Annotated in this window: 39 protein-coding genes; 24 read left to right on the top strand and 15 right to left on the bottom strand. The window is 69.3% G+C overall.

What is annotated here, in order from left to right; genetic code table 11:
- Nucleotides 1-113: 113 nt before the first annotated feature.
- The 10 genes from IEY70_RS16970 to IEY70_RS17015 all read left to right on the top strand — a co-directional run bounded on the left by IEY70_RS16970 (nucleotide 114) and on the right by IEY70_RS17015 (nucleotide 8,900).
- On the top strand, nucleotides 114-1,583 hold the full coding sequence (locus IEY70_RS16970) for a hypothetical protein (protein ID WP_189066222.1): 1,470 nt from the start codon (nucleotides 114-116) through the stop codon (nucleotides 1,581-1,583).
- A gap of 8 nt (nucleotides 1,584-1,591) precedes the next feature.
- Nucleotides 1,592-2,260 carry a hypothetical protein gene (locus IEY70_RS16975; RefSeq protein ID WP_189066223.1) on the top strand — a complete coding sequence of 223 codons (669 nt, stop codon included), beginning with the start codon at nucleotides 1,592-1,594 and terminating at the stop codon, nucleotides 2,258-2,260.
- The gene (locus IEY70_RS16980) at nucleotides 2,241-4,937 is read left to right on the top strand and encodes a GDSL-type esterase/lipase family protein (protein WP_189066224.1); all 2,697 of its coding nucleotides are present in this window, start codon (nucleotides 2,241-2,243) and stop codon (nucleotides 4,935-4,937) included. The genes IEY70_RS16975 and IEY70_RS16980 overlap by 20 nt, the downstream gene beginning before the upstream one ends.
- A 29-nt stretch (nucleotides 4,938-4,966) precedes the next feature.
- On the top strand, nucleotides 4,967-5,950 hold the full coding sequence (locus IEY70_RS16985) for a M48 family metalloprotease (protein WP_189066225.1): 984 nt from the start codon (nucleotides 4,967-4,969) through the stop codon (nucleotides 5,948-5,950).
- 505 nt (nucleotides 5,951-6,455) lie between these two features.
- Nucleotides 6,456-6,647: a hypothetical protein gene (locus IEY70_RS16990; protein ID WP_189066226.1), complete on the top strand. Its 192-nt coding sequence runs from the start codon at nucleotides 6,456-6,458 to the stop codon at nucleotides 6,645-6,647.
- A complete protein-coding gene (locus IEY70_RS16995; RefSeq protein ID WP_189066227.1) occupies nucleotides 6,628-6,984 on the top strand; it encodes a hypothetical protein in 357 nt (118 codons plus the stop codon). The genes IEY70_RS16990 and IEY70_RS16995 overlap by 20 nt, the downstream gene beginning before the upstream one ends.
- On the top strand, nucleotides 6,981-7,325 hold the full coding sequence (locus IEY70_RS17000) for a hypothetical protein (protein WP_189066228.1): 345 nt from the start codon (nucleotides 6,981-6,983) through the stop codon (nucleotides 7,323-7,325). Before IEY70_RS16995 ends, IEY70_RS17000 begins: the two co-directional genes overlap by 4 nt.
- Entirely contained in the window at nucleotides 7,315-7,932 is a 618-nt protein-coding gene (locus tag IEY70_RS17005; protein WP_189066229.1) for an N-acetylmuramoyl-L-alanine amidase, read from the top strand. Before IEY70_RS17000 ends, IEY70_RS17005 begins: the two co-directional genes overlap by 11 nt.
- Before the next feature lie 88 nt (nucleotides 7,933-8,020).
- Nucleotides 8,021-8,401, top strand: coding sequence for a hypothetical protein (locus IEY70_RS17010; protein ID WP_189066230.1), 381 nt, complete (start codon nucleotides 8,021-8,023; stop codon nucleotides 8,399-8,401).
- Nucleotides 8,402-8,561: 160 nt separating this feature from the next.
- Complete coding sequence (locus IEY70_RS17015; protein WP_189066231.1) at nucleotides 8,562-8,900, top strand: hypothetical protein; 339 nt, start codon at nucleotides 8,562-8,564, stop codon at nucleotides 8,898-8,900.
- A 91-nt stretch (nucleotides 8,901-8,991) separates the two neighbouring features.
- Here IEY70_RS17015 and leuS read toward each other — a convergent pair whose 3' ends face one another.
- The 6 genes from leuS to IEY70_RS17045 form a co-directional block, all read right to left on the bottom strand.
- On the bottom strand, nucleotides 8,992-11,460 hold the full coding sequence (leuS, locus tag IEY70_RS17020; protein ID WP_189066232.1) for a leucine--tRNA ligase: 2,469 nt from the start codon (nucleotides 11,458-11,460) through the stop codon (nucleotides 8,992-8,994).
- 238 nt (nucleotides 11,461-11,698) lie between these two features.
- Complete coding sequence (locus tag IEY70_RS17025) at nucleotides 11,699-12,115, bottom strand: hypothetical protein (protein WP_189066233.1); 417 nt, start codon at nucleotides 12,113-12,115, stop codon at nucleotides 11,699-11,701.
- Nucleotides 12,116-12,195: 80 nt separating this feature from the next.
- Nucleotides 12,196-13,482: a hypothetical protein gene (locus IEY70_RS17030; RefSeq protein WP_189066234.1), complete on the bottom strand. Its 1,287-nt coding sequence runs from the start codon at nucleotides 13,480-13,482 to the stop codon at nucleotides 12,196-12,198.
- Nucleotides 13,479-14,144, bottom strand: a complete 666-nt coding sequence (locus IEY70_RS17035) for an ABC transporter ATP-binding protein (protein ID WP_189066235.1) — start codon at nucleotides 14,142-14,144, stop codon at nucleotides 13,479-13,481. The genes IEY70_RS17030 and IEY70_RS17035 overlap by 4 nt, the downstream gene beginning before the upstream one ends.
- A 252-nt stretch (nucleotides 14,145-14,396) precedes the next feature.
- A complete protein-coding gene (gene hpt / locus IEY70_RS17040; protein ID WP_189066236.1) occupies nucleotides 14,397-14,924 on the bottom strand; it encodes a hypoxanthine phosphoribosyltransferase in 528 nt (175 codons plus the stop codon).
- Nucleotides 14,925-14,935: 11 nt separating this feature from the next.
- Complete coding sequence (locus IEY70_RS17045; RefSeq protein ID WP_189066237.1) at nucleotides 14,936-15,100, bottom strand: hypothetical protein; 165 nt, start codon at nucleotides 15,098-15,100, stop codon at nucleotides 14,936-14,938.
- Between IEY70_RS17045 and trpC the strand changes: the two genes are divergently transcribed.
- From trpC to IEY70_RS17085, 8 genes are all read left to right on the top strand, one after another.
- Nucleotides 15,099-15,887: an indole-3-glycerol phosphate synthase TrpC gene (trpC, locus tag IEY70_RS17050; RefSeq protein ID WP_189066238.1), complete on the top strand. Its 789-nt coding sequence runs from the start codon at nucleotides 15,099-15,101 to the stop codon at nucleotides 15,885-15,887. The two genes, IEY70_RS17045 and trpC, sit on opposite strands and share 2 nt — an antisense overlap.
- Nucleotides 15,884-16,810 (top strand): MBL fold metallo-hydrolase, encoded by a 927-nt coding sequence (locus IEY70_RS17055; RefSeq protein ID WP_229778015.1) that lies wholly within the window; start codon nucleotides 15,884-15,886, stop codon nucleotides 16,808-16,810. Before trpC ends, IEY70_RS17055 begins: the two co-directional genes overlap by 4 nt.
- A gap of 46 nt (nucleotides 16,811-16,856) precedes the next feature.
- Nucleotides 16,857-17,720, top strand: a complete 864-nt coding sequence (locus IEY70_RS17060; protein ID WP_189066239.1) for a TVP38/TMEM64 family protein — start codon at nucleotides 16,857-16,859, stop codon at nucleotides 17,718-17,720.
- A gap of 170 nt (nucleotides 17,721-17,890) precedes the next feature.
- Entirely contained in the window at nucleotides 17,891-18,946 is a 1,056-nt protein-coding gene (gene purM, locus IEY70_RS17065) for a phosphoribosylformylglycinamidine cyclo-ligase (RefSeq protein WP_189066240.1), read from the top strand.
- Complete coding sequence (locus IEY70_RS17070) at nucleotides 18,943-19,656, top strand: histidine phosphatase family protein (RefSeq protein ID WP_189066241.1); 714 nt, start codon at nucleotides 18,943-18,945, stop codon at nucleotides 19,654-19,656. The genes purM and IEY70_RS17070 overlap by 4 nt, the downstream gene beginning before the upstream one ends.
- A 232-nt stretch (nucleotides 19,657-19,888) precedes the next feature.
- Nucleotides 19,889-21,340 (top strand): beta/alpha barrel domain-containing protein, encoded by a 1,452-nt coding sequence (locus IEY70_RS17075; protein ID WP_229778016.1) that lies wholly within the window; start codon nucleotides 19,889-19,891, stop codon nucleotides 21,338-21,340.
- Between the two features lie 78 nt (nucleotides 21,341-21,418).
- Nucleotides 21,419-22,396, top strand: coding sequence for a methylmalonyl Co-A mutase-associated GTPase MeaB (gene meaB, locus IEY70_RS17080; RefSeq protein WP_229778018.1), 978 nt, complete (start codon nucleotides 21,419-21,421; stop codon nucleotides 22,394-22,396).
- On the top strand, nucleotides 22,393-22,917 hold the full coding sequence (locus tag IEY70_RS17085) for an isoprenylcysteine carboxyl methyltransferase family protein (protein WP_189066242.1): 525 nt from the start codon (nucleotides 22,393-22,395) through the stop codon (nucleotides 22,915-22,917). Before meaB ends, IEY70_RS17085 begins: the two co-directional genes overlap by 4 nt.
- Nucleotides 22,918-23,096: 179 nt before the next feature.
- Here IEY70_RS17085 and IEY70_RS17090 read toward each other — a convergent pair whose 3' ends face one another.
- Entirely contained in the window at nucleotides 23,097-23,633 is a 537-nt protein-coding gene (locus IEY70_RS17090) for a hypothetical protein (RefSeq protein ID WP_189066243.1), read from the bottom strand.
- A 218-nt stretch (nucleotides 23,634-23,851) separates the two neighbouring features.
- On the opposite strand from IEY70_RS17090, the gene IEY70_RS17095 reads away from it, so the two are divergent.
- A complete protein-coding gene (locus IEY70_RS17095; protein ID WP_189066244.1) occupies nucleotides 23,852-25,063 on the top strand; it encodes an MFS transporter in 1,212 nt (403 codons plus the stop codon).
- 91 nt (nucleotides 25,064-25,154) lie between these two features.
- Here the strand turns inward: IEY70_RS17095 and IEY70_RS17100 are convergent, their stop codons facing one another.
- Nucleotides 25,155-26,204: an LLM class flavin-dependent oxidoreductase gene (locus tag IEY70_RS17100; protein ID WP_189066245.1), complete on the bottom strand. Its 1,050-nt coding sequence runs from the start codon at nucleotides 26,202-26,204 to the stop codon at nucleotides 25,155-25,157.
- A 152-nt stretch (nucleotides 26,205-26,356) separates the two neighbouring features.
- Between IEY70_RS17100 and glcF the strand changes: the two genes are divergently transcribed.
- The 4 genes from glcF (at nucleotide 26,357) to cpdB (ending at nucleotide 31,933) form a co-directional block, all read left to right on the top strand.
- Complete coding sequence (glcF, locus tag IEY70_RS17105) at nucleotides 26,357-27,634, top strand: glycolate oxidase subunit GlcF (RefSeq protein WP_189066246.1); 1,278 nt, start codon at nucleotides 26,357-26,359, stop codon at nucleotides 27,632-27,634.
- Between the two features lie 43 nt (nucleotides 27,635-27,677).
- Nucleotides 27,678-29,111: an FAD-binding oxidoreductase gene (locus tag IEY70_RS17110; RefSeq protein WP_189066247.1), complete on the top strand. Its 1,434-nt coding sequence runs from the start codon at nucleotides 27,678-27,680 to the stop codon at nucleotides 29,109-29,111.
- 82 nt (nucleotides 29,112-29,193) lie between these two features.
- The gene (locus tag IEY70_RS17115) at nucleotides 29,194-29,841 is read left to right on the top strand and encodes an FAD-binding oxidoreductase (protein WP_189066248.1); all 648 of its coding nucleotides are present in this window, start codon (nucleotides 29,194-29,196) and stop codon (nucleotides 29,839-29,841) included.
- A 196-nt stretch (nucleotides 29,842-30,037) separates the two neighbouring features.
- Complete coding sequence (gene cpdB / locus IEY70_RS17120; RefSeq protein WP_189066258.1) at nucleotides 30,038-31,933, top strand: 2',3'-cyclic-nucleotide 2'-phosphodiesterase; 1,896 nt, start codon at nucleotides 30,038-30,040, stop codon at nucleotides 31,931-31,933.
- 65 nt (nucleotides 31,934-31,998) lie between these two features.
- Here the strand turns inward: cpdB and IEY70_RS17125 are convergent, their stop codons facing one another.
- From IEY70_RS17125 to lysS, 7 genes are all read right to left on the bottom strand, one after another.
- Nucleotides 31,999-33,894, bottom strand: a complete 1,896-nt coding sequence (locus IEY70_RS17125) for a hypothetical protein (RefSeq protein ID WP_189066249.1) — start codon at nucleotides 33,892-33,894, stop codon at nucleotides 31,999-32,001.
- Nucleotides 33,891-34,589, bottom strand: a complete 699-nt coding sequence (locus tag IEY70_RS17130) for a redox-sensing transcriptional repressor Rex (RefSeq protein WP_189066250.1) — start codon at nucleotides 34,587-34,589, stop codon at nucleotides 33,891-33,893. Before IEY70_RS17130 ends, IEY70_RS17125 begins: the two co-directional genes overlap by 4 nt.
- 1 nt (nucleotide 34,590) lies before the next feature.
- On the bottom strand, nucleotides 34,591-35,634 hold the full coding sequence (locus IEY70_RS17135) for an SPOR domain-containing protein (RefSeq protein ID WP_189066251.1): 1,044 nt from the start codon (nucleotides 35,632-35,634) through the stop codon (nucleotides 34,591-34,593).
- Nucleotides 35,631-37,250 carry a tetratricopeptide repeat protein gene (locus tag IEY70_RS17140; RefSeq protein ID WP_308425532.1) on the bottom strand — a complete coding sequence of 540 codons (1,620 nt, stop codon included), beginning with the start codon at nucleotides 37,248-37,250 and terminating at the stop codon, nucleotides 35,631-35,633. Before IEY70_RS17140 ends, IEY70_RS17135 begins: the two co-directional genes overlap by 4 nt.
- 95 nt (nucleotides 37,251-37,345) lie before the next feature.
- Nucleotides 37,346-38,401 carry a dual-specificity RNA methyltransferase RlmN gene (gene rlmN, locus IEY70_RS17145; protein ID WP_189066252.1) on the bottom strand — a complete coding sequence of 352 codons (1,056 nt, stop codon included), beginning with the start codon at nucleotides 38,399-38,401 and terminating at the stop codon, nucleotides 37,346-37,348.
- Between the two features lie 93 nt (nucleotides 38,402-38,494).
- Nucleotides 38,495-39,343 carry a PhzF family phenazine biosynthesis protein gene (locus IEY70_RS17150; RefSeq protein ID WP_229778019.1) on the bottom strand — a complete coding sequence of 283 codons (849 nt, stop codon included), beginning with the start codon at nucleotides 39,341-39,343 and terminating at the stop codon, nucleotides 38,495-38,497.
- A gap of 71 nt (nucleotides 39,344-39,414) precedes the next feature.
- Nucleotides 39,415-40,602 (bottom strand): homocitrate synthase, encoded by a 1,188-nt coding sequence (lysS, locus tag IEY70_RS17155; RefSeq protein WP_189066253.1) that lies wholly within the window; start codon nucleotides 40,600-40,602, stop codon nucleotides 39,415-39,417.
- Between the two features lie 201 nt (nucleotides 40,603-40,803).
- Between lysS and IEY70_RS17160 the strand changes: the two genes are divergently transcribed.
- Nucleotides 40,804-42,207 (top strand): MATE family efflux transporter, encoded by a 1,404-nt coding sequence (locus IEY70_RS17160; protein ID WP_189066254.1) that lies wholly within the window; start codon nucleotides 40,804-40,806, stop codon nucleotides 42,205-42,207.
- Nucleotides 42,208-42,290 lie beyond the last annotated feature (83 nt).

Here is a 42,290-nt window from a genome sequence, read left to right on the forward strand (position 1 = left end):
CACATCCTCATTCTGAGGTCAGAAGCCGTGCTGGACGTCCTTTTCTAAAACTGAAAGATGTCAGGTACCGCACCGGCGAGGGCTCGTGGCTGAACCGGTACGCGGGCACGGCCGTGATCACGGGCAGCAGCCGCAGCGAGGTGGGCCGCTACAAGCTGCAGGGCCTGCGGTACCGGCGACTGACCGAGGTGGAAGCCCGGACCCTGCTGCCCGAGGCGGACCTGGGGGCGCAGGTCCGGCAGCTGTTCACGGCCCTGATCGCCTCGGGGCAACTGGGGGGCACCCTGCAGGCACCGACGCAGGAGAGCATCCCGGACCTGAACGTCACCAGCGCCGCCATCCACGGGAATTACTGGCCAGTCGCGAAATTGCTTGATGAGCGTCTCAGGGGCCGCAGCCGCCAGACCCGCACGTACCTGAACGCCGACGGCAGCACCCAGAGTCGGGACGTGAACCCCGAGTGGGGCGTGAACGCGGACCTGCGCCCGGTGTTCGGGTACCCGGCCGGCACCCTGGTCATCGATGAGGCCGCGCTTGGTGTGGAGATCGACGGAATGGACACGGACAGCACCACCCTGGTCACGGACGTCCGGGTGATGTTCACGCGCACCATGCCGCCCGGTCAGGTCATCTCACGGACGTTCCAGGATGGCGATGGACGCGACGCCGTGGCGCACCCGGAGGATGTCAGGGCGCCGGTGGCTCTGACCCGGGAGTTCAACGTCGCGCCGCGCACGTTCGGGCAGGCGTGGCGGTCGCTGGCCCTTCCAGTCACCCCGGAGCTGTTCACCGGTCTCCCAGGGAGCACGGTGACGGTGTCAGTCCGGTCGTTCGTGGCGCAGGAGGAGGCCACCATCGGCACGTTGACCGTGACTGGGGATGACGCTGCGCTGTGGGATGGTCAGCCGGGCACGGCGGTCAGCATCACGGCGCCCAGTGGGGTCGTTGCTGTGGAGTACGCGCTGGAGGTGGCGTACCCGGCCGGGATGGCCCTCCCGGATGGCTTCATGGCCCAGATGGAGAACGGAGGGCTGGGCGGCGTGACGCTGGTAGGTCAGAACCTGACGGTGACACCCACGCAGCATGTTTTCGTGGACGTGGCTCCACCACTTACGCCAACCCCGCCCGTCTACCTGCTGCCCGGCGTGACGCGTGACGTGCGCCTGGCGCCCGCCTGGGCGAGTGGGGGGAGGTTGGTGCTGCGCATCAATCACACCGACCTGTCGCAGCCGCTGGTCATCCGATCAGCGTGCCTGATCCGTGCCAGTCCGGAGTTGATGGCCGCCTCGACCACGCCCCTGGCCCGCACGCCCACCCTGAATCCCGTCACGGCTCGCCTGCCCGGCTGGAACCACAGCCCGGCTGCCACCGCGCAGCTGACTCTGCGCGGCCCGCTGGGCGAGGTCGTCGAGACGCGGGAGTTGCCCATCGAGCTGCTCGTGTACGACACCGACGATGACGGGGAACTGTTCACCGAGGTCCGTTGTGGGCAGCGGGATGAAGCCGAGGCACTCAGCTTCACGGCCGTGATCAGCGCCCGCGACCAGAACGCCACGACCGACGCCGTGCAGGCCAGCACATAAGGAGGCCCATGACGATACTCACCGCTCGCCTGCCACCCCTCCTGCCGGACCTGACGCCGCCGGAAGCGCTGCCCCCCTCCCTCGTGGTGGGGGGCGTGATCTACCTGCCCAGCGAGGGACCACACCCGGTCAGCGTGACCCGCGCGGGCCTGGACGTGCCGCTGAACACCACGCCCCGCCAGACGGCACGCGGGCGCACCTGGGCGTCCGGAAGCCGCCGCCCGAAACCCGTGCAACTGGCCCTGACGTTCCGGGTGGAAGGCACGGACGCACGGGACGCGGGCCTGCGCGCCCGCCGCTGGCACGCCCTGGCCCTCGCCGCCACCGAGTACGGCGAGGGGGCCAGCAGCGTCACTCTCCTGGACGTCCTCGACCAGCAGGAACCGTTCGGGGAGGGCAACACCCGCACCTTCCGTGTCACGTACCTGCTGGCTGACCCGCTGTGGCGCCTGGACGACCAGGGCGACCCGTGGCCCACCCCGCTGCCCATCACGGGCGTCCTCGGGAACTACCCGCTGGGCATGCTGCACGCCGTGCAGGAAGGACCGGGTTTCTACGACGTGGAACCGCTGGGCGGCGTGACCGTCACGGACGCCCCGCCGGACGCCTTCGCGCACCCGGACGCCACCTTCACCTACTCACTGATCGAGGTCACTGATGACGAACCCAACCCGTAAACGCGTGGTCACCCTGGACGACCTGAACGTCCTGAACCAGAACGCCGCGTACGCCCGGCAGAAAGGCGAGGAGGCCAGCGTCGCCGCGCACCAGGCGAACACGGCCCGTCAGACCCTCGAACCGCTCGGCGAAGCGACCAGGGCAGCCGGTGAGTACGCCACCCAGGCCGCCCAGGCGGCAACCCTGGCGAAGAACAACGCCACGGCCGCCGCCGTGCAGGCCAGTCAGGCCGCCGGGGAGGCGGTGGTGGCCGCTGAACTGGCCGAAGGAGCTGCTGGTAGCGCGAACCAGGCGGCGGGCGCGGCGACGACCGCCGCGCAACGGGTCACGGACGCCGTGCTGGACCTGACCGATATCAAGGACGATATCGCGCAGCAGACGGCAGATACCCTCGCGCAGTTCGAGGCTCAGGCAACCGCCAAAATTGGCGAGGTGGACGCCGCCATCGCCGCCACGCAGAACGGCGCACGCATCGCCAACGCCGTGGCGACCATCACGCCGACCCTCACCAGCACCAGCACCGGCTCCGAGAGTGCGCTCACCTACTCCACCGGCAGCATCATCACCGCCTGGGGGTTCCCGGTCGGTACGCGCACCAACTTCAACCGCGTGTCGTTCAACATCCAGCCGCACGCCGCGCCGATCACGCGGGTTCGGGTGCGCGTAAAAAATGGCGGGTATGAGGGTACCGTCGTTGCTGACGTGATCCTGAACGTCACCACCACCGTGGGCGTAAAATCCCTCATCACGGCAGAGTTCTCGCTGGTCGCCACTGCGGACTGGGTGGAATGGTTCTGCGACCAGCCGACCGGGTTCTTCAAACTCGTGGACGGCACGCTGCCGGGCAGCCTCCGGTTCGCGAACGGTGGCAGCACCACCGACACCACGCTCGGGCCTGGGCAGGCCAGCATCGGCAGCATCACGTTCACGTTCGCGGACTACTCGGCCAGCACGGTCACGCCCCGCCCCACGTGGACGGACCTGATAAACGCTGAACTGGGGTACGAGCGGGACGCCGTGGCGACCCTCGGGACGGTCGAGGATCAACTCACCACCCTGACCGGGGAGAGCCTCAACAGCACCAAGGCGCTCAATACCCTCGCCACGAGCGGGAGCCAGTTCTACGGGTTCGGATTTCCCGTCGGCGCGAAACAGAATTTCAACTACATCGAGTTCAACGTCCTCCAGGTCTCGGACTCCAAACCCGTCACGCGCCTGCGGGTGCGCCTGCGCCAGACGAACGGCAGCGGCACGATCCTCGCAGAGAAACTGCTGACCGTGCGGGGCGTGACGGGCGCACGCACCCTGGCCCGCTGGAAACTCGGCAGCACCATTGCCAATGCCAGCGCCACCCCGCTGTGGCTGGAGGTATTCGCGGACGGCTGGATCGGGTACGCCGGGGTGTACACCGGCACCGGAACCGCTGAGTATGTGCCCCCCACCTACCCGGCTGCGCGGTTCGTCGCGGGGTCCACGCCCAGCGTTGATGCAGCGCTCGCCGTGGATTTCAGCCCGCCCGGCAACATCTGGGCGCGGTTCGGGCTGAGCAGCACCCGCGCCCTGGCCCTGAACAACAGTTTCGTGCGGGGCATCACGGACACGATCAACCCCGTGCAACCCTGGACGCCCACCAGCATCCTGCCGAGCACCCTCTACGCTGTGGAAGGGCAGGAGTTGAGCGTGTACTGGGACTCCGTACTCAACCTGCCGGGCGAACTCGCGGAGTACGACATCGCGTTCTATACCGGCACCGGGAAGGGCTTGCTGCACAATCGCCGCTGGGCGTGGACGCCGACTGCGGCAGATGCAGGGACCACCGTGGGCGCGACCCTGTTCGTGAAACGCTTCGGCGTGACGGTGCTGGAGGCCGCCACATCCATCCAGGTGACGGGCCTGAGTACCGCTGCCAGCACGCGCAAAACGCTCGTCATCGGGGACAGCATCACCAACCGGGGCGTGTGGATGAGCGAGGTGATCCGCCTGACGCAGCGCGGGACGGACCCGCTGGACCTGACGAGCATCGGCACCCGCGCGGGCACGGAAGTCCCGGTAGGAAACCCTGCCGTGAGCACCGAGGGCTGGGAGGGTAAGACCATCGCGTTCCACTACGCCGACCCGCTCAGCAATTTCACGTTCAACGGCACGGACCCGGCTGGCACAGTGTTTTCGTTCAGCCAGTACCTCACGGCGAACGGGTTCAGCATGAGCGCGGGCGACCTCGTGGCCGTGCACCTCGGCACGAACGACCTGGGGCCAGCGGCGACCGTCGCGGACGCCAACACCAAAATCAGCGAGATGGTCACGCAGGTGGAGGCCATGATCGCCAACATCTGCGCCGCCGTGCCGGGCATCAACGTGGGCGTGATCGTGCCCATCCAGCCGGGCACGCGCCGCCCCAGGACCGCGCTGCACACGTACCAGCGGCTCTGGCAGCAGCGCATCCTGCGAACGTTCGGCGGGCGCACCGCGCAGAACATCTACGTGATCCCAATGGCACACGCACTGGACACGGATTACGGCTACCCCTACGTGATCGAGCCGGTCTCGGCGCGTTCGGCGGCGCTGACCACCCCGATGACGCAGGTGCGCCTGACCGACTGGATTCACCCCAACGTGAGCGGGTATTTCCAGATGGCAGATGCGTTCTATGCGTTTGTCAAATGGCTGTGGCGCTGATCCCACACACAGAGTGGCTAAACTCAGGTATGAATCGTGAAGACCTCAGGGCAAAACTCAGTCTGCACTACGACCTCCTGCCTGATGTTCATGATTCGAATGGGTATGCCGACGCTTTGGCACCCGCGCTTCATCTTTTGCCCAGCTTGCATGACGCATATCAGTTCGAAAGGGAAGTCCATGTTTTCATCTGGAGCCGGGATGTGGTCAATGCGCGGGCTGTTTATGTTGATGGTGCCTATGCTATCTTAATTTGCTCTGGCATGATTGATTTCGCGCGAGGACAGCTAGAGATTTTTTATCCTGAAGGTGAAGAAATTTCTGTTGGGGCATCGCTCCTGAATCGCAGGATGTTGCTGCAAATCTACATAGCGTATGTCTTATTCCATGAATACACCCATGCAGCTCGTGGACATTTAGATTATCAGAAGGCTAATCATCTGAGTCTCGTGGAGGCTGATTTTAAAGCCCTTGAATTTGACGCTGATGCTTTTGCATCAGCAATGACGTATCGACTTGTGCAGCATATTCTCAAAGGCTTTAGTGATGATGTTATAATGTCATTGGTGCTAACTTCTATTTACTGGCCCCTGCGCGTGTTGGCTGGATTGGAAATTAGGGTGTGGCTGTCGTCGACACATCCGAGCCCAGCTGCAAGACTCGGGGTAATTCATGGAAAATTGATCAGCATGGATAATATTGTCCCACCCGGCATTCCAGCTGATCCTGTCCTGACGCGGCAGCGAGTGGAATTGACAGCGACCGTGTTGATGGATTTGGAAGACAGATTTTATCGTAGTCACAATGTGCAGCGGGATTCCTCATTCCTCTATAATCTTTTCGATTCAAAAGGACCCTGGTTAAGTGAGGTTCTTGAGTGCTCAGCACACTGGCCTACGATTGAGCAAAAAGTGCTTGCATGTGAGGTGAATTCAAATGAGCGACAAAGGATGGATTGGCGATTTGAAGATGGGCGATTCTGTGCTGGTTGGTATGGGTCCATGGACGCCTGATCTTTTGTCTGGAACGGTTGTCGAAATTATTCATTCGTCGTTCTTTTACGTGAAAATTCAAGTCGGGAAAGAAGTCCTTTCCTTCGACGCGTTCGGAACTGAAATCAGTCCTTGGCCGGTGATTGACGGTTCGTACCTTGCCCGACCTCAACGCGTCAATTGACCCTGTTCATTTATCCCGCACCACACAGAATCAGGCCCGGTATCAGGCCCTGAACACAGCAGAAAACGCCGCTTCCCTCCCCAGGGTCGCGGCGTTCTGGTTCACGGGTCGAGTTCTCCAACCGGCCCCGTGAAGACAGCGTAGCGCCACACGAACAAGGGCGAGTCATTGACTCGCCCTATCCACTTGGAACACCTATGACCCATCACGCCCGTGACGGCCCCCACAATCCATCCGCCTCCTCCAACCGACCGCCAGTGCTCCGGCCCACTGGCGGTTCTTCATTCCTGGCCGGAACACCGGGAGGCTCATGACCCCACCTGCACCCCCACAAGGATCCCCATGAAAGACCCACTGGTTGTGCTGACCTGGATCGTCGGCGCCATGCTCCTGCTCGTCTTCGGCCGGTACGCCGTGACCGGACAGCTCGACGAGAAAGTCCTCACCGGGATGGGCACCATCCTGGGCGGCCTGATTACCGCGCTGGCCACGCGGAAAAAAGGCGGTGACGATGATGGCAGTCCCAATCCTTGACCTGATGGCCGCCCTGGCCCTGCTGACGTTCGCGGCGGGTGTCGGTGGGGTCACGTACCGCGCCGTGCTGCTCCTGGTGCAACTGGTCCCACCGAAAGCGTGGTGGGTGCACCGTGGCATCCTGCTCGTCATTCTCGCGGCCGGTTACCTCGCGCTGATGCTGCTGGACGTGCCGAGCGTCCTGGCGAACCTGCGCGGCGCAGGAACGGGCGCGACACCACAGAGCGTCGTGCGCACCAGTGTGTTTGCCGGGTGGCTGTGGACGCTGAACACGATTCTGCTCATGCTGGCACGCGGGAAACTGGGTGCGCAGCCGAACATCTGGAGGAAACGGTGAACGGATCACTGATCGGATTGCTGCTGCTCGCCATCTCGCTCGGGGTGGCGAGTGTCACGTGCTGGCGGCACTGCACGACGCCTGCCGGTCGGGTACTGCCGGGCCTGCTGACGCTGGCGTACTACCTGGCGCTGTGGTTCTGGCCACACCCGGCCCTCCGGGCCGCTGAGATCGGCGGGCCGCCCCCGCTCCTGCAGGATCAACTGCGCCTGGTGCTGCTGGGACTGGCCCTGATCGTCACGACCGCGAAGCTCAGCTGGCGGATCACGCAGGGCCGCGAACGGGAACGCGCCCTGGAACGCCGGGTGCGGGAGCTGGAAAGGGGAGAGCATGCAGATTGAACAGCGTCCGGCGCACCCTGGCAACTACACCAGGGGCCGCACCGCGAAGATCGACCGGATCGTGATTCACGTCGCGGACGGCACGTACGGCGGGACGCTCAGCTGGTTCGCGCAGGACGCTGCGCCCGCCAGCGCTCATTACACCGTCGCCACGGACGGCCGCACCGGTCAGAGCATCCAGGAAGGGGACACCGCCTGGCATGCGGGCGACTGGCGCATGAACGCCCGCAGCATCGGCATCGAGCACGAAGGCATGCCCAGCCGGGGACCCTGGACGCCCAGCGCGGCCCAGCTACAGGCCAGCGCCCAGGTGGTGGCGGGCATCTGCCAGCGGCATGGCATCCTCGTAGACCGTGCGCACATCATCGGGCACAGCGATGTGAACCCGGACCGCAAGGCCCGTCAGGGCTGCCCCGGCCCGACCTGGCCGTGGGATGCGTACCTGAACATGATCCGCGAGATCCTCAACCCGGCCCCCCAGCCTGGGCACGTGAAGGACGGCCAGGAGCAACGGCCCGTCCGGCTCTTCGACCCCCGTACGAACCAGCAGGTGGGGGAGGGCACGCTGATCGAGGGGACCGACAAGATCTACCTGAAGGTCAAGTAGGCCCACCGCTGGCCTGCTGCCAGCTCCACAATTCACCCTCTCACTGGCCCCCGCCTCCGCGCGGGGGCCGCGCCTTTGGAGGCACCCCATGAACACTGCAATCCTGACCACCCTGCTGTCCCTGAACGCCGCTGCCCGTGCTGGCGGCACCGTCACTGCCGACCAGCTCACCCCCTGGCTGAACACGCACCTGCCCAGCCTCCGCTCCCGCATCGAGGCGCTGCGCGACGGCGCCACCTGGCAGGAAGTCGGCGCCCTACTGGAAGCCGCCGTGCAGGCCGGTCAGGCCCTGAAGCTGGTGGTGCTCGGCACGGCACGCGGCCTGCTCGTGGCGCACCTCATCGGGTACCTGATCCGCGAACTGGTGCCGGTCACCCCCGCCACCGCGTGGCTGCACGCCCTCGCGCAGAGCGGCGTCCTGTCCGGGCTGATCGAAGCCGCGTACCGCCGCATCTTCCCCGGCGGCTGACAGGCACGAATAACTTGAGCCGACAACGCCCCCACCCTGGCCTGCGCTGGGGTGGGGGCGATGCTGTGTGGTCTGTGTGATGCCAGATCGAACACGTGGCGTCACACCCCAACACGCACGTGAGGCACCCCGAACGGCGATCACTCTCTACACTGCCAGGGTGGAACTGTGGATGTCGCTCACCCTGCTGGGCATCGGCCTGCTTGCCCTGTGGCTGTACATGCTCTCGGGGTCCAAACCCAGCCGTCCCACCCGACCGCGCCCGGCTCAGCCACGCTCTGCGCAGCCGCGCCCAGCGCAGGCACGCCCAGCGCAGGCACGCCCCGGCCCGGCGCGCCTCCAGGCAAGTCAATGGGAACGCAAAGTGCTGACGCAGATGCGCGGAGACCAGGCGCGGTTCGAGCGGACCCTGGCCGCCAAGCGCAACAAACACCCTCGCGCCTCACGTGAGGAACTGCTGGAAATCATCTACGAGGAGTACATCCGCGACAACCGCTGAGCTGGGACACGGAAGGCCCGGTGAACCCCTCCCAACCCAAGAGAACAGCCCCACTCCCGAGCCTGGGAGTGGGGCTGATTTCTACCTACAACTAGCGCACGACGATGTTGATGATGCGGCCGGGCACGTAGATCTCCTTGACGATCTGCTTGCCTTCGATGAAGCGGGCCACGTCGGCGTTGTCCTTCGCGGCGGCCATCGCTTCGTCCTGCGTGGCGCTCTTGCTGATCGTGACCTGCCCGCGCACCTTCCCGCTGACCTGGACGCCCATGGTGACGGTGTCGCGGGTCGCGGCGGCCTCGTCCACGGCGGGCCACGCGGCGGTGTGCACGCTGCCGTCCTGGCCGCGCGCGGCCCAGATCTCCTCGGCGATGTGCGGCACCACCGGGGCCAGCATGCGGCCAAAGATGTCCAGCGCCTCGTCCCAGGCGGGCGTGCCGAACACGGGGGCGCGCTTGGCCTTGACCAGGGTGTTCGTCAGCTCCATCAGGGACGCGACGATGGTGTTGAAGCTCAGGCGCTCGAAGTCCCCGGTGACCTTCTTCAGGGTGCTGTGCACCGCGAAGCGCAGGTCCGCTTCACTGACGGTCTCGGCGGGGCCGGTGACCTTGTCGTCGGTGAACAGCGTCCAGACGCGGCTCAGCCACTTCGCGGGGCCGTTGATGCCCTGCGGGTCCCAGGGGCCGCCCAGTTCCCACGGCGCGATGAACATCAGGTACGTGCGCACGGTGTCCGCGCCGTACTCGCGCACCAGGTCGTCCGGGTCGACGACGTTGCCGCGGGACTTGCTCATCTTCTCGCCGTCCTCGCCCAGGATCATGCCCTGGTTGCGCAGGTGCGCGAAGGGTTCGCTGTGCTTCGTCAGGCCCATGTCGCGCATGACCTTCACCCAGAAGCGCGAGTACAGCAGGTGCAGGATCGCGTGCTCGATCCCGCCGGTGTACAGGTCCACGGGCATCATGGGGTCCTTGGCGGGGTCGAAGGGGCCCTCGTGGTAGTCGGGGCTCAGGTAGCGGTACATGTACCAGCTGGAGTCCACGAAGGTGTCCATGGTGTCCGTGTCACGCTCGGCGGGGCCGCCGCAGACGGGGCAGGTGGTCTTCAGCCACTCGGTGTCCAGTTTCAGCGGGCTCTGGCCGGTCGGGGTGAACTCCACGTTCTCCGGCAGACGCACCGGCAGCTGGTCCTCGGGGACGGGCTGCGCGCCGTGCTCGGGGCAGTGCACGAACGGGATCGGGGTGCCCCAGTAGCGCTGACGGGCAAACAGCCAGTCGCGCAGGCGGTACGTGGTCTTCGCCTTCGCGATGCCGCGCGCCTCCAGCTGCTCGACGATTCCGGCGATGCTGGCCTTCCCGCCGCTCAATCCGTCGAACTCGCCGCTGTTCACGATGACGCCCTCACCGGTGTAGGGTTCCGCCGCGTCCTCGGCCATCGGCTCGGCGCCCTCGGCCCGGATGACCTCCACGACGTCCAGGCCGAACTTGCGCGCGAACGCGAAGTCACGGTCGTCGTGCGCGGGCACCGCCATGATCGAGCCGGTGCCGTACGTGACCAGCACGTAATCCGCCACCCAGATCGGCAGCTGATGCCCGGTGATGGGGTGCGTGGCGAAGCTGCCGGTGAACACGCCGGTCTTCTCACCCTCCTGCTGGCGTTCCACGTCCGTCTTGCGGCCCGCTGCCGCCACGTACGCCTCGACCTCCGCGCGCTGCTCGTCGGTGGTCAGGTCCGCCACCTTGGCGTGCTCGGGGGCCAGCACCATGAACGTCGCGCCCATCAGGGTGTCCGGACGGGTCGTGAACACCGTCTCCGGCCCGGCCGGCGTGTCGAAGGTCACCTCGGCCCCCACCGACTTGCCGATCCAGTTCGTCTGCATCAGGCGGACCTTCTCGGGCATGTCCGTGTCACTGAAGTCCAGCAGTTCGTCGGCGTAGTCCGTGATCTTCATGTACCACTGGCTCAGGTTGCGTTTCTCGACGGCGGTGCCGCAGCGTTCACAGTGGCCGTTCACGACCTGCTCGTTCGCCAGCACCGTCTGGTCCTTCGGGCACCAGTTCACCAGCCCGCCCTTCTTGTACGCCAGGCCGCGCTTGTAGAACTCGATGAAGAACCACTGGTTCCAGCGGTAGTACTCCGGGTCGCACGTGGCGAACTGGCGGCTCCAGTCGATCATGGTGCCCATCGCCTGGAACTGCCCGGTCATCCGCTCGATGTTCGCGTACGTCCACGTCGCCGGATTCGTTTTGTTCTTGATGGCGGCGTTCTCGGCGGGCAGGCCGAACGCGTCGAAGCCCATCGGGAACAGCACGTTGTACCCGCGCATCCGCAGCCAGCGCGCCCGCGCGTCCGGCGCGACGTTCGCGTACCAGTGCCCGATGTGCAGGTTGCCCGAGGGGTACGGGAACATCGTCAGGGCGTAGAACTTCTCGCCCGGCGCGTCCTCGTTGAACTTGTACAGGCCGCTTCTCTCCCAGGCGGTCTGCCATTTCTTCTCGATGGCGTGCGGGTTGTACCGCTCCATGCGCGGCTCGGGAATGTTGATGGGGTGCTCGTCGTTCATCTGGACTCCTTCGGAAGGGTGATGGGTGAAAGTTGATGGTTGACGGAAGCCGTTGCGTCTGCCAGTGCTGCGGCTGGTCTATCAACCACCGACCATCCACCATCACCAAAAAAAACGCCCCGGCAGCTAGCCGGGGACGCTCGAACGGACCGTAAGTCAGTCGAGGCGTCCCCGGGTGGTAAGCGCAGAGCGGATCATGCCCGGAAGTGTAGCGCAAACCGCCGCGCCCGTCAGCCGGTCAGCGGGTCGGCACGCCGCTCAGGTGAACGAACATCCCCTCGCCCCGGTGCTCCGCGATGAACGTCAGGCGCTCCTGGCCGCGCAGCAGCACCAGCTCACGCTGAATCCCGTCGTCCGGGCGTTCCGTGAAGACCGCGAACCCCCCGGCACGCAGGACGTCCAGCACCGCGTCCGGCTGCCACTGCGGAAACGCGAACTGCTCCAGGCGGGTATTTCCGCTGCGAATCTCGGCCCGCACCGTCCGCGACTCCGGGCAGGTCGGCGTGCCGCCCGCCGGAACGGCCGCCAGCCCCCACACCCGCCCCGGCTGCTCGAAACAGTACAGGTCGCCCCGCCAGCGCGCCCCGGACTGCCACCACACCCCCGCACCCACCAGCAACGCCAGCGCCGCGACCACCCACACCACTCCCCTCAAGCCGCTCCTGTCATGCGCGCAGGCTACCCCGCCCGGCCCGGAAGCGCCCAGGGGCGCGTGACCCCGCGCACGGAGTCGGGTCAGGCGAGCGGCGTAGCGAGCGTAGCCAGCAGACCCAGGATCAGCACGGCGGCCGGGGCCGCAGCGCCCACCCCGAACCCGCCGCACAGCGCCGTGAGCAGGCCGGGCGCCAGGGCCGCACCGAACGACACCTGCCCCGCTGCGTCTGTTCCGGGCAGCGTGTCACCCAGCCACGCGTGAACGGCGTGCGCGGCCCACGGGCTCAGCAGCGCCGTCAGGGCCGCAGCGGGCGCCGCCCCGGCCAGCAGCGCGCCCAGCAGACTCAGTGCGCCCAGGCTCAGGCCAGCGGGCAGGAACGTGAGGAGCCGCGCCCGCCGGGCACTGACCGGCCCGCCCACGGGCAGGGCAGGTGGGCGCAGGGTCAACGTGACAGCCAGGGGCAGCGCCGCCAGGGTTGGCAGTCCGGAGGCCAGGGCCGCGCCGCCCAGCACGGCTGGCAGCAGCCGATGCGGCCGGTCCAGCAGAGTCAGGGAAGAGCGCCACAGCAGCGCGCGTGCAGGCGTGGCCCGCCGCAGCGGGGGAGACCACGTGCGGGGCGCGCGCCGCCCGTCGGCCGTCATGACCGGCGCGGGCAGCCCCAGTCGCCGTGCACCCGTCCGGAGGGCCTGCAGGTCCAGTTGCCTCAGCAGGCGCGGCGGCAGGTCGGCGGCCAGGGCACGCCGCCACGTCCACCCGGCGAGCGCCCCGGTCAGGGCCACTCCGACCGGGAACAGGGCCGGGTGCAGCAGGCCCAGCAGGGGAAGCAGCGTTCCGGCCAGGAGCGCCGACGCAGGTTGGCCCGCGTGGGCGGCCGCGTGCGCCGCTGCCCGCACGACCGGCACGCTCCCCCCCAGCAGCGGCAGGGATAGCGCGACCGCCCATCCGGCCGGATTCCACGCCAGCAGGGCCGCGCCCAGCAGCACGCCCCCCACTGTCCACGGCGCGGTCGTCCTCAGCAGCGGCCAGAGCAGCGTCGCCCACGGCGCGGCGGGTGAGCGCAGCCAGATCAGGTCCGCGCCGCGCAGGTTCAGGGGTGGTCGGCCCCGCCGGGCACCCAGGGTCGCCAGCAGCAGGGTCACGACGAGCAGCGGTACCAGCAGCGGTAGCGGCAGGTCGAACGGTGCGGGCCGGTACGACTGCCACACGCTTAGCAGGGCAATCAGACCCGCGCCGCCCAGGTAGGCAACGATCAGCGGAAGCCCGGCGGCCCGCCACGCCCGCCAGTCGTGACCCCGGCGTCGGCAGGCACTCAGGCGCTGCGCGGCCCACACGGCCCGTTCAGGACCGCTGTTCACACGGGTGTTCACGCGGGGGCCAGGGTCAGGGTGCGGGGGTGCAGGGGCGCCAGTTCCGCGCCGTGCGTGGTCACGATCAGCGCCCCACCAGCCGCCGCGCGGGCCTGCACGGCCGCCAGCAGCGCGGCGCGCGAGGCGGCGTCCAGCGTCCCGAACGGTTCGTCCAGCAGCGTCAGGGGCAGTTCCAGGCCCAGCGCGGCACTCAGCACGACCTTCTGCCGCGTACCGCGTGACAGTTCCTGCGGCCACGCGTCCAGCCAGCGCTCCAGCCCCAGGGCGCCCGCCAGGGTCAGCAGTGGCGCGACCGGCCGGGACCACAGGGCCGCCGTGAAGTGCAGGAACTCCCCGGCGCTCAGGTCGTCCGGCAGGGGCGCGTCGGTCGGCACCCAGGCCGTCGCGGCGCGTGCAGGCAGACTGCCCGGCGCGCAGGACACGATCCGCGCGGCCTCCGCGCCCGGCTGTTCGCCTGCCAGTGCGCGCAGCAGCGTCGTTTTCCCCGCGCCGTTCGGTCCCTGAAGGTGCAGCACGTCGCCCGGCCGCAGGGTCAGGCCGCGCAACGTGGCCAGCGGCCGCCCCGCCACGCAGAGCGTCAGGTCGGGCAGGGTCAGGGGAGGCCGGGCCGGATCAGCATCTGTCCGGTCGGACCCGGTCGGGGCGGGCGCAGGGAGGGGCATCTGCGGTCCGGTACGCGCCGCCGCCCGGCCCGGTTCCCGGTGGTCCTCATACGGACTCCGATTGAATGGGCTGCAAAGCCCGCTGGGTCCGAGCGAAGCGAGTGGGAGCTTGGCGGGTTCCGGACGTGGAGCCGGCAGGGGCGGTGAAGTTCCGGATTGTTGGCGAAGCAAACGGAATCCATATCAGGCGCACCCATGCAGAGCGGATGGGCAGCGGGGACTCCCCAGGCTGCCCATCCGCTCTGTGTGCCGTTATTCCTGGCTGGTGATGTACGGCAGGTTGCGGTCGAACTGGGCGCGGTCCAGGCCGTAGCCGTACACGAAGGCGTCGGGAATGGTGAAGCCCAGGTACTCGACGGGAATCTCGACCTTGCGGCGGCTGGGTTTGCTGAGCAGCGCGGCGATCTTCAGGGTTTTCGGGCCGCGTCCTTCCAGGTAGTGCAGCAGGTAGTTCATGGTGATGCCGGTGTCCACGATGTCCTCGACCAGGATCACGTGGCGGTCACTGATCGGGAATTGCAGGTCCTTGACGATGCGGACCTCGCCGCTGCTCTGCTTGGCGTTGCCGTACGAGCTGGCCTGCAGGAAGTCGATGGTGCAGGGCATGTCGATGGCGCGCACCAGGTCGGCGTGGAACATGAACGCGCCGTTCAGGACGCAGATCAGGTGGGGTTCCATGCCGTGGTAGTCCTCGCGGATTTTCGCGGCGATTTCGTGAATGCGGGCCTGAAGTTGGTCCTGCGTGATCTGTACGGGGCCGTTGCCTGGGGCGAGACTCATAGGGGATCAGGCTAACACGCCGCGCCGCTGCGCTGACCGGGCGCAGGGCGAGTCGGGGCGGTGTGCCGGGGGCGGCCGGGGGTGGGGGCGCGCGCCGTTTGTGCGTGCTGCGCGCCGTGCAGGTGGTCGTGCAGGCGGGCGGTGGGGGCGGGTGAATGCAGTATGCTTCGGCGCATGTCTGTTCTGAGTGCCCCTGATCTGAAGCGCGTTCCGGGCGTGCTTGGCCGCATCGTGGAACTCCGCGCCGGGGATTACGTGGACGCGGACCCTGCCCTGGGCGAGGCGCGGGCGGGTGAGCGGCGCTTTGAGGCGGCGCTGGCCGCCCCGGAGCTGTCCCTGATCGCCGAGGTGAAACGTGCCAGCCCCAGCGAGGGAGCCATCGCGCCGCTCGATCCGGCCGACGCGGCGCGGGCGTACGCGGCGGGCGGCGCGGCGGCGATCAGTGTCCTGACCGAGCCGCGCTACTTCGACGGGAACCGCGAGGCGCTGCTGGAGGTGGTCGCCGTGACCGACCTTCCGGCGCTGCGCAAGGATTTCGTGGTGCATCCGGCCATGCTGCGCGAGGCGGCCGACTGGGGCGCGTCGGCGGCGCTGCTGATGGTCAGCGTGCTGCACGAACACACGGGCGAGTACCTGGGCGCGGCGCACCACCTGGGCCTGGACGCCCTGGTCGAGGTGCACGACGAACGCGAGCTGGACATCGCCCTGGAGGCCGGGGCGCGGATCATCGGCGTGAACAACCGCGACCTGACCACCCTGAAGATCGACCTGAGCGTCAGCCCGCGCCTGATCCGCCGGGCGCGTGAGGCGGGCTTTACCGGCGTGCTGGTCGCCGAGAGCGGGTACCGCACGCCGCAGGACATCGCGGCCGTGCGTGGACTGGCGGACGCCGTGCTGGTGGGCAGCAGTCTGGCGGGGAGCGGCGACCTGAGCCGCGCCGCGCGTGACCTGATGACCCCGTGACCGATGACTCCCTGACCGGCCCGGCCCAGACCAGCCCGGCCCCGATCAGCCCCGACCACCACGACTCCCTGACGCTGCTCGGCACGGGCGACAGCAAGGGCGTGCCGCGCTTCTGGTGCGCCTGCCCCGTGTGCACCGAGGCGCGCGGCGCGAACGGACAGCCCGGCCTGAACCGCCGCGCCCGCACCGCCACGCTGCTGCGCTCGGGCGGGCAGGCGGCGCTGCTGGACGCCGGGCCGGACACGCACGCCGCCCTGGCCCGCCTGCCGGGGCCACTCGTGCCGGACGCAGTGTTCATCTCGCACGCGCACAACGACCACATGCTGGGCCTGGGCGACCTGCTGGACTACGTGCGGTACGCCGCCGGGCGGCTACGCATCTACGCGCCGCCCGAGGTGATCCCGGCGCTCGCCGCGCGCTTCCCGTACGCCTTCGGGCCGGGCGAGGCGGGGCCGGTGCAGCCCATCCCGCCGCAGGGCATACCGGTCGGCAGGGTGACCGTGCGGGCCTTCCGCGTGCCACACGGCGCGAACGGCCACAGCCACGCCTACCGCCTGGACCGCCCCGCCGGGGCCGGACGGGCAGGCTGGTCGGCGGCGGTCGTCACGGACGCCATCGGCATTCCGCCAGAGCTGGCCCGCGAGTGGCTGACCGCGCCCGGCGGCGCTGGCCTGGACACGCTGGTGCTCGGCACGTCCTTCGAGGACGAGTCCGGTGCGCCCCTGAGCGGCCGCAGCGTGTACGACGTGCGCGAGGCCCTGACCCTCCCCTGGGCGCGGGCCGCGCGGCAGGTGATCCTGACGCACCTGTCGCACGGCGTGGACGTGCGCCGCGCCGCGCACCTCCCGCCCGGCTGGGGGTACGCCCGCGACGACCTGACCATCCCCCTGTCCGGGCACCCCGGCAGCCTGAACGAACCGTAACTTTTGATGGGCGCACCTCACGCGGCGCGACCGTAGACTGACCGCGATGACGGCCGCCTTCCGCCCCCCCCGCTACCTCCGCTGGTTGATTCTGGGCGGGGCCGCGCTCCTCCTGGTCGGCGTGGCCCTGCTGCCGGACGTCCGGGCGTTCCTGCTGGCCGCCTTCGCCGCGCTGACCAGCAAGGACCCGGCCGTCACGCACGCCTTCGTGCAGGGCCTCGGCTGGGCCGGGCCGCTGGCACTGATCGGCGCGTTCATCCTTCAGGCGGTCCTGCCGGTCCTGCCCGCCCTGTTCCTGATTGCCGTGACCGCCCACGCCTACGGCCCCGTGCAGGGGTTCGTGATCGTGTACATCGGCACGCTGCTGGGCGCGGCCGCCGGGTACGGCCTGGGCCGCACGCTGGGCGACACGCTGGTCCGCACGCTGGCTGGTGAACGCGCCCGGCTGGCCGCGCACGAGTTCGCCAACCGTTACGGCGTGCAGGGCGTGCTGATGGTGCGCCTGATGCCGGTCCTGTCCGCCGACGTGATGAACCTCGTGGCGGGCGCGGCCCGCATGGGTTTCCGGCCGTTCATGCTCGCCACCGCTGCCGGGGCCCTGCCGGTCACGGCGCTGGTTGTGTGGCTCAGCGAGAACACCCAGCGGCTGATCTGGGGCATGGGGCTGCTGTCGGCCGCCGTGGGCCTGGTCGTCCTGACCCGCTGGCTGATCGCCCGCCGCGCCGCGATCCGCCGCGCAGGAACGGAACTGGCCGGGACGGAAGCAGCCGGGACGGAGTCGGCGGGAACGGAACCGGCCGCCACGGAACTGGCCCCCGCACCGTCGAGCGTACGGACCGACGCGGGCACACGTCCCAGCGCAGGCGCACGGAACAGCGCAGGCAGCGGCCCCCGGCAACCCGGCACCTGATACGGACTCCGATTGAATGGCTTGTAACGCGGGCCTGCTCCCTGTGGGCCGGGAATCCATGCCGCTCCTTCTGTGCGTGGCACGCACGCCGGTGGTCCCGGCCACCGGGGCTGCACTTTGGGTAAACTGCGCTGGACATCCGCACCGCGGACCGCAGGAGGCAGGAGCACATGACTGAAAGCAAGCAGGGCGCTGCGGCGTCGGCATACGAACGCGCGGGGGTCAGCATCGACGCCGGGCACCGCGCCGTTCACCTGATGAAAGATGCGGTTGCCCGCACCCACACCCCGAACGTGCTGGGCGGCCTGGGCGGCTTCGGCGGCCTGTTCCGCGCGGCCTTCGGTCACATGGAAGACCCCGTGCTGGTCGCCAGCACCGACGGTGTCGGCACGAAAACCAAGGTCGCGGTCCGTACCGGGCGCTTCGGTGGGCTGGGCGGCGACATCGTGAACCACTGCGTGAACGACATCCTGGTGCAGGGCGCGCGGCCGCTGTTCTTCCTGGATTACGTCGCCATGGGTAAACTCTCGCCCGAACGGGTCGCGGAGGTCGTGACCGGCGCGGCGCAGGCCTGCGAGGCGCTGGGCGTGGCCCTGCTGGGCGGCGAGACCGCCGAGATGCCCGGCGTGTACGTGGACGGCGAACTGGACATCGTGGGGACCATCGTGGGGGTCGTGGACCGCCCGGCCCTGATCACGGGCGCGCGCATCGAGGCGGGTGACGCCGTGATCGCGCTGCCCAGCTCGGGGCTGCACACCAACGGGTTCTCGCTGGCCCGCATGGCGCTGGACGACCTCGACTGGAACGAGGTGCGCGAGGACCTGCACGGGCAGACGCTCGCGGACCTGCTGCCCGTCCCGCACCGTTCGTACCTGCCGGCCTTCGACGCGTTGCAGGCGGCCGGGGTGGACGTGCGCGGCATGGCGCATATCACGGGCGGCGGCCTGATCGACAACCCGCCCCGCGTGTTCCCCGCCGGGATCGGCATGCAGATCGATACGGCCAGCTGGACCGTCCCGCCCGTCTTCGAGTTGATCGTGGCGCGCGCCGGGGTCGAGCGGCAGGAGGCGTTCCGCGCGCTGAACATGGGCGTGGGCTTCCTGTTCATCGTGCCCGCCGGGCAGGCGCAGGGCGCGCTGGACGCCCTGAAGGCCGCCGGAGAGCAGCCCTGGCAGATCGGCCAGATGACGGCCGGGCAGGGCGTGACGTTCGGGGGGAACGGTTGACCAGGCGACTGGCCCCCACCGGATTCGCCGCGCCGGACCGCGCCACCGCCACCGAATTCTGGGTGGTGCGCCACGGCGAGAGCACCTGGAACGTGGACGGCCGCTACCAGGGGCAGACGGACGTGCCGCTCAGCCCGATCGGGGTGCTTCAGGCGTCCAGTCTGGCCGAGCGTCTGACCGCGCAACCCTTCAGCGCCGTGTACACCAGCGACCTGACCCGCGCCGCGCAGACCGCGCAGATCGTCGCCGAGCGGCTGCACGGCGCGCCGCCCGTGCAGACCGACGTGGGCCTGCGCGAGATCGACGTGGGTGAACTCGCGGGCCTCACCATTCACGAGATCCGCGCCCGGCACGCCGAATACCTTCAGGCCCTCGTGACCGAACCCTGGAGCACCCGCCGTCCCGGCGGGGAGAGCATGGAGGACCTGTACGCCCGCAGCGGCGACGCCTTCACGCGCATTCAGGCGCGGCATCCGGGCCAGCGGGTGCTGGTGTTCACGCACGGCGGCGTGGTCCGCGTGGCGGTCGGTCTGGCGCTCGGCGGTGTGCCCGCCAACGCCTGGGCGCGCCTGAGCGTGTCGAACACCTCGGTCACGCGGGTCCTGCTGGGCGCGGGCAGCGGCATGCTGCTGGGCTTCAATGACGACGCCCACCTGGAAAGCCTGCTGGAAGCCACCGAGGCCGACGACGTGCTCGGACAGGCCCCGTAACAGCCGCACTCCCAGGCGCGGTCGGTCCTGCCCTGGGACCGGCCGCGCTGCGTCTGTGGGAGAACTTGTCCAAGCGGGGCAGGGGTCGGGATGCAGTGCAAAGATGCACTCCGTCCGCAGCAGTGCGCCCCCACCCACCGCCGGGCGGACACTCTGGGCAGGACCGCCGCTTCCTCTGTGCCGCGCCCGGACGGTCCGGCGCGGCCCGCTCCCAGCGGCGGCAGGTGAAGCCATGACGCACCCCGCTCCCCTCATGCCCCCCAGCCTGTCCCTTCCCCCACTGCTGTCTGCCCCGGCACTGCCGCGCATCATTCAGGGCGGCATGGGCGTGGCCGTCTCGGACTGGCGGCTGGCGCGGGCCGTGTCCATGACCGGCGAGCTGGGCGTCGTGTCCGGCACCGGCATCGACACCGTGCTGCTGCGCCGCCTTCAGGACGGCGACCCGGACGGGCACGTCCGCGCGGCCCTGAGCCACTTTCCGGACGCGGCCCTCGCGGCGCGCACCGTGCAGCGCTTCTTCCTCCCGGCGGGCCGCGCGGCGGGGCAGCCGTATGCCCGCGTGCCGCTGCCCACCGCCGAACGGCACCGCGACGCCTGGGAACTGTCCGTGCTGGGCGCGTTCACCGAGGTGTTCCTGGCCCGCCAGGGGCACGCGAACCCGGTCGGCCTGAACCTGCTGACCAAGTTGCAGCTGCACACCCTGCCGTGCCTGTTCGGGGCGATGCTGGCCGGGGTGGACACCGTGATCATGGGCGCCGGGATTCCGCGTGACATTCCGCGCGTGCTGGACGCCCTGGCGGCCGGGCAGCCCGCCACCCTGAACCTCGACGTGCGCGGCGGCGACCCCGTGCCCCTGACCCTGGACCCGGCCGCGTACGGCGGGACGGGCGCGGCCCTGACCCGCCCGAAGTTCTACCCGGTGGTGGCCTCGCACGTGCTGGCGGGCGTCCTGGCCCGCAAGGCCAGCGGGCGCGTGGACGGTTTCGTGGTCGAGGGGCCGACGGCCGGGGGGCACAACGCCCCGCCGCGCGGCCCCCTGACCCTGGACAGCAGTGGTCAGCCGGTGTACGGCGAGCGGGACGGGGCGGACCTGCCTGCCCTGCGCGCCCTGGGCCTGCCGTTCTGGCTGGCCGGCAGTCACGGCACCCCGGACGCCCTGGCGCGGGCGCTGGCAGCGGGCGCGGCGGGCATTCAGGTGGGCACGCTGTTCGCCTTCGCCGCCGAGTCCGGCCTGCGCGCCGACCTGAAAGCCGACGTGCAGGCCCGCGCGCACGCCGGGACGCTGGAGGTGTTCACGGACCCGCTCGCCTCGCCCACCGGGTTCCCGTTCAAGGTCGTGAACCTGCCCGGCACGCTCTCGCAGGCCGGGGCGTACGCGGCGCGCGGGCGGGTGTGCGACATCGGGTACCTGCGCGAGGCGTACCGCACCCCTCAGGGCGGCGTGGGCTGGCGCTGCCCAAGCGAACCCGTCGCCGCCTACGCCGCAAAGGGCGGACAGGCGGCCGACACGGCCGGACGCAAGTGCCTGTGCAACGCCCTGATGGCCGACGCCGGGTACCCGCAGGTGCAGCGCGGCGGGCACACCGAGCCGCCCCTGCTGACCAGCGGCGACCGCCTGAACGACCTGCGGGACCTGCCCACCCCCTACCGCGCCGCCGACGTGATCCGCGTCCTGCGCGGCTGAACCCCGCCGCGCGCCCATGCGCTAGCCTGGGGAGCACATGCGTCTCCTTCACACCACCCGCTGCGGCCGGGGCAGACCGTGACCGCCCCGCTGACCCCGGCCGGAAGTCCGCCGCCCCGCGACCTGCTGGCCCGCTACCGCGCCGGGGACCTGCGCGCCCTGGCCCGCGCCGTCACGCTGGCCGAGGCTGGCCTGCCCGGCGCCCGGCCCCTGCTGCGCGCCGCGCGTGAACGGGCCGCGTCCGGCGCGCGGGCCGTGGTGCTGGGCGTGACCGGCAGCCCCGGCAGCGGCAAGAGCACCCTGACCGACGCCCTGATCGCCCACCTGCGCGCGCGCGGGCAGCGGGTCGCGGTGCTGGCCGTGGACCCCAGCAGCCCCTACAGCGGCGGCGCGATCCTCGGGGACCGCATCCGCATGCTGCGCCACCACGCCGACGCGGGCGTGTTCGTGCGCTCGCTCGCCAGCCGGGGCGCGCTGGGCGGTCTGTCCGCGCGGACCATGTCGGTCCTGTCCCTGCTGGAAGGCGCCGGGCAGGCAGGCACGGCGTTCGACTGGGTGATCCTGGAAACCGTGGGCGTCGGGCAGTCCGAGGTGGACATCGCCGCCGCGTGCGACCACACCCTGCTGGTCCTCACCCCGGCCGGCGGGGACGGCGTGCAGGCCTTCAAGGCCGGGATCATGGAGATCGCGGACGTGATCGCCGTGAACAAGGCCGACCTGCCCGGCGCCGCCCGGACCGTCCGGGAACTGATGGCCGCGCAGGGCCTCGGCGCGCACGACGAGCACACCTGGATGGCGCCCATCCGGCAGACCATCGCCTCGAAGGCCGAGGGCCTGGACGCCCTGATCGACGCGGTCGAGGCGCACCGCGCGCACCTGGGCGAGACTGGCCTGCTGGCCCGCCGCGAGGCCCGCGCGGAATTCGAGGTCCGGTCCCTGGTGCAGGAGCGGCTGCTGAGGCTGGCCCGCGAACGCAGCGGCGACCTGTACGCCCGCGTGGCCCGCGGAGAACTGGACGCCGACGAGGCCGCCGACACCCTGCTGGAGCAGGCGTGAAGGCCCGCCCCGTGGCGGGCGGCCTGCTGGCCTTCCTGACCGCGCAGCGCCTGCTGGAACTGCGGGTCGCGCGCCGCAACGAACGCTGGGCGCGCGAGCAGGGCGCCGCGGAGTACGGCCAGGAACACTACCCGCTGTTCTTCGTGCTGCACCCCGCCTGGATGCTGTGCACGTACCTCGAAGGCCGCAACGGTCGGCGCGTGAACGTCCCGGCGCTGCTGCTGTTCCTGCTGGCCCAGCCGCTACGGTACTGGGTGATCCGCACGCTGGGCCGCTACTGGAACACCCGCATCCTGATCGTGCCCGGCGGGCAGCGCGTCACGGGCGGCCCGTTCCGCTACCTGCGTCACCCGAACTACGCGGTCGTGGCGCTGGAACTCGCCGCCGCGCCACTCGCGGTGGGCGCGTGGCGTACCGCGCTGGCCTTCACGCTGCTGAACGCCGCGCTGCTGCTGGGCATCCGCATTCCCGCCGAGGAACGCGCCCTGGCGCACTACCGCGCCGGGCAGGGGGAACCGTGAGGCTGCCCGCCCTGATACGGACTCCGATTGAATGGACTGCAAAGCCCGTTCAATTCGGGCAGAGGGAGCAGAGCAAGTAGGAGTCGAAGCGGGTTCCGGACATGGAGCTGGCAGGGGCGGTGCTGTCCCGGGGTGTTAACCAAACAAACGGCAGTCCGTATGAGCGGACGACCCTGCGTTCAGGCGGACTGCGGGAAGCGGCGCTCGAACACCAGTCCGGTGGGCGTGTCGGCCAGCATGACCGGCGTCACCACCGGCACGCCCTGCAACTCCATGCGCACGCGCCCCGCGTCGTTGGTGTGCGCCACGCCCGCCGCGACGCCCTGCACGGTCCAGCCCTGATGCGTGGCGGCCAGCAGGACCTCCAGTTCGTCCAGCCCGCCGCGCAACTGCGGGGTGAACAGCGCGGCGCGGGCCGGGCGTGACTGGGCGCGCAGTTCGCGCTGCACGTCCGCCCAGTTCGGCGCGCCCAGCCGCATGAACCCGGAAGGGTGCCGCTCGGCGTGCACCACGAACGCGCCCCGCAGGTCAGCCACGGCGCCCGCCAGGGCCTCCGCGCCGGGCAGGACCAGCGCCACGTCGAAATCGGGCAGCACGGCACTGAAGTAATCGGCGGCGTCCTGCACGTCCCGGGCACTCAGGTGCGCCAGGGACTCGCCCACCTGCTCCGGGCTGGGCAGGGCGCGGGCGATGGCGGCGCGGAACACTTCAGTCATACCCGCAGGGTAGTGCGGCGGGTCTTTCGCGGCTGTCACAGACCGCTGCGCGGACCTTCACCAGGCGTTCACCTGCCGGGTTGCCCGCCCCCCCCCCAAGCCCGGCCCCCTCCAGCCCGGCCCCCCCCAGCCCCTCCGGCCCGACAGACCGGACGCACCCCGCAGCCCGCCCGGCCCGCACACCACCCGACCCACCCCGCGCGGGATACCGTGCGGCCATGCAGGCCCGCCTCCCCACCCCACCCGCCCCGGCCAGCCCCACCGGCACAACGACCGCTGCCGCCACCACCGCCCGCCACGCCGCCGCCATCGCCGTGGCCGTCACCGCCGGGCACTTCATCAACGACGCCTACAGCGCCATGCTCACACCCCTGACCCCCGCCCTGCAGGCCAAGTATGGGGTCAGCATCGCCGCCGTCACGCTGCTGTCCAGCGTGTACTCGCTGACCAGCAGTGTCCTGCAACCCCTGCTGGGCATCCTGGGCGAGCGGCTGGACCGCCGCTACGCCGCCGCGCTCGGCCCCCTCATGACCGGCGTCGGCCTGACCCTCATGGGCTTCGTGCCGTGGTTCGGGGCGCTGATCCTGCTCGTCGCCGTCGCAGGCTTCGGCAGCGGCTTCTTCCACCCCGCCGGAGCCGCGTACGTCGCGCAGCACAGCCCCCCCGACAGGCGCGGCCTGTGGGCCAGCCTGTTCAGCGCGGGCGGCACCGCCGGGATGGCACTCGGCCCCGTGTTTGCCGGGGTGGGCCTCACTCACCTGCCGTGGTTCGCGCTGATCGGTGTGGTCGTCGCCGCCATCACCTTCGCCGTCACGCCGGGCGGCGTGCAGAAGGCCAAACGCATCCCCATGCGCGACTACGCCGGCATCTTCCGTGGCCCCCTCGTGTGGCTGTGGGCCATGGCCGTCCTGCGCTCGCTGGCCAGCATGGGCTACAACGCCATGCTGCCGTTCATGCTGCTGGCACGCGGCTACGGCGCGCGCGAGGTCGCCATCACGCTCGCCGTGTACTCGGTCGCCAGCGCCATTGGCGGCATCGTCGGCGGACGGCTCAGCGACCGCCTGGGCCGCGTGACCGTCCTGCGCGGCGCGATCCTCACCACCATCCCCTTCTTCGCGCTGCTGATCCTCTCCAGCCCCGCCAACTGGTGGTTCTACCCCCTGACCTTCATCGTGGGCGCCGCCGTGAACGCCAGCATCCCCGTCGGCGTCGTCACCGCGCAGGAGTACGCGCCCGGCCACGTCGCCGTTGCCAGCTCGATCATGATGGGCTTCTCCTGGGGCTTCGCGGGCCTCCTCGTGTTCCTCGTGGGCGCGCTGGCCGACGCTACCAGCCCCACCACCGCCGCGCTCGCCGCACTGAGCCTGCTGATCCCCAGCGCCATCATCGCCGCGCGCCTCCCGGAACCGAAGAAGGTGCAGTTCAGCTGAGCGGCGGCCGGGCCGGATACGGATTCCATACGACAATCAGGGTGGGTTCCGAGACATTCCTCGGGACCCACCCTGTTCTGTCCCCGTTCTGTCAGGCGGGCGCGAGTTCCCGTGCTTCCTGCGCGCGGACGGCGTCCATGACCAGTTTCAGGGTGTCGCGGCGCTGGGCGGCGTCGGGGATGTTCAGGCTGACGATCACCTCGTCGGCGGCCGCGTCGCGGGCCAGGGCGTGCAGGCGCGCGGCCACACTCTGCGGGTCTCCGATGATGGCACGGCGGCGCATGGAGTCGGCCAGCGCGCGTTCCTGCGGGGTGTACGGGTAGGCCTTGGCCTCGGCGACGGTGGGGTAGGGGGCGCTCTCGCCGCGCGTGAGGCGCAGGAACATCAGGCCCAGCGGCAGGCTGAGTTCCTCGGCCTCGGCGGCGGTGGGGGCGGTCACGACGCTCGCGGCGACGATCACGCGCGGTTCCGGGAAGGCTTCCAAGGGCTGGAACGCGGCGCGGTACGCGTCGGCGGCGGCGCGGGCCTGCGCGGTGTCCGGGTTGATGTGCCACGCGAACGCCAGCCCCGCGCCAGCTTTGGCGGCGACATGCGCGCCGTAGCCACTGCTGCTCAGAATCCACAGCGGGGGGAACAGTCCCTCGCCTGCCGGGGCCGCGACGGTGCCCGCGAAGGGGTGCCCGGCCGGGTACTGCCCGGTGCCGAAGGCGATCAGGTCCGAGAGTTGCCGCTCGAAGGACTCCTCGATCATTCCCTGCGCGCCCCGCAGCGCGCGGGCCGTGCGGCCGTCCGTGCCAGGGGCGCGGCCCAGGCCCAGGTCCACCCGGTCCGGCGCGAGGGCCGACAGCAGCCGGTAGCCTTCCGCCACGCTCAGCGGCGCGTGGTTGGGCAGCATCACGCCGCCCGACCCCAGCCGGATGCGTGTGGTGCGCTGCGACGCGGCCGCCAGCACCGCGAGCGGGACGCTGGACGCCAGTGCGCCCATGTTGTGGTGCTCGGCCACCCAGTACCGCGTGAACCCGGCGTCCTCGGCGGCCTTCGCGTATGCCAGCGCCGCCTCCACCGACCCGGCCGCGCTGGACCCCAGCGGCACGGGAACGAGGTCGAGCACGGACAGCGGCAGGGGAGAGGAAACACTCATGCCCGGCAGTCTGCGCCTGAGCGCACGGGGAAAAGCTGCGCGTGGTCACGAAGCGGCACCTCCCCTGGCCCGCACCCCCCTAGCCCACAGCGTCCGCGCGTCCTGTCGTTCCGTCCGGCCGCGCCTATCCTGTAGGGCATGAGGTTCCACGCTTGAACAACGACATTCCCGTGCAGACCCTCGGCGGTCAGGGCGAGGTCATGGCGCACGCGGTCGACGCCTGCGTGCACTGCGGCTTCTGCCTGCCCGCCTGCCCCACCTACGCGCTGCTGGGCGACGAGATGGACAGCCCGCGCGGCCGGATCGTCCTGATGAAGGAGGTGCTGGAGGGCGGCCTGCCCCTGCTGGACGCCGCGCCGCACCTGGACCGCTGCCTGGGCTGTCAGGCCTGCGTGACCGCCTGCCCCAGCGGCGTGCCGTACGGGGAACTGATCACCGCGTTCCGGGGCTGGAGTGAACCGCAACGCCAGCGCAGTCCGCTGGACCGGGCCAAGCGTGCCGCGATCCTGAAGATCCTGCCCGCCCCGAAGGTATTCAGCGTGGCCGCCCGCCTGGGGCAGTTCGCCAAGCCGCTGGCGCCCGCGCTGCCTGCCGCGCTGCGCAGCCCGCTGGACCTGCTGCCCGAATCGGTGCCTGCCATGCAGCCCAGCGCCGCCTTCACGCCCGCGCGCGGCGTGCGGCGGGGGCGGGTGGCGTTCCTGGTCGGCTGCGCCCAGCAGGCCCTGACGCCCAACTTCAACGCCGCGACCCTGCGTGTCCTGAGCCGCAACGGCATCGAGGTCGTCATTCCCGACGGGCAGGGCTGCTGCGGCGCAGCCGCGCTGCACACCGGCGCGCGGGACGAGGCGCTGAAACTGGTCCGCGCGAACCTGAACGCCTTCAACCCCGACGACTTCGACGCGATCCTCTCGAACGCCGCCGGGTGCGGCGCGGGTCTCAAGGAGTACCCGATGGTCCTGCACGGCGAGCCCGACGAGGCCCGCGCGCAGGCCTTCGCCGCGAAGGTCATGGACATCAGCGAGTACCTGGGCGGCCTGCTGGCAGACGGCACGCTGGAACCCACCCTGCCCGCCAGCCGCCCCCTGAAGGTCGCGTACCACGACGCCTGCCACCTCGCCCACGCGCAGGGTGTGCGCGCCCAGCCGCGCGACCTGCTGCGCGCCATTCCCGGCGTCACCGTCCTCGAAATCCCCGAGGGCGACCTGTGCTGCGGCTCGGCCGGCACGTACAACCTCGAACAACCCGAACTCGCCACGCAACTCGGGGCGCGCAAGGCAAAGAACATTCTCTCCACGCAGCCCGACCTGATCGCCAGCGGCAACATCGGTTGCCACACCCAGATCCAGAGTCACGTGCGCCGCCAGGGCGACCGCGCGCCCGTCATGCACACCATCGAGATTCTCGACCTGGCGTACCGGGGGGAACTGTGAACGGGGATAGGGGATGGTTGATGGTTGATGGAGGAGGGTACTCGTGAGCACGGAGAAACTCGCGCTGACCACGAATTCGGGTGCCCGCAAACCTGCCTCGGCGGGTGGAGCACATAACTCCCTGGCCGCCGAACTGACGCGCCTGCTGGGGCCGCGCAAGGTGCTGTCGAACCTGTCCGAACGCCTGAACTACCGCTACGACGCTATCCAGTTCGGTGCCACGCCGCTGGCCGTCGTGCTGCCCGAAAGCACCGGGGACGTGGTGGCCGCCGTGCGGGCGGCGCGCGCGGCGGGCGTGCCCATCGTGGGGCGCGGCGCGGCCAGCGGCCTGTCGGGCGGCGCGGCCCCCACCGAACCCGGACTGGTGATCTCGTTCACGCGCATGACCCGCCTGACCATCCACCCCGAGCGGCGTGAGGCGCAGGCGCAGGCGGGCGTGATCACCCTGGCCGTCAGCGACGCTGCCAGACCGCACGGCCTGATCTACCCGCCGGACCCCGCCAGTTTCCGCACGAGCACCATCGGCGGGAACCTTGCGGAGAACGCGGGCGGCCCCATGTGCTTCAAGTACGGCGTGACCGGCGATTACGTCCGCGCCCTGAGCTTCGTGGACGCAGACGGAGAGGAGCACCACGTCACCCGCGACGCCTTCGACCTCGCCGGACTGCTGATCGGCTCCGAGGGCACCCTGGGCCTGATCACCGAGGCCACCCTGCGCCTGATCCCGCCCGCCACGCACACCCGCACCCTCATGGCGCACTTCCCCGAGGTCGGCGCGTGCGCCGAGGCGGTCAGCGCCGCCATCGCCGCCGGGGCGGTGCCCAGCAAACTGGAGTTCATGGACCGCGCCTGCACGAACGCCGTCGAGGACTACCTGAACCTCGGCCTGCCCCGAGACGCCGAGGCCGTCCTGCTGGTCGACACCGACGGAGACGACCTGAACACCGTGCAGGACGAACTGCAACTCGTGGCCGACGCCTGCGAACGCGCCGGAGGCACCGTGCGCCGCGCCGCCACCGACGCCGAGGGAGCCGCCCTGTGGCGCGCGCGGCGCAGCGTCAGCCCCGCGCTGGGCCGCATCCGCCCGCAACGCATGAACGAGGACATCGTCGTGCCCCGCTCGGCCCTCCCGGACGTGGTCCGCGAGATCCGCGCCCTCGGCGACGCCAGCCCCTTCCGGCTCGTGCAGTTCGGGCACATCGGAGACGGGAACCTGCACCCCAACATCCTGTTCGACCCCCGCCGCGAGGACACCCACGCCGTGCACGACCTCGCGCACCAGATCGCCCTCGTCGCCATCCGGCACGGCGGCGTCCTGAGCGGCGAGCACGGCATCGGCTCCATGAAACGCGACTTCATGACCGACGCCGTCGACCCCGGCACCCTGAAGGCCCTGTGGAACGTCAAACGCGCCCTCGACCCGCACCTCGCCCTGAACCCCGGCAAGATTCTTCCTGCGGAAGGAGTGAACGGGTGATGGTTGAAAGGAGATGGACGAACGGCCGCGCTGGTTCCATCAACCACCGACCATCAACCATTCACTCTGCCGGAGGCGCCCCATGACCATCCTTGACCTGTCCCCCGGCGACCAGACCGTCACCGTCAGCGGCGACACCACCCTCCCCGAGGTGTTCGCCGCGCTGCCCGCCGGACTGTACCCGCCGTTCCCGCACGTGAACCTGCCCGGCACGGTCGGTGACCTGATCCTGCGCGGCGGCTTCGGGCAGACGTTCCCGTTCGCGTCCGACATTCTGGGCGTCACCTTCCGCGCGCCCAGCGGCCGCGTGATCCGCGCGGGCGGCCGCACCGTGAAGAACGTGCAGGGCTACGACCTGACCCGCCCGTTCGTGGGCAGCTTCGGCCTGCTGGGCGAGGCACTGGAGGTCACGCTGCGCCTGCGCCCCGGCCTGAGCACCGGGCACGTCGTCCACCCCGGCCCGCTGGCCCCCACCGCCGCCCGCTTTACCTGGGCTGCGCCAGACGGGACGCACGCGGTGCACTTCGGTCACGAACGCGAGGTCCGCGCCCTGCTGGATCTGCCCGGCGCGGTCCCCGTCACCACCCCACCCGACTACGCCCCGCTGTTCCCGAACGGAATGGGCATCGGCGAGGGCGGCCCCCTGCGCGACCTGCGCTTCACCTGGCACGACGGCGCTGCCCACCCCACCCCGCCAGCCCTGTTCCGCACGCTGGCCGCCAGCCTGTAATACGGACTGCCGTTTGTTTCGTTAACAACCCGGTGGTGTTCCGGATTGCCAGCGAAACAAACGGCAGTCCGTATGACCGGAGCAGTGTCCTGTGACCGGATAAGGAACACCCTGCGCCGCACGACAGACTGTCAGAATCAAATACCCCCCTGACCGGAATCACTATCATGAGCAGGTGCACAAACACATAACCCTGATGACCGCCCTGCTGCTCGGCAGCGCCACCCTCGCCAGCGCCCAGACCGTGGAACTCCGCATCCTCGAAACCACGGACCTGCACACCAGCGCCCTCGGGTACGACTACTACCAGGACAAACCCACCGGCGAATTCGGCCTGGAATACACCGCCACGCTCATCAACAACGCCCGCAACGAGAAACGCAACAGCCTGCTGTTCGACAACGGCGACCTCATCCAGGGCAACCCCCTCGGCGACTACGTGGCCCGCATCAAACCCCTCGCCGACGGCCAGATGCACCCCATGCACGCCGCCATGAGCGTCCTCAAATACGACGCCGCCAACCTCGGCAACCACGAATTCAACTACGGCCTGCCCTTCCTCAAGCAGATCATCGACGCCGCCCCCATGCCCATCGTCAGCGCCAACACCTACGTCGACGACGGCACCGGCAACCCCGGCGCGAACGCCTTCACCCCCTACCTCATCCAGCGCCACACCGTCTACGACACCAACGGCCGCCCCTACATCATCAACGTCGGCATCATCGGCCTCCTGCCCCCCCAGATCGTCCAGTGGGACAAGAGCAACCTCGACGGCAAGATCGTCACCGCCGACATCGTCCAGACCGCCCAGAAATTCATTCCCCAGATGAAAGCCCAGGGCGCCGACATCATCGTCGCCATCGCCCACAGCGGCATCACCGCCGACTACACCCCCGGCCAGGAAAACGTCGCCACCGAACTCACCAAAATCCCCGGCATCGACGTCGTCCTCTCCGGCCACAGCCACCAGGTGTTCCCCGGACCCGTCTACAAGAGCATCCCCGGCGCCGACATCACCAAAGGCACCATCAACGGCAAACCCGTCGTCATGGCCGGCTTCTGGGGCAACGACCTCGGCATCGTCGACCTGAAACTCGACTACGACCGCAAAACCCAGAAGTGGACCATCCAGGACAGCAGCGCCCTCGTCCGCCCCATCTGGGACGCCACCGCCAAGAAAAACCTCGTCACGCCCGACCCCCGCATCGCCCGGGCCGTCAAAACCGCGCACGAAGGCACCCTCGCCTACGTGCGCGGCAAGGTCGCCGACCTGACCGCCCCCATCAACTCCTACTGGGCGCTCGTACAGGACGACCCCAGCGTGCAACTCGTCAACAGCGCCCAGACCGCCTACGTCAAGGCCGCCCTGGCCGACACGCAGTACAAGGACCTCCCCGTCCTGTCCGCCGCCGCGCCCTTCAAAGCCGGCGGCCGCGCCGGAGCCAGCTACTACACCGACATCCCCGCCGGCACGCTCGCCATCAAGAACGTCGCCGACCTCTACGTGTACCCCAACACCGTTCAGGCCGTCCTCATCACCGGCGCGCAGGTCCAGGAATGGCTCGAACGCAGCGCCGGGCAGTTCAAACAGATCGACCCCACCAAGACCGAACCCCAGGACCTCATCGACACCAGCTTCCCCACCTACAACTTCGACGTGATCGACGGCGTCACCTACGAAATCGACGTCACCCAGCCCAACCGCTACAACAGCAAAGGCGAGGTCGCCAACGCGGATGCCCACCGCATCAAGAACCTCACGTACATGGGCAAACCCATCGACCCCAACCAGCAGTTCGTGATCGCCACCAACAACTACCGCGCCAGCGGCGGCGGCAGCTTCCCCGGCCTGACCGGCAAGAACATCATCCTCGCCGCCCCCGACGAAACCCGCCAGGCACTCATCGGCTACTTCAACCAGCAGAAAACCATCAACCCCACCGCCGACGGCAACTGGAAACTCACCCCCATCCCCGGCGCCACCCTGCTCTACACCAGCAGCCCCAACGCCCAGAAATACCTCCCCGCCGGCGCCACCCTCACCAAAACCCGCGAAGACGGCTTCGCCGAATACACCATCAAAAACTGAACGCACAGCAGCAAAGAGAAAGCCCCCCACCAGTACAGTGGGGGGCCTTCTCCTGACGGTGGAAGTTAGGAAGGATTCTTCTTGACAACCACTTCGCCGCCCTGGTAGTAGCGGGTAAAGCCAGTCTTCAGGTCCTGCACGATGTAATCAATGCGGTAACTGCCCTCATCCTTGAACGCCTGCGTGACACTCAGGACTGTTCCAGCAGGCAGCACCGGGTCAATACGCTGGCGGGTGGGTGTCAGGGTCGCCATACTGTTGTCGTAAGCGAGTGTGATGACCCGAACTTCGTTGGTCGTCGAGCCGGGAATGGTCCAGGTCGCAGAGGTGGGGTTGACGGCTCCGGGCGTGCTGTCGGGAACGACCGTAGTGACAACGCCGGAACCCAGGCCCGCGATCATTGATTCGCTGGCAGTCCGGCTGATGCGGATGGGCATCTCCTGAATATTGGCATTGGTGCCGTCATAGGAGGTGACACGCATGGTGTAGTTGCCGTTCTGCACGTAAGGTTGAGCGTCCATCAGTGCGCCCAGTTCAAAGACGCGGAACATGATGCCTGCAAGATTGACGGGCACGTTATAGGAATAAGGCGCCGAGGGGCAGACCTGTCCGCTCACGGCCGTCGCTGGGTCGCAGACCAGATCGACCCGCAGACTGGAGACCCCATTGTCGTCACTGGTCTGAATGGCAATCGCAGACGTGCGCGTGATGATGGCGCGGGTAGGTGTGGCGTAAGGATCGGCAATGTATCCAGGCATCAGGATGCTCAGGGCTGGCGGTTTGTTGTCGCTGACCTGCGTGGTGACGTTGTTGCTGCTGCTCAGACTGCGCGTACTGCCGTCTGCCAGGATGGCCTGGGCCGTAGCGGTAATGTTATAGGTGTTGCTCGAGAATTCCGGTCCGATGATATCCAGCGGAATGAACGCCTCGTAGATGCCCGAACTGACCTGAAGGGCCTGTCCATATACAGTCTTGACGACCTGCCCACGGAAGTCGCGTACCTCGAGTTTCACGTCGTCTGTGCCGCTGATCGGCTGGAGTTTGAACGTGCTGACGGACTGCCGGAACTGAACCCGGACCGTGGTGGGTCCCGTGATCGTGGCGCCCGCATCGGGACTCACGATGGACATGGTCGGAGCCGCCACGTTGAGGATGTTTACCGTCTGGAGGCTACTTTCGCCGCGCAGATTGCTCTCGGTCAGTGCGATGGCTCTCAGGGTCAGGTTGCCATCAGCGTATTTCGTCGTATCGATGCTGAAGGTCGCGTTCGCGTTGGCGCTGGTGTAGGTGGTGTTGTCGATGTTGCCCTTGCTGTCACGGACTTCCAGCACGAGGCTCTTGACCTTGCTGGTCACGTCGAAGTTCCCTGACACGCTCACGCTCAAGCTGCCGCTGAAAGGCGGCGTACCAGTTGAATTGATGGTGATAAGAGGCGCTGGCGCCGTTTCTGCAGGAGTTCCCGAACCGTCGCCGCCCGTGGTCGTTTTCGATGTGAAGGTGAACGGAACAGCGTTCTGTGAGTCGTTAAAGCGGACGGACAGCGGCAGGCTGGTGACCGCAGGATTAGCGGCCAGAACCTTGCTGAACAAGTCGGCGTCACTGATGGTTCTTTCCACGCTGCGGTCGGCTGGCGTGGTACCCGGATCGTTGTAATTGCAACTGCTGGTGGTGTTGGCACACGTGAAGCCGGAGGGCAGCGTGAACGGGGAGAGGTTGACTGTCTCCGACTTGGCCGTATTACTGGTCGGGTCAGTCCAGGTGATGGTCGCGGTTGAGACCGTCACTTCACGGCCGCCGGCCTTGTTCGTAAAGGTGAAACTGGTCGAGCCGGGCAGATTTCCGGAGGCGGCCGTGACAGTGCTCGATTTGGCACTCACAGCCACAGAGCCCCCCTCCGGGGAAGTCTGTGATCCGCAGGCCGCAAGAATCAGGGAAAGGGTCAGGAGTGGAAGTTTCTTCATGCGGGGTCCTCCGGGGTGGGGGCGTCTTTGAGGTGTGGGTTGAGGATGTAGAAGGCGAGGCGTTTCATGCCTGCGAGGAAGTCGACGTTTTCGACGATGAGACCACGCCATTCGTCACTGATTTCTTGCATGCCGGTGCGTTCGTGGGTGCGGGGTTGGATGACGACTGGGGCGAAGTTCAGGATGCCTTTGATGCCGGCGTCGGCGAGGGCCTGTGCGGCGTCCTGGGCGTGTTCGGGTGGGACGGCGAGGAAGCCCATGTCGACGGTGGTGTGGCGGGCGAAGTCGCGGAGTTCGTCGGTGTGGCGGACGGTGAGGCCGCGGACCTGCTGGCCGACGAGGGCGGGGTTCACGTCGAACAGGCCGACGTACTGGAACTGGTAGTCGCTGGCGCCGGGGTAGTTGGCGATGGCCTGTCCGAGGCGGCCGACGCCGACGATGACGACGTTCCAGGTGCGGTTCAGCCCGAGGACGCGGACGAGTTCGCGTTTGAGGACGGGGACGGTGTAGCCCATGCCGCGCGTGCCGAACCGGCCGAAGTACGCGAGGTCCTTGCGGACCTGGAAGGCGCTGACGCCGGCGCGTTCGGCGAGGTCGCTGCTGCTGGTGCGGCTGATCTCCTGCGTGTCGAGTTGTTCGAGGATGCGCAGGTAGGTGACGAGGCGGCTGATGGCGGCGGTGGGGATTTCTGCCACGTTAGCGGATCCGGAAGCTGTCGAGGCCGTTGGTGGCGAGGCGGGTTTCGGTGCGGGTCAGTGCGTCGGGGTTGGCGTAGGGGCCGACGAGGACCGTGACTTTCTTGCCTTCGGGGGCGTTGACGGTGGGGTTGTATCCGAGGTCCCGGAGTTGCTGCACGAGGTTCTGGGCGCTTTCCACGCGGTCGAACGCGCCGACCTGCAGGTAGGTGGGGCCGCTGGGTGCGGGGGGCGTGGCAGCCGGAGTGGTGGCGGCCGGGGTGGTGGCGGCTGGTGTGGCCGGAGTCGCGGCGCCGCTCTGTGCGCGGGGCGGGTACAGCAGGGCGCTGGGGTAGGCGCGGTGCACGTCGGCGAGGGCCTGGCGGGCGCTCTGCTCGTCGGCGAACGGGCCGATCTGCGCGACGACCTGCGTGCCCACGTCGATGGGGTAGACGGTGTACCCGAGGCCCTGGACGGCGGCGGCGGCGTTCTGTGCGGCGGCCGCGCTGCTGAACGTGCCGAGCGTGATGCGGTAGTCGCTGCGCAGCGGGACGCGGGCCTCGCTGGTGGCGACGGCCCCCTCGGGGCGCGCGGCGACGGCCGTGCCGGGGGTGTCGTCCGTGGTGGCCTCGTCGGCCTGGGCTGCGTCCGTACTGGTCGCGTCCGGGCTGCTGGCGTCCGTGCTGGCCGGGTCGGCACTGGTGTCGTCGGTGTTCGTGTCGGCCACCTGCGGGTCGCCGATGGGCGCAGCCTCGATGACGGGGGTGTCGTCGGTGGCGGTGGCGGTGCCGGTCGTGGCCGTGTCGGTGGTGGTTGCGGCGCTGTCGGTGGTCGGGGCCGTCTCGATCGTTCCGGCGGGCGCCGTCTCGACCGTGCCGCCCGGAGCGCTGGGAATGCCGGTGTCGGCAGGGGCAGAGGCATTCGTGCCGTTGCTGGTCGCGCCGGGCGTGGTGGTCTGGGGCGTGCCGCGCAGCAGCAGCGTGCCGAACCCGCCCAGCAGCAGCAGGACCAGCAGGCCGATCAGCAGGTCGGGCCAGCGGCGCGGGCTGGTGGTGGACTTGCTCATTTCAGCGCTCCGGCGGCGCGGGCGTTCCCGAGGGCCGCGGCGGTCTTCAGGGACGCGCGGGCGTCGGTTTCACGGGTCTGGGCGCGCTGGGTCAGGCCCAGCAGGTACCACGCCTCGGCGTTCTTCGGGTCGTCGCTGACCAGGCCGCGCAGGATCGCCTCGGCTTCCGGGTAGCGTGCGCTGGCCAGCAGGGCGCTGGCGAGGTTCTGGCGGGCGGTGGGTGTGGGGTTCAGTTTCACGCTCTCGCTCAGGGCGGCGGCCGCTCCGGCGTAGTCCTTCTGCGCGTAGGCGCTGAGGCCCAGCCACAGGCTGGTGTCGGCGCTGGGCGCGCGCGTCTGGCTGGACGTCAGGGCCTTGATGGCCTGCGGGTACTGCCCCTGGCGGTACGCGGCGACGCCCTGCACGAACAGCGCGCGGGCCAGGGTGGCCTCGTCGGGGCGCAGCGTGAGGGCCAGCGCGGCGTCGCGGGCGGCCTCGGCGTTCTGGTTGAGGGTCAGGCGCACCCCGGCCAGCGCGGCACGGTAGGCGGCGTTGTCCGGCGCGAGCTTCACGGCGTTCTGGTAGAAGCTCAGCGCGCCGGGCCGGTCGTTTCGCAGGGCGCGCAGTTCGCCCACGCGGGCGAAGGCGACGGCGTTGCGGCCGTCCTCGCGGGTGGCGTCCTGCGCGGCGAACACGGCGGCGCGGGTGTCGCCGCTCTGGGCGAGGATGTCGGCCTTGCGCAGCAGCAGCGTGGCGCGGTCGCTGCCGTTGGCGGCGCGGGGCACGGCGGCGTCCAGTTCACGCGTGGCGCGTTCCGGCAGACCCTGCGCGACGTAGATGTCGGCCAGCAGCAGCGCGGCGTCCACGCGGGCGGGCGCCTGGGCCAGCAGCGCGTACACGCCGGGCAGCGCGGCGGCGCCCTGCCCGCTGAGGGTCCGGGCCTGCGCGAGGCGGTACTGCACGTCCAGGTTCTGCGGGTCGAGCGCGCTGATGGAGGCCAGCGTGCCGGTCAGGGCCGCGAAGTCGGCCTTGCGGGTCTGCTCGGAGGCGAGTGCCTCGAGGACCTGCTGCTGCGCGGCGGGACTCGCCTGGTCTTTCATCAGGGTCGCGGCCTGCCCGTACAGCGTGAGGGCCTGTTCGTGGTTACCGGCGCGGGTGGCGATCACGCCCAGGTTGTACGGCCCCTCGAAGCGGGTGGGTGCCAGCGCCGCGAACTGGGTGAATTCGAAGGTGGCGCCCCTGTCGTCGTTCTGCGCGAACAGCACCAGCCCCAGCCCGAAGTGCGGGGCGGGGTTGGTGTAGTTCTGCGTGATCAGCGACTCGAAGGCCGCGCGGGCCTGCGGGTAGTTCCGGGCCTGGAACGCGGCCTGCGCGGCGTCCAGTTGCGTCTGCTGTTCGGGAGTCAGGGGCGTGACGGTCACGGCGGGCGTCGCCGCGCTGCCTGCGCTGCTGGCCGGGTCGGCCGCCGTGCCGGGCGCGGTGGGAAGGTTCACTTGCGGGATGGCGGGCGTACCGGCAGATTGCAGGGTGTTCTGAATCCCGGCCGCGCCGACCGTCTCGATCATGGTCTGGGCGGCGCCGTGGCTGGCGAGGGCCAGCGTCAGGCCCAGCAGAACGGAACGTGTGTATTGCGTCACCTTGATGGCCTCCTGGTGTTCGGAAACGCGAGTAGCGTAGCATTAACCTCTATCGGAACCCTTACTCATGTGCGATTCGGGTACCCATGTGCGGTTCAGGCGGGCGCGGCCTGACCGCCTCCCGATTCGCCGCTGACCGCGTACGGGCGTTTCAGGGCCAGCTGCCCGCACGCCGCGCCCGCATCCCGCCCGCGCGAGCGGCGCACGCTGACATCCACCCCACGCGCTTCCAGGGTGTCGTAGAAGGCCTGGAGCTGCTCCTCGGTGGTGCTCTCGAAGTCCGAGCCGGGCCAGGGGTTCATGGGAATCAGGTTCACGTGGCTGACCATGCCGCGCAGCAGGTCGGCCAGCAGTTCCGCCTGCCACAGGTGATCGTTGATGCCCCTGAGCATGGTGTACTCCATGGTGATGCGGCGGCCCGTGACCGACTGGTACTCGCGGGCGGCGGCCATGATCTCCTCGATGGAGTTCACCGCGCCGGTCGGGATGATGCGGCGGCGCGTCTCCTCGTCCGGGGCGTGCAGACTGATCGCCAGTTTGATGCCCAGGTCGTCCTCGGTCGCCAGCCTCTGGATGCCCTTGGCGATCCCCACGGTCGAGAGCGTCACGCGGCGTTTGCTCATGTCCAGCGCGTCCGGGTGCAGCAGGATGCGCGCGGCCAGCATGGTGTTGTCGTAGTTCAGCATGGCTTCACCCATGCCCATGAACACCAGGTTGCGGATCTCGCGCGGCGCGAAGCCCTCGCCGCCCGCCACGGCCAGCACCTGCCCCACGATCTCGCCGGGCGTCAGGTTCCGGCCGAACCCCATCGCGCCCGTCGCGCAGAACGCACACTTGGCCGGGCAGCCGACCATGGTGGACACGCAGATGGTCTTGCGGTCCAGGTACGGCATGTACACCGCCTCCATCTGCCGGCCGTCCATCAGCGTGAACAGGTACTTCACGCTGCCGTCGGCGCTGCGGACCGTCTCGATCAGCTTGAACGGGTTCAGCTGGTACGAGGCCTCCAGCTGGGCGCGGGCCTGGGCGGGCAGGTTGGTCATGGCGTCGAAGGTGCCCACGCCCTGCTCGAACACCCACTCCAGCAGCTGCTTGCGGCGGAAGCCCTGCAACGGGTAGGCGTCGGGGTGAAGGTCCAGTAAAAGCTCCATGAAGACAGTGTACGGGGCGGGCGGCTCCCCTTCCGTGAGGCGCACCGCACCGCCAGTACCGCACCGCCAGCACTGGCCCTCGCGCCGCCAGGGTCAGACCGGCGTGACCCGGCCCCCCACCCAGACCTCGGTGCCGCCCTCGGCCGGGGCGTACTGGGCGCTCAGGCGGGCAGGCTGACCGGGACGGCGCTGCGCCGCGCGGATCAGGGTACTGTCTGCCGGCAGGCGCCCCAGGTGGCCCAGCACGCCGGTCAGGCAGGCCAGCATGTTGCTGCTCGCGGCGTCCTCGGTAAAGCCCTTCAGCGGCCCGAACGCCCGGAAACTCACGTCCGCGCGGGCCGGGCCACCCATGCAGAACAGGATCAGGCCGGTCGTACCCGTCGCACGGTTCACGTCGCCCACGGCCGCGTCGTCCGGCACGAAGGCGTCCAGGGTGCCCGGGTCCGCGACCTCCGCCACCAGATTCGGGCGGCCCGTCCCGGCCACCCAGACCGGCCCGGTAGGGGAGAGCCCCAGTGTCGACAGGTCCGCCGTGACCGCCTGCACCGTCACCACGCCCTGACGCAGCAGCCACTCGCCGCCGCACAGCTGCGCCATCTGCACCTCGCCGCCTGCCTCCGGGTCGCCCTGCGTGACCTCCACCACGTCCAGCAGGCCCGCGCGGCCCTGCACGGCGCTCAGCGCGGCAATGGCGGCGCTGTCGCTGCTGCCCTTCTCACGGGTCGGCGTGAACACCCGCAGCCTCAGGCCCGTCGGGTCGGCCGCCTGCACGAACACACTCAGGGGCGCACCCGAGGCGGCCGCCCGCGCCTGCTCGTCGCCCCCCTCCAGAAAGACGGCCACCTGTTTTCCGCCGTTGCCGTCCGGCGCGGCGAACACCCGGCGCAGGTCCGGCACGGGCGCAGTCTCGGAGTCGGTGACGGGAGCGGGTTCAGCGTTCATGCCGTCATTCTGACCCACGGACCGTGCGCCACCGGCCGGGCCGTCTCGACACCTGCCCTCACGCGCTGCCCTTACGCGCTGACCCACTCGCGCAGCAGGGTTTCGAGGTGCTCGTCGTCCAGTTCGTCGTGTTCGGCCAGCGCCTTGATGTGGTCCGTGACGCGCCGCAGGGCGTCCTCGCCGTAGTGCAGGCCCATCTCGCGGGCCTTGTAGGCGATGGCGTGCTTGCCCGTGACCTTGCTGGCCGCCTGGATGCGGCGGCCCACGCCGAACACGCCGGGCGGGATGGCCTCGTACGCGCCGGGGTTCAGGTAGATGGCTTTCAGGTGCATCCCGGCCTTGTGGTTGTACGCGAATTCGCCGGTCAGGTAGTTGTTCCAGGGGATCGGGAGGTCCACCATGCGGGCGATCATGCGGTCGAGTTCCGGCAGCAGGTCGAGGTTGTACTTGTCGATCAGGCCCTGCGGGTCGAAGGTGAACATGCGGGCCAGGAACCCGCCCAGCGGCGTGATGCCGTTGCGCTCCCCGATGCCCAGGATGGTCGTGTCGATGTGCGTGGCTCCGGCCTCGACGGCCTCGTAGGCGTTACTGACGGCGCAGCCCGTGTCGTTGTGCCCGTGGAACTCGATGCCGCACTCGGCGTGGATGACTTTACGGACCTCGCGCACCAGCGTGTACACCTGCCGGGGCGTGGCGACGCCGACAGTGTCGGCCAGTCCGACACGGTGCACGCCCAGGTCCGAGACCGCCTTGTACACGGCCATCAGGTCGGCTTCCTCGCTGCGGAAGGTGTCCTCGGCACTGAAGCGGATCTGGAGGTCCGGGTGGTTGGTCTTGATCCAGCTGATGACCTGCTGGGCGCTGTCGATGATCTGCCCGATGTTCTTGCCGTGGCTGAATTCGCGCAGGAAGGAACTGGTGCCGAACAGCAGGTCCAGGCCGTCCACGCCGGTGTCCACGGCGCGCTGCACGTCGTCCATGTGACAGCGGACGTGGGTCAGGAACTTGGCGTTCAGGCCCAGGCCCGTCAGGCGGCGGATGTCGGCGTGCGTCTGGGCGCTGACCATGGGGGTGGTGACCTCGATGAATTCCGCGCCGAAGGCGTCCAGGGCGCGGGCGATCTCGATCTTGTCGTCGGTCTTGAAGTTCCCGCGTGCGAACTGCTCGCCCTCCCGCAGGGTGGAGTCGATGATCGCCCACGAGCGCGCGGGGATCAGGGGGGCGGGGTGTTCGGCGGTCGCGGTGGGGTCCTGGGTCATGGGGGCTGCCTCTCGTGCGGTATTCTGCGCGTCTGCCTGATGAATGTCAATCAAATAGGCTAAATAGATATCAATTGATAAGAGATTGGAAGACATTCCCCTTTCCGTTCCTGCCGCTCCCGATTCCCGAACCCGGTTCAGACCCGCGGACCCGCCAGACGGCTGATTCGCCCCGCGCGGCGCCGGTGTACCGTGGACACCATGTCGTCCGTGCCCGCCCCCAGCCCCACAACTGAATCGATCAAGAGTCCGGGCCGCGAAATTGCCGCCATCGCCGTACCCGTCAGCCTCGAAATGGTCATCCAGCTCGTCCTGACCTTCATCAACCAGATCATCGTCGGCACGCTCGGCGCGGTCGCCGTCGCCGCCGTCGGCCTGAGTGGCAGCCTCGGCTTTCTGTTCTTCGTCACCCTGGGCGCCCTGGGCAGCGGCACCAGCATCCTCATCGCCCGCCGCGCCGGAGCCAGCGACCAGACCGGCGTGAACCACACCCTGACCGTCAGCGTCGCCACCAGCGTCCTCGCCGCGGCCCTCCTGACCGTCCCGGTCGTCCTGGGCGCCGGAACCCTCCTCGCACTGGCCGGTGGTGAGCCAGCCGTCACCCGCGCCGCCACCCCCTACATGCAGGTCAGCATGCTCGCCCTGATCCCCGGCAGCCTCGGCTGGATCCTCAGCGGCGCCCTGCGCTCCCTCGGGCACGCCCGCACCCCGCTGGTCGTCACGTCCGTCACCGTCGTCGTCGAGAGCCTCCTGGCGTACGGCCTGGTGTTCGGCACCGGCCCCCTCCCGCAACTCGGGGTGGTCGGCGCCGCCTGGGCACTGGTGATCGCCAACACCCTGAAAGTCGCGCTGCTCGCCTACCAGATCTACGGCCCCCGCCACCTCGCCGCACTCACGCTGCCCCCCCGGCCCGCGTGGCGGTCCATCGCCGCGCCCCTCCTGACCATCAGCGCGCCCATCGCGTTTACCGAGTTCGCCTGGAGTCTCGGCGGATTCCTGTACGCCGCCGTGTTCGCCCGCGTCGGCACCGCCGCCCTGGCCGCCAGTCAGATCGTCGGGACGCTCGAAGGCATCTTCATCGTCGGGTCGTTCGGCCTGATGAGCGCCGCCACCGTCTTCATCGGCCGCTCCCTGGGCGCGGGCGACGCCGCCGCCGCGCAACGCTGGCTCTCACGCATCGGGCGCGCCGGGATCGTCACGGGCCTCGGCTTCGGCGTGCTGTTTGCCGCCAGTGCCCTGACCGTGCCCGGCCTGTTCCCGAAAGTCGGCGCGGACGTGCACCACATCGCCCTGTTCGGCATCCTGATCAGCGCCGTCACGCAGGTCGTCAAGGTCCGCAACATGATCATCGGCGGCGGCGTCCTGCCCGGCGCGGCCGACGGCAAGGGCGTCATCATCGGCGACGTGGTCGGCGCGTTCGTCGTGGGCCTGCCGCTCGCCATCGGCCTGGGCCTGTACTCCCCGCTGGGCGTGTGGGGCGTGTTCCTGGCCCGCAGCGCCGAGGAGGTCGTGAAGGTCCTGATCTTCGAATGGAGGCGCCGCCGCATCGACTGGGACCGCCTCGCCACCGAACAGCGCGGCAAGGAAGTGGCCGCCGCCCACTGATCAATGGCCCACTGATCAATAGAGCGTTTGTCATAAGAATGCCGATGGATGGGCGTGCCGGAACCACCCAAAGATGTTTTGAG

It is taken from the genome of Deinococcus seoulensis (assembly GCF_014648115.1).
GTDB classification, from domain to species: domain Bacteria; phylum Deinococcota; class Deinococci; order Deinococcales; family Deinococcaceae; genus Deinococcus; species Deinococcus seoulensis.

Excerpts from the sequence above, each read along its gene's own strand:
- IEY70_RS16975 (WP_189066223.1), top strand. The coding sequence starts at position 1,592 with ATGACGATACTCACCGCTCGCCTGCCACCCCTCCTGCCGGACCTGACG.
- IEY70_RS16980 (WP_189066224.1), top strand. The coding sequence starts at position 2,241 with ATGACGAACCCAACCCGTAAACGCGTGGTCACCCTGGACGACCTGAAC.
- IEY70_RS16985 (WP_189066225.1), top strand. The coding sequence starts at position 4,967 with ATGAATCGTGAAGACCTCAGGGCAAAACTCAGTCTGCACTACGACCTC.
- IEY70_RS16990 (WP_189066226.1), top strand. The coding sequence starts at position 6,456 with ATGAAAGACCCACTGGTTGTGCTGACCTGGATCGTCGGCGCCATGCTC.
- IEY70_RS16995 (WP_189066227.1), top strand. The coding sequence starts at position 6,628 with ATGGCAGTCCCAATCCTTGACCTGATGGCCGCCCTGGCCCTGCTGACG.
- IEY70_RS17005 (WP_189066229.1), top strand. The coding sequence starts at position 7,315 with ATGCAGATTGAACAGCGTCCGGCGCACCCTGGCAACTACACCAGGGGC.
- IEY70_RS17010 (WP_189066230.1), top strand. The coding sequence starts at position 8,021 with ATGAACACTGCAATCCTGACCACCCTGCTGTCCCTGAACGCCGCTGCC.
- leuS (WP_189066232.1), bottom strand. The coding sequence starts at position 11,460 with ATGAACGACGAGCACCCCATCAACATTCCCGAGCCGCGCATGGAGCGG.
- IEY70_RS17035 (WP_189066235.1), bottom strand. The coding sequence starts at position 14,144 with ATGCCCCTCCCTGCGCCCGCCCCGACCGGGTCCGACCGGACAGATGCT.
- hpt (WP_189066236.1), bottom strand. The coding sequence starts at position 14,924 with ATGAGTCTCGCCCCAGGCAACGGCCCCGTACAGATCACGCAGGACCAA.
- trpC (WP_189066238.1), top strand. The coding sequence starts at position 15,099 with ATGTCTGTTCTGAGTGCCCCTGATCTGAAGCGCGTTCCGGGCGTGCTT.
- IEY70_RS17045 (WP_189066237.1), bottom strand. The coding sequence starts at position 15,100 with ATGCGCCGAAGCATACTGCATTCACCCGCCCCCACCGCCCGCCTGCAC.
- IEY70_RS17060 (WP_189066239.1), top strand. The coding sequence starts at position 16,857 with ATGACGGCCGCCTTCCGCCCCCCCCGCTACCTCCGCTGGTTGATTCTG.
- purM (WP_189066240.1), top strand. The coding sequence starts at position 17,891 with ATGACTGAAAGCAAGCAGGGCGCTGCGGCGTCGGCATACGAACGCGCG.
- IEY70_RS17075 (WP_229778016.1), top strand. The coding sequence starts at position 19,889 with ATGACGCACCCCGCTCCCCTCATGCCCCCCAGCCTGTCCCTTCCCCCA.
- IEY70_RS17090 (WP_189066243.1), bottom strand. The coding sequence starts at position 23,633 with ATGACTGAAGTGTTCCGCGCCGCCATCGCCCGCGCCCTGCCCAGCCCG.
- IEY70_RS17095 (WP_189066244.1), top strand. The coding sequence starts at position 23,852 with ATGCAGGCCCGCCTCCCCACCCCACCCGCCCCGGCCAGCCCCACCGGC.
- IEY70_RS17100 (WP_189066245.1), bottom strand. The coding sequence starts at position 26,204 with ATGAGTGTTTCCTCTCCCCTGCCGCTGTCCGTGCTCGACCTCGTTCCC.
- IEY70_RS17115 (WP_189066248.1), top strand. The coding sequence starts at position 29,194 with ATGACCATCCTTGACCTGTCCCCCGGCGACCAGACCGTCACCGTCAGC.
- cpdB (WP_189066258.1), top strand. The coding sequence starts at position 30,038 with ATGACCGCCCTGCTGCTCGGCAGCGCCACCCTCGCCAGCGCCCAGACC.
- IEY70_RS17125 (WP_189066249.1), bottom strand. The coding sequence starts at position 33,894 with ATGAAGAAACTTCCACTCCTGACCCTTTCCCTGATTCTTGCGGCCTGC.
- IEY70_RS17135 (WP_189066251.1), bottom strand. The coding sequence starts at position 35,634 with ATGAGCAAGTCCACCACCAGCCCGCGCCGCTGGCCCGACCTGCTGATC.
- rlmN (WP_189066252.1), bottom strand. The coding sequence starts at position 38,401 with ATGGAGCTTTTACTGGACCTTCACCCCGACGCCTACCCGTTGCAGGGC.
- IEY70_RS17150 (WP_229778019.1), bottom strand. The coding sequence starts at position 39,343 with ATGAACGCTGAACCCGCTCCCGTCACCGACTCCGAGACTGCGCCCGTG.
- lysS (WP_189066253.1), bottom strand. The coding sequence starts at position 40,602 with ATGACCCAGGACCCCACCGCGACCGCCGAACACCCCGCCCCCCTGATC.
- IEY70_RS17160 (WP_189066254.1), top strand. The coding sequence starts at position 40,804 with ATGTCGTCCGTGCCCGCCCCCAGCCCCACAACTGAATCGATCAAGAGT.